This window comes from Thioclava dalianensis (assembly GCF_000715505.1).
GTDB classification, from domain to species: Bacteria; Pseudomonadota; Alphaproteobacteria; order Rhodobacterales; family Rhodobacteraceae; genus Thioclava; species Thioclava dalianensis.
Window position 1 is genome coordinate 280,148 of sequence record NZ_JHEH01000001.1, and the last position, 45,002, is coordinate 325,149.

The 45,002-nt window shown below is 63.0% G+C and carries 45 protein-coding genes and 1 pseudogene; 13 read left to right on the top strand and 33 right to left on the bottom strand.

From position 1 onward, the window contains the following. Positions 1-193 precede the first annotated feature (193 nt). Positions 194-1,096, bottom strand: a complete 903-nt coding sequence (locus DL1_RS01420) for a LysR substrate-binding domain-containing protein (RefSeq protein WP_038061310.1) — start codon at positions 1,094-1,096, stop codon at positions 194-196. A gap of 187 nt (positions 1,097-1,283) precedes the next feature. On the opposite strand from DL1_RS01420, the gene DL1_RS01425 reads away from it, so the two are divergent. After that, entirely contained in the window at positions 1,284-1,841 is a 558-nt protein-coding gene (locus DL1_RS01425) for a DUF4865 family protein (protein WP_038061313.1), read from the top strand. Between the two features lie 322 nt (positions 1,842-2,163). Here the strand turns inward: DL1_RS01425 and DL1_RS01430 are convergent, their stop codons facing one another. The 8 genes from DL1_RS01430 to DL1_RS01465 all read right to left on the bottom strand — a co-directional run bounded on the left by DL1_RS01430 (position 2,164) and on the right by DL1_RS01465 (position 9,859). Beyond that, a complete protein-coding gene (locus DL1_RS01430) occupies positions 2,164-2,640 on the bottom strand; it encodes a hypothetical protein (RefSeq protein ID WP_038061316.1) in 477 nt (158 codons plus the stop codon). A 2-nt stretch (positions 2,641-2,642) separates the two neighbouring features. Next, complete coding sequence (locus DL1_RS01435; protein WP_038061319.1) at positions 2,643-3,464, bottom strand: DUF3100 domain-containing protein; 822 nt, start codon at positions 3,462-3,464, stop codon at positions 2,643-2,645. 101 nt (positions 3,465-3,565) lie between these two features. After that, positions 3,566-5,101, bottom strand: coding sequence for an aldehyde dehydrogenase family protein (locus DL1_RS01440; RefSeq protein WP_038061322.1), 1,536 nt, complete (start codon positions 5,099-5,101; stop codon positions 3,566-3,568). Further along, positions 5,101-6,105 carry an NAD(P)-dependent oxidoreductase gene (locus DL1_RS01445; RefSeq protein WP_345938823.1) on the bottom strand — a complete coding sequence of 335 codons (1,005 nt, stop codon included), beginning with the start codon at positions 6,103-6,105 and terminating at the stop codon, positions 5,101-5,103. The genes DL1_RS01440 and DL1_RS01445 overlap by 1 nt, the downstream gene beginning before the upstream one ends. Before the next feature lie 24 nt (positions 6,106-6,129). Beyond that, complete coding sequence (locus tag DL1_RS01450; RefSeq protein ID WP_038061328.1) at positions 6,130-7,038, bottom strand: LysR family transcriptional regulator; 909 nt, start codon at positions 7,036-7,038, stop codon at positions 6,130-6,132. Further along, a complete protein-coding gene (locus tag DL1_RS01455) occupies positions 7,038-8,177 on the bottom strand; it encodes an amidohydrolase (RefSeq protein ID WP_038061331.1) in 1,140 nt (379 codons plus the stop codon). The genes DL1_RS01450 and DL1_RS01455 overlap by 1 nt, the downstream gene beginning before the upstream one ends. Positions 8,178-8,186: 9 nt before the next feature. Beyond that, positions 8,187-9,080 (bottom strand): VOC family protein, encoded by an 894-nt coding sequence (locus tag DL1_RS01460; RefSeq protein WP_038061334.1) that lies wholly within the window; start codon positions 9,078-9,080, stop codon positions 8,187-8,189. Then, positions 9,077-9,859, bottom strand: coding sequence for a serine acetyltransferase domain-containing protein (locus tag DL1_RS01465; protein WP_038061337.1), 783 nt, complete (start codon positions 9,857-9,859; stop codon positions 9,077-9,079). The genes DL1_RS01460 and DL1_RS01465 overlap by 4 nt, the downstream gene beginning before the upstream one ends. 595 nt (positions 9,860-10,454) lie before the next feature. On the opposite strand from DL1_RS01465, the gene DL1_RS01470 reads away from it, so the two are divergent. The 4 genes from DL1_RS01470 (at position 10,455) to DL1_RS01485 (ending at position 13,294) form a co-directional block, all read left to right on the top strand. Continuing rightward, positions 10,455-11,225, top strand: coding sequence for an amino acid ABC transporter substrate-binding protein (locus DL1_RS01470; RefSeq protein ID WP_038061340.1), 771 nt, complete (start codon positions 10,455-10,457; stop codon positions 11,223-11,225). A 49-nt stretch (positions 11,226-11,274) separates the two neighbouring features. Continuing rightward, entirely contained in the window at positions 11,275-11,955 is a 681-nt protein-coding gene (locus DL1_RS01475; protein WP_143081700.1) for an amino acid ABC transporter permease, read from the top strand. Continuing rightward, positions 11,952-12,719: an amino acid ABC transporter ATP-binding protein gene (locus DL1_RS01480; protein ID WP_038061344.1), complete on the top strand. Its 768-nt coding sequence runs from the start codon at positions 11,952-11,954 to the stop codon at positions 12,717-12,719. Before DL1_RS01475 ends, DL1_RS01480 begins: the two co-directional genes overlap by 4 nt. A 119-nt stretch (positions 12,720-12,838) precedes the next feature. Next, entirely contained in the window at positions 12,839-13,294 is a 456-nt protein-coding gene (locus tag DL1_RS01485) for an Lrp/AsnC family transcriptional regulator (RefSeq protein ID WP_038061549.1), read from the top strand. Between the two features lie 19 nt (positions 13,295-13,313). Here DL1_RS01485 and DL1_RS01490 read toward each other — a convergent pair whose 3' ends face one another. From DL1_RS01490 to DL1_RS01520, 7 genes are read right to left on the bottom strand one after another with little or no spacing between them, the layout of a single operon-like run. Next, positions 13,314-14,075 carry an HpcH/HpaI aldolase family protein gene (locus DL1_RS01490; RefSeq protein WP_342726955.1) on the bottom strand — a complete coding sequence of 254 codons (762 nt, stop codon included), beginning with the start codon at positions 14,073-14,075 and terminating at the stop codon, positions 13,314-13,316. Between the two features lie 6 nt (positions 14,076-14,081). Beyond that, positions 14,082-14,882, bottom strand: coding sequence for a 2-oxo-hept-4-ene-1,7-dioate hydratase (gene hpaH, locus DL1_RS01495; protein WP_038061347.1), 801 nt, complete (start codon positions 14,880-14,882; stop codon positions 14,082-14,084). Further along, entirely contained in the window at positions 14,876-15,754 is an 879-nt protein-coding gene (locus DL1_RS01500) for a fumarylacetoacetate hydrolase family protein (protein ID WP_051693230.1), read from the bottom strand. Before DL1_RS01500 ends, hpaH begins: the two co-directional genes overlap by 7 nt. After that, positions 15,751-17,163: a pyridoxal phosphate-dependent decarboxylase family protein gene (locus tag DL1_RS01505; RefSeq protein WP_038061350.1), complete on the bottom strand. Its 1,413-nt coding sequence runs from the start codon at positions 17,161-17,163 to the stop codon at positions 15,751-15,753. Before DL1_RS01505 ends, DL1_RS01500 begins: the two co-directional genes overlap by 4 nt. 40 nt (positions 17,164-17,203) lie before the next feature. After that, the gene (gene hpaD / locus DL1_RS01510) at positions 17,204-18,184 is read right to left on the bottom strand and encodes a 3,4-dihydroxyphenylacetate 2,3-dioxygenase (protein ID WP_038061353.1); all 981 of its coding nucleotides are present in this window, start codon (positions 18,182-18,184) and stop codon (positions 17,204-17,206) included. A gap of 60 nt (positions 18,185-18,244) precedes the next feature. Then, the gene (gene hpaE / locus DL1_RS01515; RefSeq protein WP_038061356.1) at positions 18,245-19,753 is read right to left on the bottom strand and encodes a 5-carboxymethyl-2-hydroxymuconate semialdehyde dehydrogenase; all 1,509 of its coding nucleotides are present in this window, start codon (positions 19,751-19,753) and stop codon (positions 18,245-18,247) included. Next, entirely contained in the window at positions 19,746-20,153 is a 408-nt protein-coding gene (locus DL1_RS01520; RefSeq protein WP_038061359.1) for a 5-carboxymethyl-2-hydroxymuconate Delta-isomerase, read from the bottom strand. Before DL1_RS01520 ends, hpaE begins: the two co-directional genes overlap by 8 nt. A 109-nt stretch (positions 20,154-20,262) precedes the next feature. Between DL1_RS01520 and hpaR the strand changes: the two genes are divergently transcribed. Next, positions 20,263-20,754, top strand: a complete 492-nt coding sequence (hpaR, locus tag DL1_RS01525; protein WP_038061362.1) for a homoprotocatechuate degradation operon regulator HpaR — start codon at positions 20,263-20,265, stop codon at positions 20,752-20,754. 60 nt (positions 20,755-20,814) lie between these two features. Beyond that, positions 20,815-21,297, top strand: a complete 483-nt coding sequence (locus DL1_RS01530) for a MarR family winged helix-turn-helix transcriptional regulator (RefSeq protein WP_051693231.1) — start codon at positions 20,815-20,817, stop codon at positions 21,295-21,297. 11 nt (positions 21,298-21,308) lie between these two features. Here the strand turns inward: DL1_RS01530 and DL1_RS01535 are convergent, their stop codons facing one another. From DL1_RS01535 to hmgA, 8 genes are all read right to left on the bottom strand, one after another. Then, positions 21,309-22,622, bottom strand: a complete 1,314-nt coding sequence (locus tag DL1_RS01535) for a TRAP transporter large permease (RefSeq protein WP_038061365.1) — start codon at positions 22,620-22,622, stop codon at positions 21,309-21,311. Continuing rightward, positions 22,619-23,065, bottom strand: coding sequence for a TRAP transporter small permease (locus tag DL1_RS01540; protein ID WP_051693232.1), 447 nt, complete (start codon positions 23,063-23,065; stop codon positions 22,619-22,621). The genes DL1_RS01535 and DL1_RS01540 overlap by 4 nt, the downstream gene beginning before the upstream one ends. Continuing rightward, the gene (locus DL1_RS01545) at positions 23,062-24,102 is read right to left on the bottom strand and encodes a TRAP transporter substrate-binding protein (RefSeq protein ID WP_038061368.1); all 1,041 of its coding nucleotides are present in this window, start codon (positions 24,100-24,102) and stop codon (positions 23,062-23,064) included. Before DL1_RS01545 ends, DL1_RS01540 begins: the two co-directional genes overlap by 4 nt. Positions 24,103-24,165: 63 nt before the next feature. Next, positions 24,166-24,402, bottom strand: coding sequence for a DUF2783 domain-containing protein (locus tag DL1_RS01550; RefSeq protein WP_038061372.1), 237 nt, complete (start codon positions 24,400-24,402; stop codon positions 24,166-24,168). Then, a complete protein-coding gene (locus DL1_RS01555; protein WP_038061375.1) occupies positions 24,399-25,955 on the bottom strand; it encodes an FAD-dependent oxidoreductase in 1,557 nt (518 codons plus the stop codon). Before DL1_RS01555 ends, DL1_RS01550 begins: the two co-directional genes overlap by 4 nt. A gap of 32 nt (positions 25,956-25,987) precedes the next feature. Beyond that, positions 25,988-26,938: an MBL fold metallo-hydrolase gene (locus DL1_RS01560; RefSeq protein ID WP_038061377.1), complete on the bottom strand. Its 951-nt coding sequence runs from the start codon at positions 26,936-26,938 to the stop codon at positions 25,988-25,990. A gap of 18 nt (positions 26,939-26,956) precedes the next feature. Beyond that, positions 26,957-28,195 carry a fumarylacetoacetase gene (fahA, locus tag DL1_RS01565; RefSeq protein WP_038061381.1) on the bottom strand — a complete coding sequence of 413 codons (1,239 nt, stop codon included), beginning with the start codon at positions 28,193-28,195 and terminating at the stop codon, positions 26,957-26,959. Continuing rightward, positions 28,192-29,553, bottom strand: coding sequence for a homogentisate 1,2-dioxygenase (gene hmgA / locus DL1_RS01570; RefSeq protein ID WP_038061384.1), 1,362 nt, complete (start codon positions 29,551-29,553; stop codon positions 28,192-28,194). The genes fahA and hmgA overlap by 4 nt, the downstream gene beginning before the upstream one ends. Before the next feature lie 177 nt (positions 29,554-29,730). Here hmgA and DL1_RS01575 point away from each other — a divergent pair, with 177 nt between their 5' ends. From DL1_RS01575 to tig, 3 genes are all read left to right on the top strand, one after another. Next, positions 29,731-30,168, top strand: a complete 438-nt coding sequence (locus DL1_RS01575; RefSeq protein ID WP_245739626.1) for a MarR family winged helix-turn-helix transcriptional regulator — start codon at positions 29,731-29,733, stop codon at positions 30,166-30,168. Beyond that, positions 30,165-30,782: a maleylacetoacetate isomerase gene (gene maiA, locus DL1_RS01580; RefSeq protein WP_038061387.1), complete on the top strand. Its 618-nt coding sequence runs from the start codon at positions 30,165-30,167 to the stop codon at positions 30,780-30,782. The genes DL1_RS01575 and maiA overlap by 4 nt, the downstream gene beginning before the upstream one ends. 127 nt (positions 30,783-30,909) lie before the next feature. Beyond that, positions 30,910-32,244, top strand: coding sequence for a trigger factor (tig, locus tag DL1_RS01585; protein ID WP_038061389.1), 1,335 nt, complete (start codon positions 30,910-30,912; stop codon positions 32,242-32,244). A gap of 88 nt (positions 32,245-32,332) precedes the next feature. On the opposite strand, the gene DL1_RS01590 is transcribed toward tig, so the two are convergent. The 9 genes from DL1_RS01590 to DL1_RS01630 form a co-directional block, all read right to left on the bottom strand. Next, positions 32,333-32,668, bottom strand: a complete 336-nt coding sequence (locus DL1_RS01590) for a hypothetical protein (RefSeq protein WP_038061396.1) — start codon at positions 32,666-32,668, stop codon at positions 32,333-32,335. A 63-nt stretch (positions 32,669-32,731) separates the two neighbouring features. Continuing rightward, on the bottom strand, positions 32,732-33,865 hold the full coding sequence (locus DL1_RS01595; protein ID WP_162178725.1) for a YihY/virulence factor BrkB family protein: 1,134 nt from the start codon (positions 33,863-33,865) through the stop codon (positions 32,732-32,734). Between the two features lie 81 nt (positions 33,866-33,946). Then, positions 33,947-35,698, bottom strand: a complete 1,752-nt coding sequence (locus tag DL1_RS01600; protein ID WP_038061398.1) for a calcium-binding protein — start codon at positions 35,696-35,698, stop codon at positions 33,947-33,949. A 334-nt stretch (positions 35,699-36,032) separates the two neighbouring features. Then, positions 36,033-36,656 (bottom strand): 50S ribosomal protein L9, encoded by a 624-nt coding sequence (gene rplI, locus DL1_RS01605; RefSeq protein WP_038061401.1) that lies wholly within the window; start codon positions 36,654-36,656, stop codon positions 36,033-36,035. Between the two features lie 12 nt (positions 36,657-36,668). Beyond that, positions 36,669-36,893 carry a 30S ribosomal protein S18 gene (gene rpsR / locus DL1_RS01610; RefSeq protein WP_038061405.1) on the bottom strand — a complete coding sequence of 75 codons (225 nt, stop codon included), beginning with the start codon at positions 36,891-36,893 and terminating at the stop codon, positions 36,669-36,671. Positions 36,894-36,914: 21 nt separating this feature from the next. Continuing rightward, the gene (gene rpsF, locus DL1_RS01615) at positions 36,915-37,268 is read right to left on the bottom strand and encodes a 30S ribosomal protein S6 (RefSeq protein WP_038061414.1); all 354 of its coding nucleotides are present in this window, start codon (positions 37,266-37,268) and stop codon (positions 36,915-36,917) included. A gap of 273 nt (positions 37,269-37,541) precedes the next feature. Continuing rightward, positions 37,542-38,537: an LLM class flavin-dependent oxidoreductase gene (locus DL1_RS01620; RefSeq protein ID WP_038061416.1), complete on the bottom strand. Its 996-nt coding sequence runs from the start codon at positions 38,535-38,537 to the stop codon at positions 37,542-37,544. Positions 38,538-38,725: 188 nt separating this feature from the next. Then, positions 38,726-40,327 (bottom strand): APC family permease, encoded by a 1,602-nt coding sequence (locus tag DL1_RS01625; RefSeq protein WP_038061420.1) that lies wholly within the window; start codon positions 40,325-40,327, stop codon positions 38,726-38,728. A gap of 141 nt (positions 40,328-40,468) precedes the next feature. Continuing rightward, positions 40,469-41,902, bottom strand: a complete 1,434-nt coding sequence (locus DL1_RS01630) for an aldehyde dehydrogenase family protein (protein WP_051693234.1) — start codon at positions 41,900-41,902, stop codon at positions 40,469-40,471. Positions 41,903-42,133: 231 nt separating this feature from the next. Here DL1_RS01630 and DL1_RS01635 point away from each other — a divergent pair, with 231 nt between their 5' ends. The 3 genes and pseudogenes from DL1_RS01635 to DL1_RS01645 all read left to right on the top strand — a co-directional run. Further along, positions 42,134-43,282, top strand: a complete 1,149-nt coding sequence (locus DL1_RS01635) for an acyl-CoA dehydrogenase family protein (protein ID WP_038061427.1) — start codon at positions 42,134-42,136, stop codon at positions 43,280-43,282. After that, entirely contained in the window at positions 43,279-44,325 is a 1,047-nt protein-coding gene (locus tag DL1_RS01640) for an enoyl-CoA hydratase/isomerase family protein (protein ID WP_038061429.1), read from the top strand. Before DL1_RS01635 ends, DL1_RS01640 begins: the two co-directional genes overlap by 4 nt. Continuing rightward, positions 44,322-44,996 (top strand): annotated as a pseudogene (locus DL1_RS01645) (NAD(P)-binding domain-containing protein); the annotation flags it as partial. The gene DL1_RS01640 and the pseudogene DL1_RS01645, both read left to right, overlap by 4 nt. Positions 44,997-45,002 lie beyond the last annotated feature (6 nt).

Below are 45,002 nucleotides of genomic sequence, written 5' to 3' on the forward strand. Positions count from 1 at the left end.
GCAGCCAAGCGCACCGTATATTTCAGGCAATACCGAAAGCGAAAGAGCGCCAAGGGCGAGAAACGTCAGCCCGAGAGGCGGACCTCGCGACGCGCGAATGCCCGGATCGGTTGCGCCGCGGCGCGCCATGGCCTTGTAAGAAATTGAACTCTAACGATTCTCTCTTTGATTGACTTGTCCGGGTCCGCTTAGGTTACGACCCCGACACCCATGCCTCAGGCAAACTATTGCGCAATGCCTGCCGAATGATTGTCGCGAGATGTGTGCTGATTTCATTATCGGGCGTGCCGGAGCCTAGAAGGCTGAGACCGAGCGAAGGCAGGCGGGGCAGATTGTGCTGACCAGTCTCCAAGACCTGCACACCAGACGGGCAGCCAAACGGCGTGCGAAGCGCTACGCCCAGGCCCGCCGAGGTTGCCGCCCATAGCCCAGCCAGACTCGGGCTGACGAAGGCAATGCGCCAAGCGATGCCAGCGCGATCGAGATGGGTGCATGCAAGCGTGCGAAGCAGACAGGGCGCTTCCAGGACGGCAAGCGGCAGTGGCTCGCCACCACTCGCGTGCCACAACGGGTCCTCTTCTGCGGGACCAAGCCAACAAAGCGGCAGAGAGGCGATCCTTTCGGCATCCGTTGCTGTGCCATCGTCCCAGGCAAGCGCGAGATCAAGCTGACCCGACGCGATCTTTTCCTTCAGTTCCACATTCCGGCCAATGCGGCCCTCGATCCGCACCTTGGGATGCGCCCGCGCAAAGCGTCCCAGCACATGTGACAAGAGGGTTTCGCCGAAATCCTCCTGAACGCCGAGACGAACCCAACCTTCGAGGTTCGGACATTGAACGGCGCTGACCGCTTCGTCATTGAGGCTCAAAATCCGCCGGGCATAAGAGAGAAGCGCCTCCCCACCATCCGTCAGCGCCAGACCGCGCCCCGATCTGCGCACCAATGCCGTGCCCGTCTGATCTTCCAGTTTTTTCAGCTGCGCGCTGATCGCGGATGTCGAGCGACCCAGCCGGTCTGCCGCCTGCGCAAAGGAGCCGGCCTCGATGCCGATCATGAAGCTGCGCAGGGCATCCATGTCGAGATTGGTCGGGCGCATCGAAACCATCCCAAAAAGCAGGATATTTAATCCCAAATAATCTGATTATCAGCACGATCGTGCCGCGTCATACTGTGCCTGTCAATGAATTTTGAGGGAGCACAAACATGCCTTTCACGCGAATTTCCCTATTGACCGGCAAGGCGGTCGAATGGTTCGGCCCAGACCAACAGGAAAGAGCTCGGCAATGATCGCGATGCAATACAGCTTCACCCTGCCGGCCGACTACGACATGGCGATCATTGATCGGCGCATCCGTGACAAAGGCCCGATGCTCGACGGCTTTCCGCGTCTGCGATTCAAGGCCTATCTTTCGGCGAAAAAGGAGGACGCTGACCTAACAAGCGCCGAAAACCTTTACGCCCCCTTCTATCTCTGGGACGAGCCGGAGGGCATCGACAGTTTTCTCAGCGGCGCTGGCTTTGAAACACTCACGCGGGATTTCGGCTGGCCATCCGTGCAGACATGGCTGATCTGGCAGACGAAACTCGGTCCTGACCTGAGCGCTGCGCGCTATGCCATCCGCACGATCGAGACGATTGCGCCCTACGCCAATCTGGCTGAACTGCGCGAGCGGGCGGACGCAAAGGCGCAGTCCGCCATGCAGGCGGGTGCGCTGGCGGCAATTGTCGGCTTCGATCCAACCGCTTGGCGTCAGTTGCTGTTCAGCCTCTGGCCGAAGGTGCCCGTCGCCGCGGAGGTCGCACAAATCTACACGGTGGGTCACGTCTCTCAACCGAGGTGAGAGCTCTGGCGAACAAAAGCGAGACGTCAGAGGCATCCGCTCTCAACGGAGGTCGATCGCCTGTGCGGAGAGCCTCGAAAAACCGGTGGCGTTCGGTTTCAGAGCGCGCGTCTCTTGCGCTCAAATATTTGCCGTAAGACGAGGTTGCGGCCGGTGTGGTGGGAATGCCCCCAAAATCCGGGCCCGCGTGTTCAAATCCAAGCGTCCCGCAATGCGCTCATCTGCAGATCTGGCGTATCTCGTATTTGTCTCTTGGAGGGGCGGGAACACACATAAGGGCGGCGATTCACATCACCGCCCTCACGAAGAAATTTCGCTCAACTCACAGGAAGAGCTGCGCCACTATGGCCGAGCCGACATAGGTCCCGGTCATCACGAGAACTGCGACGACCGCGATCTTCCAGCCCGAAGTTTTGGCAATTGCGATTTCGCGCTTGGCAATCGCGATCCCGGCATAGGCCAAGCACGGCGTCGCCAAGGTCAGGAAGTTTACATGGCTTACCGTCTCGACGACCCAAGCGCTGCCCGGCGTCCAAGGCAAGGTCGCGACGATTCCAACCAGTGAAATCCAAGCCACAGAGGGCAGTTTGAACGGTACGACCGCAGTCAGCACGAGCCCCACCATGCAGAGCCCCCAAAGAACGATCAGCCCGACAAGGCCCTGCGGCACGCTGTTTTCGGTGGCCACCGTATTTCCCACCAGCGCCACGATGCAAACGACAACCAGCGCCGCGGCATGCGCCCCAAGACCGAACTTGGCTTCTTCGGTCGGATCCTCAAAAGTTTGCGTATCGCTCATGCTCACTCTCCCGCGCTCGGAGCCGGGGTGCTTTTCGGACCCAGCCAGTCATACAGTTTTTCGGTCATCGGCAACGCCACGAAGACACACAGATACATTCCCGTCGCATAGGTCAGCACATTGCTGGCGCCAGCAAGAGCCAGGATCTGTTCCTTCATTTCGGGCACGGCACTGACCAGCGCCCCCGAACAGGCCGCCATCATCGAGCCAGAGCCAATGCCACATGCCATGGCCAGTGCCTCAACCGAGAACAATCCGGTGGTGGCAAAGATCGAGGCAAGGATCGCGAAAACAAAAGTGCCAAACAGCGTGCCAATCACGTAGACGCCCATCACGCCGGCGCCCTCCTGGCTTTTGAGGCCATATTTGTCAGCGATGATCGCGATGTTGGGTTCACGGGCGACCGAGAAACAGGCACCGATCGATTCCCGCCCCATCCCCAGCGCCAACACGGCGACCGGGAACGCAAGGATAACCGTGCCGAGATTGCCCAGCTCCTGTAGGATCAGCGCGGGGCCGGCATCGATGATGGTCCGCATCGAGGGGCCGATGATCGTACCGAATTTCGCGATGAAGGGCATGATTGCGATCACGATCATCGGCGAGGCCGCCTTGACGTCGCTGGGCTTGATCCAGACCTTGGCCGCGCGGATCACGTTGGGGTTGATCAACAATCCCATCACGAACGCATAAAGCAGCGGCAACAGCAAGATCGCCCCGATCCCGATCGGCACCTTGATGACACCGATTGCCTCGGCGATCACTGTGATTGCCAGCGTGCTCAGATGCAGCCGCCAATCCAGCAGAATTTCTTTCACATACATGGTTAAACCTCTCTGTTGGTTTCCTTGCGCCCTTCTTTGTGAGGGCGGTCCTTGTTGCGTAAGGGACATTGCGCGCTCTGCCCCTGACGCAGTCGCAGTCGTCAACCTGGTGCGTAGCCAAAGCCCTGAGCGGGGTTTTCAGCGGTTTCGACCCAGACCGATTTCGTTTGCGTGTAAGCGGCAAGGGCCTCGCGCCCTGACGAGCGGCCATACCCCGAGCGGCCAAAGCCACCGAAGGGCGACATGACATTGATCGTCTTGTAGCTGTTGACCCAGAACGTGCCCGCACGGACCTGCGCGGCCATGCGATGCGCGCGTCCCACATCACGCGTCCAAACCGCGCCGGCCAGCCCGTAGGGCGTGGCGTTTGCCAGCGCAATCGCTTCGTCCTCCTCATCGAAGGCAAGGACCGACACGACCGGGCCGAACACTTCCTCGGTCGCGATAGTCATCGACGGCGCAACCGCGTCGATAACGGTCGGGGCGTAGAAAAAGCCGCCGGTCTCAGCCAGCGCCTCCGGTTTTGCCCCGCCGCTGGCGATCGTTGCGCCTTGAGCCACCGCCTCCTGCACCATCGCGTCGATCTTGGACCATTGGCGCAGGTTGTTGACCGGGCCGACCTGAGTGGCCGGGTCCATCGGCGCCCCCACAGGGATGCGCGCAGCGGCGGTTGCAAGCTTCTCGACGATTTCGGCCTGCACCGAGCGGTGCACCAGCAGACGCGCGCCTGCAACACAGCTTTGCCCGCAAGACGCAAAGATCGCGGCCTGAGCGCCGATCACCGCCCGGTCGATATCGGCATCGTCAAACACGATATTCGCCGATTTTCCGCCCAGTTCGAGTACGGACGGGATCAGGCGTTTTGCCGCCGCCCCCGCGATCACGCTTCCAGCTTGCGCAGAGCCGACAAAGACCACCAAGGCGGTTTCGCTGTTCTCGATCATCGCCTGACCCGAGCTTGGCCCGTCGCCCGCGATCACATTCACCAAGCCTTTCGGCGCGCCCGCCTTTTCGCACAAAATCCCGATCACGACGGAGCTGAGCGGCGTCAGTTCGGACGGCTTGATCATCACCGCGTTGCCCGCACAAATCGCCGGGGCGACTTGCCAGCAACAGGTGAAAAGCGGTGCGTTCCAAGGCGTGATCTGGGCGACAACGCCCAGCGGCTCGTGACGCGTATAGTTGAGATGGGTCGAGGGGACCGGGATGACATCGCCGGAGATCTTGTCACACCAGCCCGCGTAATATTCGAACATCTCCGCCATCCGTGCGGGTTCGCCGCCGGTGTCACGGATCGGACGACCCGACGAAAGCGCCTCCAGTTCCGACAGAGCTGCGGCATGAGCGCGGATTATGCGCCCGATCTCGAACATGACGCGGCCTCTTTCTGAGGCAGTCTTGGCAAACCACTCCTTTTGCGCCGCTTTTGCGGCCTGCGCCGCGCGCTCTACCACCTCGGCCCCCGCGTCGCGGTAGCGTGCAAAGACACGTCCCGTTGCCGGGTCGGTCAGCTCCAGCGCGCGACCGGTGCCGGGCACCAACGCGCCACCGACCCAAGATTGCACATCGGGTGCGCCCGTCAGCTCGGTCAGCAACTCTGCCACCCGGCTTGCGGTATCGATCATATCCTTGGCCATCAGTGGGTCTCCTTACGGCTCAGGCGGTCCAGCTGCGGATCGCCCATCAGAGTGAAATCATCTGTGTCGCTCAGACCCGAATTCGTCTCGGCCCAAAGCGTCGCGGCCAGATTGGCCATCGGCGTCGCAACCCCTGCCTCGAGAGCCAGTTCGCGCGCCAGACGTAAATCCTTGCGCATCAGCCCGGTCGAAAATCCGCTGTCGAAACTGCGCGGCAGCACCCAGTTCGGGAAATGGATCTCGGAAATTGCACTGCGCCCGGTGGCCGAATTGATCACCGTAAGCGCCTCCTCGGCACTCACCCCCGCCGCTTCCGAGAGGCGGAGCGCCTCAAGCGTCGTGATCACATGATTGGCCACCAGCATGTTGTTCACAAGCTTTGCGACATTGCCGGCTCCGCTGGGGCCCACATGCAATATCTTGGCCGCCATCGCCTCAAGCGCCGGACGTGCCAATGCGACCCATTTTTCCTCTCCCCCGAGCATTACGGAGAGCTGCCCCGAAGCGGCCCCGGCGGCGCCGCCACTGACCGGCGCATCGAGAAAGCCATGCCCTTTTGCTTCCAGAATAGCCGCCAGTTTGCGACTGGTGGCGGCCTCGGATGTCGAGGTGTCGATCACCACTTTGGGGGCGGCGTCCGCCAGCAAACCGGCCGCCGCAGCTTGCGTCACCGTGGCGTCTACATGCGATGCGGTGGGGAGCGACAAAACAACAAGATCGGCCGCTGCGAACACGTCTTCAGGGCTGGAAACGAGGGTGACCCCTGCATCAGCGGCGCGTGCGCAGGCCACCTGAGCCGGGTCATAGCCCGTCACCTCGAATCCTGCCCGCACAAGGCTGGAAGCCATTCCAAAGCCCATTGCGCCGAGGCCGATCACCCCCACTGTTTTTCTGTCTGCCGCGACCATTGTCATTGCCTTCCTATCGTATGGCGCCCACCACGAGGCTGTTGCCACAAGATAGCCCCAGTCAGGGCGATCACAGGAAGATACCCATTGGCGCACATCGCGTTGCGTCGAGAGCAACGCCTAGTCGCGAAACGCCACCATGCGTTCCGACAGGAAATTGGCCACGGTTTCGACCGATTTCGGCAACCGACGGCGGGCGCGCACCATCAGATGGGTGTTCACCTGCTGCAGCGAACTTTCCTCGATCTCAAGCACGACCAGATCGCCGCGCTCGGCCTGACTGGCGGCCGAAAAGCGCGGCAGGAAACTGACGCCAACGCCCGCGCAGACATAGCGCAGCAAGAGTGCGATCGACGCGGTTTCGACCTGCACCCGCAGCGCCAGACCGCGATCAGCCGCCGCCTGCCCGACGAGGTTGCGGATCCCGTAGGCCTGACTCAGCATCGCCAAGGGTTGGGCGAGCATTTCAGCCAAGCTCACGCTTTTGCGCCCCGCCAAGGGCGAGTCGCGCGGCACGATCCCGCAAAGCGGCTGGCGCGACTGGGCAAGGGAGCGCGTCGCCTCGGTCATCAGCGTGTTATAGGCGATACCGATATCCGCCTCCCCCTCGATCACACGGCGTTGCAATTCCTCGGTCCCGGCATGTTCAATAATGAAACGCAGGTGCGGGTGCACATGGGTCAACTCCAGAAGGCCGTTTTCCATCAGATCCGAGGTGAACCCCTCGCCTGTCGCAATCCGCACGATCTGGCTGCTGCCATCGCTGTAATGGCCGATCTGATCGAGCAAATAGGTCCGCTCGTCATGCAGGTGCTGGGCGTGTTCGCGCACCAGTTCACCGGCCTCGGTCAGGATCACGCCTTTGGAGCTGCGCTCAAACAAGATCACGCCAAGGCGCGCCTCCGCTTCGGCGATCTTACGCGAGATGGCCGAGGGCACGACATTGAGCCGCTCCGCTGCACGCCGGATCGAGCCCTCATGCGCGACGGCGAGAAAATCCCGCAGGAACCGGGTGTCAAGGGGATCCATCAGGCCCCCAAACAGCGGCGCACCAGCCGCACCCAGAATTCCGCGCCATCCGGCAGAACCTGGTCGTTGAAGTCGAATTTCGCTGAGTGCAGCCCCGGATTTTCGCCCGCGCGCCCCGCCCCGAGCCAGAGATAGGCCCCCGGCACCTCGCCCAGCATAAAGGCAAAATCCTCGGCGGCCATGCTCGGGGGCACAGGCGTGGTATCGAGGCCCATCGCCGCGGCCACCTCGCGTGCAAGCGCGGCTTGCGGCGCGGTGTTGATCGTGGCCGGGTAGCGGCGCTGATAATCGACGCGGGCGCTGCACCCCTGCGCCTCGGCAAATGAACGGGCAATCCGGCTCAGGCGGTCTTCGATGATGTCACCGGCTGCGGCATCGAACCAGCGCGTCGTGCCGCGCAGAAGGGCGCGATCTGGACAGACATTCCAGGCCGAGCCGGAATGGATCTGCGTAACCGAAACCACGCCGGGCTCGAGCGGAGACAGCGCGCGGGCCGGAATTTCCTGCAGCGCCCCGGCCATCGCCGTCACCGCCGCGATCACCCCGTCCGATTGCTCGGGCATCGCGCCATGGCCACCCCGCCCGGTCACCTCGATCTCGAAGACGGCAAAGGCCGCCATCATCTTGTCATCGCGCGCCACGAAACGCCCCGGCGCGAGCCCCGGCCAGTTGTGAATGCCAAAAACCTGATCCATCGGGAATTTGCGAAACAGCCCGTCCTCGATCATCACCCGCGCGCCGCCATCGTTTTCCTCGGCGGGCTGGAAGATCAGTGTCACCGTGCCCGTCCCTACGCCTTCTTGCGCGATCTGGCGCGCGGCCAGAAGCAGCATCGCCGTGTGTCCATCATGGCCGCAAGCATGCATCTTGCCGGGCGTCGTCGAGGCGTAAGCCAGCCCCGTCGCCTCGGCAATCGGCAAAGCGTCGATATCGGCGCGCAACCCGATCACCGGGGCCCCTTGGCCCATCTGCGCGACTACGCCCGTGCCCGCCAAACCGCGATGCACACGCCACCCCCAACCGCTCAGCAGCCCCGAGATGATCTCAGACGTGCGGTGCTCCTCAAAGCCCAACTCGGGGTGGCGATGCAGGTCGTGACGCCAGGCGATCGCTTCGTCGATATGGCTCTTGTCAAACATCGTATCCTCTCAGTCGTCGTTGGTCTCGCGAAAGCGCAGCAAGACGCCTCCAAGCCGCGCAATTTCGGTCAGAACCAGCGTATCGTCGAGCGCGCGGCAGGCAAACGCGCTCTTTTCGATGAAGGGACGCAAGGCAGACAGGTCACGGCACTTGATATCGAGCGAAATCACCGAGGGCGCGCCATCACAGGCCAGATCGCTCGGCAGCGGGCCAAACAACGCGGGCGCGGTGGCACGGCTGACCACCTGCCACACGCCATTTCCGGTTCGAGCGGTGAAACCCCAATCGGTATCACGGAGCGCATCTGCCCCGTGCAGCGTTGCCAGCCAGTCGCGCACGGCGGGCTGATCGGCGGGCTCGGCCAAGATCGTCGCTGAGGCAAAGCCAAAGGCGCTGTTGGGGTGATCCATCCAGGCGGGAAACTCGATCAGGTCGCGGCGATGTTGCTGGCAGGCGAACATGCTCAGGCGCGGCAGCCCGTCACGGGTGAATATCTTGAGCGTGGTGCTGGTGCGATCGGGCGTGCCGTCGTCGCGCACGACGTTTCGGCCAAATTCGATGGTGCCCTCACATCGGCCACCGCGCGCGATCACCGCCGCCTCATCCGCATCGGCATCTGATGAGTTGAGCGCCGAAAGGGGCACGCCTTCGCGCTCGCTCAGCCAGCGCTGTATGTGGCGACCAAACAGAAAGCGGCCCGCCGGATAAGTGTCAAGCAGCGCTTCATCCCCCACGCCTACCAGCTCCAGCAGTTGATCGCGAAAAATCACCAGCGCGGTCGAGGTTCCCCAGGGGTGAAGCCCCGGCGGTTTCATCAGAAAGCCCAGAGACATGTAGGTCTCGCGCGCCCTGTCCAGATCGCGGACGCAAACGAGCGGGTGGTCGATACCAAGTGATTTCATTTTGGGCCCCGTTTCAAAGCCTGCAACGCCACGAAACCACCAAACCGCCCGGCTGCGCGCTCGGTGGCGCGTGGTGCGGTCATGACATGTCCCGGCGGCACATCGCACGTCACGATGGCCCCGGCGGCGATGGTTGCGCCAGCCCCCACCTCGACCGGGCCAAGTATCACAGCGCCCGCACCCACGACCGAGCCCTTGCGCAGCACCGGATGACGCGCCGCGCCCATATCGACGAAATTCGATCCCAGCGTCACGCCATGCCAGAGGCTCACATCGTCCTCGATCACCGCCGTCTGGCCGATAACGATCCCTAATCCGTGATCAAGCCATACCCCATGCCCGATCTGTGCCTGCGGCCAGATCTCAACCGAAAGCGCGCGGGTGAACTGGCTCTTGATTGCAAGGGCCAAGCTATCGCGCCCGGCCAGCCAAAGCGAGCGCGTCAATCGATAGGATAGAAGAGCGTGATATCCATGAGCAAAATGCAAGACCTCTGCCGCGCCCCCCGGAGCCGCGTCACGCGCGGTTGTTGCCAAGAGATCATTAAGCGCAGCCTCCAGAGCCTCTGGGTCACGCTCGAAGACCTCGGACGCAATCGCAAGGACCTGAGAGCGGGCGCGCCCCTCAGGCAGCAGAGATGCCAGCACCGCAGCAAAGAGGTGCGAAAGCTCGCAACTCTGAGCCGGATCATAGCCGAACAGTTCCGACAAGGTGGGCTCGCCCGCAAATAACGCGCGCGTATCTGGCAATAGTGTCGAGGCTAGGGGATGGGGGCTCATTTGATCCTCAAGCGATGCTTGTTCGCCTAGCCTGCACTGACAAAGGTGATCTGCACAAGACAGCATTCGGCACCTCCGTGTTGCCCAGACAAGAACGCCACCAAAGCGCAAACCTCGCATCCGATTTCCGCGGCGCAAGCCGACGCCAGAGTATGCGGACCCAGAGTCCTCAAGACGCCATGTGAGTTGCATTCTGTGTGGCCGCGTGGCCGCTCCGCGCATCTCTCCGCCTGAAAACATCGAATTTATTAGACAATCACCGAATTTAGGGACCGGCATCTTTGGCGTGAGGGACGTATCCGTTCCCCCGTACCCTCTTGATTTCACCACGCCTGTGCGGCGCCGCGATCGCAGGCGCGCCGTCATATTCGCGCGCATCGCGTCAAGATCGGTCAGCTACGTTGGAAAACCTGCCCATGCGGCTTGGCCTGTCGTGATCTTCGTTCCGAAGCTGTGCCTCACGAAAAAATAGGTTCCTGATTTAAACGCAATTTTGACCAGGCAATCGACATTTCGTCGCAAATCGCTAAATACAGGGCCAGTCGCGCCTTATCCCTTTGGATCGGCGCTTTCCCTCATCATAAAGGTCGCTCGGATGAAACCTGTTCGCACGCTCATTGCCATCGCCACTCTCGCCGCATTCGGAGCCGGTGCCGCGCAGGCAGCAACTCTTGCTGAGATCCAGAAAGCTGGCGTGTTCCGCGTTGGCACCGAAGGCACCTACCCGCCCTTCACCTATCACGATGCCTCGGGCAATCTGACCGGCTTTGACGTCGATATCGCCCGCGCGATTGCTGCTAAGCTGGGCGTCAAGGTCGAGTTTCTGGAGGGCCGCTGGGACGGTCTGATCGCGGGCATCGATGCCGACCGCTATGACGCCGTGATCAACGAAGTGGGCATCACCGACGCACGCAAGAAGAAATATGACTTCTCCGAGCCCTATATCGCCTCGAAAGCCGCGCTGATCGTGCGCAGCGATGATGACACGATCAAGAGCTTTGCCGATCTCAAAGGCAAGACCGCCGCGCAATCGCTCTCGAGCAATTTCGGCCAGATCGCCAAGGATAACGGCGCCGATCTGATCGGCACGGACGGGTTTGCCCAGTCGATCGCGCTGGTGATCCAGCACCGCGCGGATGCGACGGTGAATGACAGCCTCTCCTATCTCGATTTCAAGAAGCACAAACCCAACGCCCCGGTGAAACTGGTCGCGACCCTGCCGAACGCGGATTATTCCGGCGTCATCATCGCCAAGAACCAGCCCAAACTGCTCGCCGCGATCAACACCGCGCTGGACGAGATGAAGGCGGATGGCACTTACCTGAAGATCTCGCAGAAATATTTCGGCGAAGACGTCTCCAAATAACACATGCATCGGGGGGGCTTGGCCCCCCGGTTTGCAGAAAGGATCTCGCGTGTCCGACTGGCTGCCCTTGATGTGGAGTTCGCTTGCGCCGCTGTTGCATGCGACGGTGAGCTTCACGATCCCCCTTACCCTTATCACCTTCACGCTGGGGCTCGCGCTCGGGCTGCTTTGCGCCATCATCCGACTGTTCGGGCCGCGCCCGCTGGCGTGGATCGTGCGCTTTTATGTCTGGGTGATCCGGGGCACACCGCTGCTGGTGCAGCTGTTTTTGATCTTCTACGGGCTGCCGAGCCTTGGAATCACCTTGGACGCGTTCGTGGCGGGGTTGATCGGGTTCACGCTCAATGTCGGGGCCTATACTTCCGAGATCCTGCGCGCGGTGATCTCATCGGTGCCCAAGGGGCAATGGGAGGCCTCTTACTCGATCGGGATGAGCTGGCGTCAGGCGATGTGGCGCACCATCGTGCCGCAGGCCGCGCGGGTGGCCGTGCCGCCGCTCTCCAACAGCTTCATCTCGCTTGTCAAAGACACATCGCTGGCCGCCGCGATCACCGTGCCGGAGCTGTTTCAGGCCGCGCAACGGATCGTGGCCACCACCTATGAACCGCTCGTTCTCTATGTCGAGGCGGCGTTGATCTACCTCGCGCTCTGCTCGGTCCTGACCGCGCTGCAGTCGCGTCTGGAAAAACGCCTCGGCCAATATGGCGGCTTTCTGGAGGACCGCTCATGATTGCGCTTTCCAATATCACCAAGCGATTTGGCGACAACACAGTGCTCTCCGATGTGTCGCTGTCGATGCCGGAAGGCTCGGTCACTGCGCTGATCGGTCCGTCGGGCGGCGGCAAGAGCACGCTTTTGCGCTGCATCAACCTGCTTGAGACGCCCTCAGGCGGCACGCTGCGCATTGGCGAGGCGTCCGTGACCTTCTCCGAGCGCGGACGGCTGTCGCGCGCCGAGACGCAGATGATCCGCCAGCAAACCGGCATGGTATTCCAGAATTTCCAGCTTTTCCCGCATCGCACCGCGATCGAGAATGTGATGGAGGGGCTGATCACCGTGCTGCGCTGGCCGCGAGAGAAAGCCCGCGCACGCGCCGTTGCTTTGCTCGAAAAGGTCGGCATGGCGCATAAGGCCGATGCCTGGCCCGCGACGCTGTCGGGCGGGCAGCAGCAGCGCATCGCGATTGCGCGCGCGCTGGCGCCCTCGCCGCGCGTGCTGCTCTGCGACGAGCCGACCTCTGCGCTCGACCCGGAGCTCGCCGCCGAAGTCGTGGACGTGCTGGCCCAGCTGGCTCGCGAAGGCACAACGATGGTGATGGCCACGCATGATCTGCGGCTCGCCTCGCAGATCGCGCAGACGGTGATTGTGCTCGATGGCGGTCAGGTGGTTGAGACCGGCCCCGCGCGGCAGGTGTTCGACGCGCCTGAGCGCGAGCGCACGGCACGCTTCATCGCCACGCTGAAATCCGCAGGCGAGACCGACCAGAGCGCCTGAACGCTCGCGCCACGAGGCCGCGCCGCGCGCGTGGCCTCAAGCTTGCGCGGACGGACGAGATTACGGCTGCGCCATGCGTGGATCTTGCGCATATTGCCAAAACGGCGCAGTCTATGCGCATGATCGATCAAACAGACAAACGCCTCCTTGCGGAGCTTCAAGCCAACGCCCAGCTCACCGCGCAGGAGCTGAGCGAGCGGTTGAACCTGTCGGCCAGTCAGATCGGGCGGCGACGCCAGAGGCTGGAGGCCGAGGGGCTCATTCGCGGCTACGGGGCGAAGCTGGACCCGGCGCGGCTGGATCTCAACGTACAGGCTTTCGTGCAGGTGCAAATGACCACCCATGGTGCGGAGTCCACGCGGCAGTTCTCCCGGCTGGTCTCGATGCAGCCCGAGATCGTCTCGGCATGGACCCTGACCGGCGAGGCCGATTACCTGCTGCGAGTCTATTGCCCGGATCTGGCCGCGCTCAACCGGCTGATCCATCAGATCCTGCTGGCCCATCCGATCGTTGCGCGGGTGCAAAGCCAGATCGTGATGGATCAGTTCAAGCCTGACGCGCCGCTGCCGATCTGAGGCGCGGCGAACACCCCTGTCAGAAGGCCGCCCGCAAGGCGCGCAGCCCCGCCCCCAACACGCCCACATCCGAGCCCACGGCCAGAAACGCAACACCCAGATCGGCATAGCTTTGCGCCAGCGCCCGATCCGAGGTCAGAATACCCGCCGCCGTGCCGCAGGCTTGAATGCGCCGCAACGCATCGCGCACGGTTTCTTGCACAGGCTTAGCCTCTGGCTGGCCCAGATAGCCCAGATCAGCGGCAAGATCGGCAGGCCCGATAAAGACCCCATCCACCCCATCAAGCGCTGCGATTTCGTCAAGCGCCTCAAGCCCCGCCCGGCTTTCGACCTGCAACAAGAGGCAGGTCTGCGCATTCGCCGTTTCCAGATACTCCGGGCAGCTATTATAGGCCGAGGCGCGGGCCAGCGCCGCGCCTACGCCGCGCACGCCTTCGGGCGGATAGCGCATCGAGCGCACCACCGCGCGCGCCTGCGCGGCGCTCTCGATCATCGGCACGAGGATCGTCTGCGCGCCGATATCGAGCATCTGCTTGATCTCGGCACGGTTGTCATCGCGCACCCGCACGACCGGATGGGTCTCGGTGCGCATGGCGCGCAGCTGCGCCAGAATATCGCGCAGACCGTTGGGCCCGTGCTCGCCGTCAATCACCAGCCAGTCAAAGCCGCAATGGCTCGCCAGTTCCGTCACCGACGGGTCGCCAAGGCCCAGCCAAAGGCCGATCTGGGTCTCGCCCCTGCGCAGTCGGGCTTTGAAACGGTTTTCGGGGGCGGGCATCATGTCACCTCATGCAAAATCAATGGAAATCTGGCCGAACGGGCCGTAATCCGCCGCGATGGCCGTGCCCGGCGGGCATTCGATGGGCGCAATGAACGAGCCCGAGAGGATCACCTGCCCCGGCTCGATGCGCTGCGCATATTGACCCATCCGCCGAGCGAGCCAGACAAGGCCCGTCACCGGATCATCGAGCACCGCAGCCCCAAGCCCTGTCGCCTCGACCGCGCCATCCTTGCGGAGGATCGCCCCGGTCCAGCGCAGATCGACCGCATCGGGCGCGTGGCGGGTCTCTCCCAGCACGATCCCCGCATTGGCGGCATTGTCGGCCACGGTGTCAAAGATCTTGCGCGCGGTCCCGGTGGCCGGGTCGTGGCGCAAGATCCGCGTGTCGAGGATCTCAAGCGCGGGCGTGACATAATCGGTCGCCGCCAGCACTGCCTCGCGGGTCACTGAGCCGCTGAGCGGGCCCTTCATCACAAAGGCAATCTCGGCCTCGATGCGCGGCTGGATGAAACGGCCCGCAGGCACGGTCGCGCCACTTTGAAACAGCATATCGTTATAGAGCACGCCGGAATCCGGTGTGTCGATCCCAAGCGCTGCCTGCATCACCTTTGAGGTCAGCCCGATCTTCCAGCCCAGAATGCGCCGCCCCTGCGCAAGCTTGCGCGCCATCTGCGCGCTCTGGATCGCATAGGCATCCTCAAGCGTGATCTGCGGATGGCGCAGGCTCAAAAGGCCGATCTGGTGACGCCCGCGCTCGGCGTCGAGCAGATCATCGGCGGCGGCGGTGATTTCGGCGGCGCTCAGCATGGCTCATCCGCAACGGTGTTGCGCAAACAGCCGATGCCCTCGGCCTCGACCTCGATCACATCGCCCGGGCGCAACCAGATCGGCGGATCGAACCGCGCGCCCGCGCCGGTCGGCGTGCCGCACACGATCACATCGCCCGGCACCAGCGTCGTGAAGGTCGATACGTAATTCACGATATAGCGGAAATCGAAGATCATTCGCCCCGTGCGGTCGTGCTGACGCAGCTCTCCGTTCACCCGCGTGCTCAGCTCGATATCATCGAGCTGCGCGGCCTCGCGAAACGGCACGAGCCACGGCCCCATCGCGCCCGAGCAGTCCCAGTTCTTGCCCTGCGTGACGTTGAACTTGGCGTGGCGCACCCAGTCGCGGATCGTGCCTTCATTGCACAGGCTCAGCGCCGCGATGTGGTCATAGGCATCGGCCTGCGCGATCCGCCGCCCGCCTTTGCCGATCACGATCACCACCTCGCCCTCATAATCAAGCTGCGGGCTTTCGGGCGGACGGATCAGCGGTTGATCATGTCCGGTGAAGCTGCGCGCAAAACGGATGAACATCGACGGATAGGGCGGGGCAGCCTGCCCGTCCTTGTATTCCGCGTTTCGGTCGGGAAAATTCACGCCGATGCAGATCAGCTTTTCCGGCGCGGCGATCGGGATCAGGAAGTCGACCTCATCGCTCCGCCAATCGGGCGCGCGGCCTTCTGCCGCCGCGATCACCTCTTCCAGAGCGCCCGCCTCCACGACCTGCTGAAGCGTCGCAAACCGCGCGCCGAACTCTGCGCTCAGATCGACGATGCCGCCCTCCAGCACGACGCCGTAGCGATCCGTACCACTTTTGCGAAACGCCGCGATGCGCGGCAGTGTCGGGCTCATGATGCCCCCTCCTGTCCAAGACCCAGACCATCGAGAATGGCACTATAGGCGATGTCGATGTCGGACGCGCTCATCGCAAAAGACCCAGCCTGAAAGCGGATCGCAAGCCCGGAGCCCACCCGCGTCTGCGTGAGATAGATCCGCCCATCCTCATTGATGGCGCTCAGATGCGCGATGGTGTCTTCCTCCGAGGCCCCCGCGCGGCGAAACGAGAACAGCGAGAGCACCGGCGCGGTCACGATCTCCACCCCCGGGGTTGCGGCCAGCCGGTCATGCAAAACTCCCGCCCAACGGACGTGATCGCGGATCATCGCGCGCAGCCCTTCAAGCCCGTGAAAGCGCAGCAAGAACCACAGTTTGAGCGCCCGGAAGCGGCGGCCCAGCGGGATCGACCATTCGGAATAATTGACAATCCCGTCCTGCCCATGGGTCTTGAGATATTCGGGCTGGATCGCCAGCGTGCGCACAAGCATCTCGGGGTCGCGAATGAAATGGGCCGAGCAATCAAAAGACGCGCCCAGCCATTTATGCGGATTGAAGACGACGGAATCCGCGCCTTCAACCCCGTCCCAAAGCGCGCGGAACTCAGGACAGATCATCGCCGAACCCGCCCAAGCCGCATCGACATGCACCAGAAGATCATGGGCATGTGCGACCGCAACCAGCGATCCGATATCGTCGCAGGCCCCGGTGCTGGTCGCGCCGACGCAGCCGATCACCCCGGCGGGCTGATATCCGGCTGCCAGATCGGCGCGGATCGCGGCCTCCAGCGCCTCGGGCGGCAGCGCGCCGCTCTTCGGGTCAGCGGCCAGTTTCACTAGGTTCTCCTGCCCGATCCCCGCAATCCAGATCGCGCGGTCAATCGAGGAATGCACCTGATCGGAGCAATAGATCCGCAGGCGCGGCGCATGGCTGAGCCCTGCGCGATTGCCCTGCCAATTGAGCGCGCGCTCACGCATCATCAAGACTGCCGCCAGCGTCGCCGAGGAGGCGCTGTCCTGAATGACCCCCGAGAATGTCTCGGGCAGCCCCAGCGCATCGCGCAGCCATTCCATCATCCGGGTTTCCAGCTCGGTTGCTGCCGGAGAGGTCTGCCAGAGCATGCATTGCGCGGCCATTGCGGTGACCAGATATTCCGCCACCACAGAGACCGGGGCTGCATTGCTCGGAAAATACGCAAAGAAGCGCGGGTGCTGCCAATGCGTCATGCCCGGCTCGATCAGAGCCTCGAACTCGTCGAAGATCTGCGCCATCTCGCAGCCGGTCTCGGGCGGATTGGGCGGGATCGCGCGGTAGATCTCACCCGGTTTGGTGCGCGCACGCACCGGGCGAGCCTCAAGCGTTTCGCGATATGTCACGCCCCATGACGCGGCGCGCTGCGACCATGTTTCAAAATCCTGAGCGTCCATCCTGTCTCTCCTGCAAGGGTCTTGCGTGCCGGGGCCGCGCTCAGGGCGCGATGATCGGCGTGGCCTTCATGTCGCTTTGCACCGGGGTTACGCCCGCAAAGCACGCGCCGTTCTCGAACCAGCTGCGCGGCGCAGGCGCCCCCCACAGCGTCTGGCGCTGCGGATCCTTGAGATCCCATTTGATCGGCTCCAGATCGGGATCGACCGTCTGGTAATCCGAGCAGTAAATCTCGATACGGTGGCCGTCCGGGTCGAGAATATAGAGGAAGAATGCATTCGAGATCCCGTGCCGGCCCGGCCCGCGCTCGATATTGGCGACATAGCCGGTCGTGGCCATCAAATCGCACAGATCGATGATGTTGAGCGGCGTGGGCACCCAAAAGGCCGTGTGATGCAGCCGTGGCCCGGTCCCGGAGGTGAAAGCAATGTCATGCACGCCGCCCTTGCGATGGGTCCATGCCGCCCAAAGACGCCCGGTGTCCTCATCTTCGGTATATTCGGTGACGCGAAAGCCGATCTGGTTGTAGAAGTCCACCGCGCGGTCCACGTCGCTCGCAAAACAGTTGAAATGGTCGATCCGCAGCGGCTTGACGCCCTTGTAGAGCGCATATTTCTGGTGGATCGGGGGCAGACGGTCCATCTGGAAATAGAACTCGATGGGCATGCCGAAACAGTCCTGCGTGCGCAGCGTCCGGCCCTGATAGGCGCGCTCGACCCATGCGACGGGCAGACCTTGGGCTGCGAACCAGTCATGCGCCTTGTCGAGCTCGGCCTCGTCAAAAACCTTGAAGGCCAGCGCGCGCACATCCGGGTCTTCGGATTTCACCAACACCATGCAGTGATGGCCACGCTCCTCCATCGCGCGCAGAAAGATATGCCCGGCATCCTCATCCGTGACCTGAAGCCCCAGCGTATCGACATAAAACGCACGGCTCGCGGCCAGATCCCGCACACCAAGGATGACATGGCTCAGGCGCAGGATGTTGAAGGGCGGGTACAGGTTCGGGGCCGGAATGGGCATGTCTCTCTCCCAGAGATTGGATCGGACCGGGCGCCCCTCCTCGGCCGCCCGGAAAATGTCTCAGCCGAGCTTCGGCACGGCGTGGATCTTGCGCGGAAAGGAGACGTTCACCGTCTCCATGTAGAAATCGAACGACCAATCGCCGCCATCGCGCCCGATCCCGCTGGCCTTCACCCCACCAAAAGGCGCGGGCAGATGGCGCACATTCTCGGAATTCACCCAAATCATCCCAGCCTCAAGCGCGTCTGTCATCTGCATCGCGCGGTCGAGATCGCGGGTCCAGAGATAGGCGGCGAGCCCATAGGGCACGTCATTGGCCAGCGCCAGTGCCTCGGCGTCGTCGTGAAACGGGATCGCACTGAGCACCGGACCAAAGATCTCCTCCTGCGCAATCGCCATGTCGTTGCGCACATCGGTGAACAGCGTCGGCGCGATATAGCAGCCGGTCTCGCCCAGCTTCTGGCCGCCTGCGGCGATGGTGGCCCCTTCAATGCGCGCCCGGTCGAAATAGGCCAGCACCTTGGCCTCGTGCTCGGGATGGATGAGCGGGCCCACCACGGTTTGCGGATCGAGCGGATGGCCGACCTTGAGCCCCTGCGCCACTTTGGCCACGCGGGCGGTGAAGGCCTCATAGATGTTGTGATGCACCAAAAGCCGCGAGGATGAGGTGCAGCGCTCGCCATTGAGCGAATAGATCATGAAGCTCGCAGCGTCGGCGGCGCGATCCAGATCGGCATCCTCGAAGACAATCACCGGGTTCTTGCCGCCCAGCTCGAAATGGACCCGTTTGAGCGTGTCGGCACCTTGGCGCATGATCATCGAGCCGGTGCGGCTTTCGCCCACAAAAGCAATCGCCTTGATGTCGGGATGCTCGGTCAGGCGCTTGCCCGCATCCTCGCCAAAGCCGTTCACAAGGTTCAAGACGCCCTTGGGCAGCCCCGCCTCTTCCGCGATCTCGACCAACAGCTTGGCGGTCATCGGCGAGAACTCGGCGGGTTTATGCACCACCGTGCAGCCCGCCGCGAGCGCCGGGGCGATCTTCCATGTGGACAGCATGAAGGGCGTGTTCCACGGCGTGATCACGCCTACCGGACCGATGGGACGGCGCGAGGTGACATTCATCTGATTGGCGTTGCGCAGGCTTAAACCATCCTCCGCCGAAGGCGCCTTATCGGCGAAGAAACGGAAATTGGCCGCTCCGCGAAGCGCCGCCTTGGACATGAATCGCAGCGCCTGCCCGGTGTCGAGACACTCGGTAAAGGCGATCCGCTCGGCATTGGCCTCGATCGCCTCGGCCACCTGAATGAGGATCCGGCGGCGCTCGGAACCCGGCGTCTTCGACCAGCTCGGGAAGGCCGCTTTCGCCGCCGCAACGGCCGCGTCGATGTCCGCAGCCCCGCCCTTGGCCACTTGCGCCAGCGGCGCCAGATCGACCGGCGAGAGCGTCTCGAAGGTCTCGCCCGATTGCGCCGCCACGCTTTGTCCGGCGATGTGATTGCACACGCCCGTCTTGGCGAAATGCGCGATATAGCCCTGCGCGCGGGCCAGATTGTCGCTCAGATCACCCATGGGCCGCCCCCTTGGTTTGGCCCGCCAGACGGGCATGGATCGAGTTCTGTTTCCAACTGAGATCTGGGTTGATCTCGCGGATCTCGAAGGAAAGCGTGAAATGGGGCGTGGCCAGAGGTTCGGCTAATGCTTGCCTCGCTGCGGCAAAGATAAGATCGCCCGCCGCGCGCAATGCCTCGGGGCTGCGCCCGGAGGCCACCGCGAAACCGAGCGCGGCAAAGTCGTTCTCGGGCAGACCGTCACCGACAATCGCGTGATCGGCGCAATAGGCGCGCACCCGGATGCCGCCCAGCGGAAAGATCCCGGCCTCGCAGATCGCGCTATGCAGCGCCCGGCAGAGCGCGGGAATATCGGCCCGAGCTGCCAGACCCGGGGAATATTCGAGTGTCAGATGGGGCATGGCGGTCCTCCTCACGACGCATTTTAATTAACATGTTAATTTTAGTCCGACTTGTCAACTCGGGAAAATCTCGTGATGTTGCGGGCATCCGAAACAGGAGCCAAGCCGCATGGCCGAGACATCCCCCCCGCCCCCGCTTCGTGACGGGCTTGAGTTGCATGCGCCGCACCGCTCGCTGCCGATTGCGCTGTTGCGCGCGCGCGAGCGGGTGATGGAGCGGTTTCGTCCCCTGCTGAACGCCCATGATGTGACCGAGCAGCAATGGCGGGTCATGCGGGTGCTGCGCGAAAGCGGGCCGCTCGATGCCAAGACGCTGGCCGAGCGGGCCTGCGTTCTGGCCCCCTCGCTCACGCGGATGCTGCGCAGCCTTGAGACGCGCGGGCTGATCTCGACCCAGCGCGATGCCGAGGACCGACGACGCACGCGCGTCGTGCTCAACCCGAGGGGCGAGGCGATCTTGCACGCCGCCGCCCCGCAAAGCGCCAAGATCTACGCACAGCTTGAGGCCGAACTTGGCGCGGAGCGGATCGAGCGGCTTCTCGACGAACTCGATGCGTTCATGCAGGTGCTTGAGCCGCGCGACCCGCCGTCCGGGGCTTGACGGAGATCGTTTCATTGCGAATGAAACTCTTTTAGACTGTCGCTGCAGATCGGAGCCCGCATGAAGCTCGAAGAGTTCTTTCCCTATCGCCTCGCGATTGCCGCGGATGCGTTTTCGCGCAATCTGCAGGATGTCTATGCCCGCGAATACGGGCTCACGCGGGAGGAATGGCGGCTCATGTCGATCCTCGACGGGGTCGGTCGGATCAGCTCGCTCGACATTGCGCGGCGCACGACGCTCGACAAGGTGCAGGTCAGCCGCGCCGCTGCCCGCCTTGAAGCCAAGGGGTTGATCATACGCCATATTCCCGACAGCGACCGGCGGTTGCGCGAATATGAATGCACGCCGCAGGGGCGCGAGATGTATCAAGAGGCGCGCGGCAAGGTGAATGCGCGCGCCCAGTCGATGCTGGAGGCGCTGCCGCCCGGCGGGCGCGCAGCCCTTGAGACAGGTGTGAACGCGCTGATCGAGACGATGCGCCTCGATATCGAGACCCGCGCCCAGAGCGCGCCCCCCTCCGAGGCGCGCCCGCCCCGGAGTTGAGGGCACGCCGCCTAGCCGCCCACCAGCCACAAGGAGATCGCCGGGAAGGCCACGATCAGGCTGATCCGCACGATATCGGCCACCCAGAACCACAGGATCCCGCGAAACATCGTCGCGAGCGGCACATCGGGCAGCACAGAGCGCAGCACAAAGACATTCATGCCCACAGGCGGGGTTATCAGCGAGATCTCGGTCGCGACCACGACAATCACCGCGAACCAGATCAGCGCATTATCGGGGTTCGACAGCACGCCCGAGCCGAAATCGAGCTGATAGATCAGCGGGTAGAAGATCGGCACCGTCAGCAAGATCATCGACAGGCTTTCAAGCACCATGCCCAGCACCATGTAGATCAGCACGATGGCGATGATCACCTCATAGCCGCCAAGGCCCAGCGTATTGACCAGATCGGCCAGCGCATCAGGCAGGCCTGCAAAGGTGACGAAATTGCCAAAGATCTCGGCGCCGATCACGATGGCAAAGATCATGGCCGAGGCAATCGCGGCATCGATCAGCGCAACCCAAAGCACCTTTGCCCGCAAGCCGCCCACCGCCAGGGCGATCACGACGGCGGCCGCAGCCCCCATGCCCGCCGCCTCAATCGGCGTGAAGAACCCGCCGTAAATCCCCACCATGATGAAGATAAACAGCGCCAGCGTCGCCAGCACGCCGATCATATCGCTGCGCGACATCGACTGGGGCCTGCGCACCTTGGGCGCCAATTCGGGCTTGAGGCGCACCGCCACCATCACCGCGACCAGATAAAGGCAGATGCCAAGGACGCCCGGCAGGATACCCGCGATGAACAGCTTGCCGATATCGCTTTCGGTGAGCAGGCCGAAGATGATCATGATGACCGAAGGCGGGATCAGGATGCCCAGCGTGCCGCCCGCCGCAATCGAGCCTGTGGCAATCGAGTCGTCATAGCCAAAGCGCCGCATCGAGGGCATCGCGACCTTGGACATCGTGGCCGCCGTGGCAAGCGATGAGCCACAGACCGCGGAGAAACCACCACAGCTCAGAATCGTGGCCATGGCGAGCCCCCCGCGCATCCGGCCAAAGACCCGATCCGCGCCGTTGAACAAGCCGCTCGCAATGCCCGATCCGGCCAGCACATTGCCCATGAAGATGAACAGCGGCACGACTGAGAGCGAATAGTTCATGCCGGTCTCGAAGACGGCATTGCCGACCATCGCGCCCGCAGCCTCGGTCCCGCGCATCGCGGCAAAGCCCGCCCCGCCCACGAGCGCCATCGCAAAGGCAATCGGCACGCGCACGAAGACCAGCACCAGCAGGATGGCAAAGGCTATCAGGGAAATCGTCATTCGGGTCTCCGAAGCAGGGCCACCACCGCCGAGACGGCAAAGCTGAGCACACCAATCGCGCCGAGATACCAAAGCCTGATCCCGAGCCCCGATGTGGCGATCTGTGTGTGAAACTGGTCTTGCGTGAGGCTGATCAGCCGCCATGCGAAATAGGCCATGACAAGGGCCGCAATCGCGCCCCCGATCCGGGCCAGTGCGCGCTGCATCACCTTTGGCAGAAGCGGCACCAGCAGATCGACCTCGACATGGCCGCCCCTGGCCGTGGTCAGCGGCATCGCCACGAAAACCAGCGCGCCCAGCAGGACTTGGGTGATCTCATAGGCACCGGTGAGCGGGTTGTTGAGGAGGTAGCGACCGATCACATCGGTGCAGGTGACGAGGATCAACCCCGTCACCAACCCAGCCGCGATCGCCTCCAGAACGAAGCGCGCGCGTGCAATCATACTTTGACGCCCGTCATTTTGCGGAACTCGGCCAGAGCGGCGCGCCCGTCATAGCCCGAGGCGAGACTGTCAGACCATTGGCCCTCGAAGACACCCGCCTGCGTCTTGATCGCATCAAGCACTTCGGTCGGTGCGACCTCGGCCACCATGCCGCCCTCTTTGGCCGCTTTCTTGCCCCGGTCATCCGCGCCGTTCCATGCCTTGCCCACGCGGGTGGCAAAGGACAGGCCCGACAGATCGCTGATCGCCTTTTGATCGGCGGGCGAGATCGCGTCCCATTTGCCCGGGTTCATCACCAAGAACCATGTCGTGTTATAGATGCCACCGGGGATCGTGCTGGTGTATTTGAGGTATTTCGCAAGGTTGAACGAGGCAATCGCGTCATAGGGGAAGGTCACCCCGTCAACGACCCCGCGCGAGAGCTTCTCATAGACCTCGCCCGAGGGGGTAAAGATCGTCTCGACGCCGAAATGGCTCATCAGATCGGCGATATAACCGCCCGGCACGCGCATCTTGAGGCCTTGCAGATCCTCGATCTTGTTGATCGGGCGCTTGTTGTTATGGATCATCCCGGGGCCGTGGTTGAACAGGCCCAGAAGATGGGTGCCCGCATGTTCCTTCGCCGCGCCGAGCTTCTCGGTATAGACGGTCCAGAACGCCTCGGACATCGACACGGCGTCATTGCCCAGAAAGCTGAACTGACCGACGCGGGAATTCTTGAAACGGTCGTCCTGCGTGAAGCTGTGCAGCCCGTAGGTGATATCGGCAATCCCGTCGCGCGCCATGTCGAAATGCGCAGGCGGTGAGCCCAGAGGCTTGGCCAGCACCCGGATGCGCACGCGGCCCTCGGTGGCTTTCTCGATATCCTTGGCCCAAGGCTTGATCGCATCGACCACGATCGGGTGGCGCGGCGGCAGCCAGCTGGACAGGACAAGATCGACGCCGGCGGCGCGCGCGGGAATGGCGGGCAGCGCAAGGGCGGCACCTGCCGCAGCGGCCGTGCCAAGGAATGCGCGCTTGGTATAGGTTGTCTTCATGAGATCCTCCGTTGAGTGAGATGGCCGCGGGTCTCTCCTCCCCCCAAGCCACAGCTTAACACGTTAATGAGTGTTCGAGATCGGACGCGCCTGCGCAAGCCCTTCCTTCGATCCGGCCCGGGTTGCGAGATCAAAGGCCGCCTCCAGCACGTCGCGCTCGCCGATATGGTTCATCAAGATCAGAACCAGCCGGGCATTGAGCGCGGCGCTCTCGGCCTCTGACAGCCCCTCATGGGCGGCGATCAGCCGTTCATAAAGCGCGTCGTGGTCCTTGAGATTGAGGTGCGTGATCAAACTCATGCCCGGCCCTCCCGGATCGCGGCGTAATGGGTGGCGATGCTTTGTGCATTCGCCTGTTCCCAGCGCGCGGCCACGACCTGATCGGGGCGGATCAGATAGAGCCCCTGCCCGGCCTGACCCAGATAGCGCGTGCGCAGCTCGGGCGTGATGTCCAGCTCGACCGCTTGCAGCCCCGCGATGTCCGGAGCCTGCGTGCCGATGGCCAGCAGGCAAAACCTGCCCGCAAGCCGCGACATCAGCCAGTCATTGCCCAAAGGCGCGTCCTGCGCCACCGATCCGGGCCGGGTTGCGCGCGGCATGGCCTCGCAATCGGGGGCGTCGGTGAGCGGATAGGTGCAGGGCACGCTCAGGCGGCCCGAATTCACCATCGGTCGCGCGAAACCGGCATGTTCCGAGAGCGCAAGAACCGCGTCGCGGAAGACCCGCTCAGCGCCCGCGCGCGGCGACATGAAGCGCGTCGTACGGCTGGAATTAGCGATATTTTCATCCGAGCCATAGGTGCGCTCGAGATCATAGCGCTCAAGCAGCGCAGGCCCGCCCTCGCCCTTGACGATAGCGGCCAGACGCCAGCCAAGCGCGTCGACATCTTGCAAGCCACCATTGCCGCCCCGCGCCCCGAAGGGCGAGACGACATGAGCGCTGTCGCCCACGAAAATCACCCGGTCATGCACGAATTTCTCAAGCCGCCGACATTGGAACGTGTAGATCGAGGTCCAGTCGAGCGTGAAATCGGACCGCCCCAGCGCCTTCTCGATGCGCGGAATGATCCGCTCGGGCTTGCGCTCCTGCTCGGGATCGGCCTCCCAGCCAAGCTGCAGATCGATGCGGTAGATATTGTCGGGCTGCTTGTGCAGCAGCGCCGATTGGCCCGCGTGAAATTCCGGCTCAAACCAGAACCAGCGCTCCGAGGGGAAATCCGATTGCATCACGATATCGGCGATCAAGAAGCGCTCTTCAAAGAGCACGCCTTCGAAGTCCAGCCCCATCATCGTGCGGATCGCAGAACGCGCCCCGTCACAGGCCAGCAGATACTCGGCCTCAAGGCTGTAGGCGCCATCGGGCGTCTCGATCTCGATCTGCGTGCAATCGGGCTTTTGTTGCAGCCCCGTGACCTTGTTCTTGAAGCGCAGATCAATCAGCGGATTGGCCTGCGCCTGAGCGGCCAGATATTCCTCGACGTAATATTGCTGCAGGTTCACGAAGGCGGGCATCTTGTGACCGCCTTCGGGCAGCAGATCGAAGTTGAAGACCTCGCGCGCGCCGTGATGGGTGCGCCCGACCTTCCATGTCACGCCCTTCTGGACGCAGCTCTCGCCAACGCCCAGACGGTCGAGGATCTCAAGCGAGCGTTTCGACCAGCAGATCGCCCGGCTGCCCACCGAGACGACATTGTTATCATCGAGCACAACCGAACCCACGCCGTGATTGGACAGCTCGATCGCGGCGGCAAGCCCGATCGGGCCCGCCCCCACGATGATCACTTTGTGGCGGGCCTCCGGCGCGCTCAGCCCCGGAGGTGCGACATAGTCGAATGGCTTGTAATCATAGGGCATCGGTTCCTCCTCCCTTGCCGTTGGCTGCGCGATCAGCCCTGAAGCGCGTCCCACATTTCGCGGTCGCGCTCTGCGGTCCAGATCCGCGGCGTGTCGATCCCGCGGGCCTCGTCATAGGCACGCGCCACGTTGAACGGCAGGCAATGCTCGTAGATTGCGTAATCGGCGAATTTCGGGTCGCAGGCTTCGCGCACCGCATCCCATGCCTCTTTCAGGCTGCCGCCACGCGCCACGACGCGTTCGACCGGCTTATAGGTCGAGCGGACGAAATCGGCGGTGTTCTCGAGCGCCTGCGCCACCATCTCTTCGCCCACCAGCGCATCGCCCCGGCCCGGCGCAATCGCGCGCGGCTCGAAGGCTGCGATATTGGAGAGCGTGTCGGCCCAGTCGCTGAAATGCCCGTCGCCGCAATAGCAAGCGGAGTGATATTCGACGATATCGCCCGTGAACATCACCTCTTGATCGGGCACCCAGATCACCGCATCACCTGCGGTATGGGCGCGGCCCAGATGCATGATGTCGACCCGGCGCTTGCCCAGATAGACGGTCATCGAGTCCGAGAACGTCGTGGTGGGCCAGGTCAGACCCGGGATCTCGTCATGCCCTTGGAAGAGGCGCGGGAAACGGCCAAATTCGCTGTCCCAATCCTCTTGGCCGCGCTCTGCGACCTGCGCACGAGACACGTCGGACATGATGATCTCGCGCGCGCCATAGGCGGAGGCGCCGAGCACGCGGACGGCGTGGTAATGGGTGAGAACCACATGCGAGATCGGCTTGTCGGTGACCGAGCGCACGCATTCGATGACCTTGCGCGCCAGACGCGGGGTCGCCTGCGCCTCGACGATCATCACGCTCTCATCGCCGATGATGACACCGGTATTGGGATCGCCCTCGGCGGTGAAGGCGTAAAGCCCCTCGCCGACTTGGGTGAAGCTGATTTTCTTGTCCGCCATGTCGCCTTGCGATGCGAATGCTTTAGCCATGAGACTTACGTCCTTTCGTTACTCTTGCGCCCAGTCGGGCAGTTCGACGGCGGGCAGGACTTGCCCGGCACAGTCGCCAAATCCAATGCGGTAGCCATCGCCCTTGGCGGCCCCGCGCAATGTCAGCGTATCGCCATCCTCGACGAAGCTGCGGGTCTGACCATCGGGCAACTCCAGCGGCTCCTTGCCGCCCCAAGACAGCTCCAGCAGCGAGCCACGGCTGTCCTTGTCAGCCCCCGAGATCGTGCCCGACCCCAGCAGATCGCCCACCCGCATCGCACAGCCCGATGTCGTGTGATGGGCCAGTTGCTGGGCTGCAGAATAGTAGAGATAGGCGGTATCGGAGCGCGAAATCACGTATTCCGCGCCGCTTTTGGGGCGCAGCGCGACCTCCAGATCGATCTGGTAGTTCATCGGGCGGGGCTCGCGCAGATAAGGCAGCAGCGGGCGCTCACGCTCGGGCGTGCCCACGCGGAACGGCTCGAGCGCCGCGCGGGTCACGATCCAAGGGCTGATCGTGGTCGCGGTGGCTTTCGCCTGAAACGGCCCGAGCGGCACATATTCCCACGCCTGAATATCGCGCGCCGACCAATCGTTGAGCAGCACATAGCCAAAGATCATCTCATCAGCCTGAGCCACCGAGACCATCCCCTGTGAGGGCTGGCCGACGATTGCGCCAAATTCCAGCTCGATATCGAAGCGCTGGGAGGGAGAAAAGCGCGGCAGATCCTCGTCCGGGCCTTTCACCTGACCCCAAGGCCGGGTCACGGGCGTGCCCGAGACCACCACCGACGAGGCACGGCCATTATAGCCGATCGGGACCGACAACCAGTTCGCAGGCAGCGCGTTCTCCGCCCCGCGAAACATCGTGCCGACATTCGTTGCGTGGTGCTTTCCGGCATAGAAATCCGTGTATTCGGCCACGCGAAACGGCATCAGCATGCGCGATTTGGACTGCGCGACCAGATGCGGCTCGACCGCTGCGCGATGGCCCTCGTCCGAGAGCAGCTCGGTCAGACGCGCACGCAGCTGCGCCCAGACCTGCGGCCCGGCCTCCATCACGCGGTTCCACGCAGGCTCGGCCAGAAGCGCCGGGTCGAGCCCGTGATCGACCGCGCCAAGATCGAGGATCATCGCGCCAATCGCCACCCCCATCCGGGCGCCGCGCCCGTCGTCGAAGACGCCGTAAGGCAGGTTCTGGATTGGGAAATCGGTGTCGCCATTGGCAGAAGACACCCAGCTTTTCATCTCGGTCATTTGACCCCCGGTTTTCCGTCGAATTTCTTTTCGATGCTGTCCCAGCAATCGATGTAATCGTCTTGCAGCGGCGCCTCATTGGCCGCGAAGGCGGTCAGATGCTGCGGGAAGCGCGTCTCGAACATGAACTGCATCGTGTTGTCTTGCAGCACCGGCACCATCGGCTCGTTGCTCGCTTTCTCGAACGCCGCGCGGTCCGGCCCGTGGGGCAGCATCATGTTGTGAAGGCTCATGCCACCCGGCACGAAGCCCTTGGGCTTGGCGTCATAGATGCCGTAGATATTGCCCATCATCTCGGACATGATGTTCTTGTGATACCATGGCGGGCGGAAGGTGTGCTCGGCCACCATCCAACGCTCGCGGAACAGCACGAAATCGATATTGGCCGTCCCCTCCTGCCCAGAGGGTGCCGTGAGCACGGTGAAGATCGAGGGGTCGGGATGGTCAAACAGGATCGCGCCGACCGGGCTATAGGTGCGCAGATCGTATTTATAGGCGCAGTAATTGCCGTGCCATGCGACCACATCGAGCGGGGAATGATCGATGAAGGTCTCGTGGAACTGACCGCACCATTTGATCACGACCCGGCTTTTCGCGTCGCGATCCTCAAAAGCCGCCACCGGGCATTTGAAATCGCGTGGATTGGCCAGACAGTTCGCGCCAATCGGGCCGCGGCCCGGAAGGTCGAACTTCTGCCCGTAATTCTCGCAGACGAAACCGCGTGCGGGGCCCTCGAGCACTTCAACCCGGTAGACGAGCCCCCGCGGGAGGATCGCGATCTCTTTGGGCTCCAGATCAATCACGCCCAGTTCGGTGCAAAACCGCAACCGGCCCTCTTGCGGCACCACGAGCAATTCGCTGTCGGCGGAGTAGAAATACTCGTCCTGCATCGACTGCGTGACCAGATAGATGTGGCTCGCCATACCGATTTGCGTGTTCACATCGCCCGCCGTGGTGATCGTGCGCATCCCCGTGATCCAGGTCTGGGCGGCTTCTGTGTGGGGCACGGGATCCCAGCGATACTGCCCAAGGCTGATCACGTCCGGGTCAATATTGGGCGCGGATTTCCAATAGGGCACATCGATCTTGGTAAAGCGCCCGGTATGTTTCACCGACGGACGGATGCGGTAGCACCAAGTCCGCTCGTTCTGGCCGCGCGGCGCGGTAAAGGCGGTGCCCGAAAGCTGCTCGGCATAAAGCCCATATTCGCATTTTTGCGGGCTGTTCTGGCCCTGCGGCAAGGCGCCGGGCAGCGCTTCGGTCTCAAAATCATTGCCGAAACCGGGCATGTAGCCTTCATGGGTACCGGTTGTATGACCGGCGCGGATCATCCCCTGCGGCAAGCTATGGTCCGTCATCTGAAATCCTCCGTCTCTGCGCCCGACTCCCCCGAGCACGCTTGGGAGTATATTTTGTTGCATTCGCAACGATGTCAAGATTTTTCGTTGCAAATGCAACGTGTTTCCTGTTCACATAGGAAAGGCCGCAGCGGATACCGATACATAAAAAACATGACACAAAACATTGAAATAGAAGTGAAACTTCCAGATTTTGAGCTGGATCTCTTTTTGCCCTACCTGCTGACAGAGGCGGCGGAGAAACTCAGTCACGATCTGGCAGCGATCTATCGGGACGCAGGCCTGAGCACGCCGCAATGGCGCGTGATGGTGCATCTGTCCTATTCGGGACAGGTCTCGGTGCGCGATATCGAACGGCGTGTCTCGATGGAAAAGTCCAAGGTCAGCCGGGCGGCGGCGCGCCTCGAGCTGGCGGGGCTTGTGGCCAAGCGCGGCGATCCCGACGATGGCCGCCTTGTGGCGCTGGGTCTGACCGAAGCGGGCCGCGCGCTGATGGCACAGCTGCTGCCGCGCGCCATCGATTACCAGCGCCAGCTTGAAGCCACGCTTGGCGCCGATCTGCCGCTCTTTCACAAAGCGCTGTCGCGATTGCTCAACAAAGAGGCCCCCGAATGATACGGCTTTATGATTACTGGCGCTCCTCGGCGAGCTACCGGGTGCGCATCGCGCTGGGGCTGGCGGGGCTCACATGGGAAAGCGTGCCGATTGATCTGGTCGCAGGCGCGCAAAGCAGCCCCGAGCATCTCGCACGCAACCCGCAGGGTCTTGTGCCCGCGCTTGAGATCGACGGCCATCTGCTGACCCAATCGCTGGCAATCCTCGAATATCTCGACACGACGCGCGGGCTGGGCCTGCAACCGCTCGATCCGCTCGCCCGCGCCCGTGCCCGCGCGATGGCAGACGCGATTGCGATGGATATTCACCCGGTCTGCAACCTGCGCGTGGCGACATTCGCAACCGCCCAATCACAGGGCACGCTCACGATGAAGGACTGGATGCAGCATTTCATTGCGCCGGGCCTCGCAGCCCTTGAGACGATGGTCGAGAGCGAGGCCTATTGCTTTGGCACACGGCTGTCGCTGGCCGATCTGTGCCTTGTTCCGCAGATCTATAACGCGCGGCGCTGGGAGATCGATCTGGGCGCGATGCCGAAACTGACCCGGATCGCGGCGCATCTGGAAACCCTGCCCGCCTTTGCCGCCGCCCATCCCGAGCTTGCGCCGCATTAGATCGCGCGCGCCCACAGCGCGGCACACCTGTTTTCGCCTTGCGCGCAAGGCCCGTCCTCACTAGAAGGACGGCTGAAATTTCGAGAACTGGCCGCGATCCGGGCGGCGCCAAGAAAAAGGATATCCTATGCAGGTCACCGAGACCCTCAATGACGGACTCAAGCGCGGTTACGAGATCACCATCACCGCCAGCGAGCTCGACGATAAGGTCACTGCCAAGCTCACCGAAGCGCAGCCCGAAATCGAGATGAAGGGCTTCCGCAAGGGCAAGGTTCCGATGGCGATGCTGCGCAAGCAATTCGGCCCGCGTATCTTGGGCGAAGCGATGCAGGAATCGGTCGATGGCGCGATGAGCGAGCATTTCGAGTCGACCGGCGACCGTCCCGCGATGCAGCCCAAGATCGAGATGAAGGGCGGCGAAGAGTGGAAAGAGGGTGACGACGTGGTCGTGACCGTCGAGTACGAAGCCCTGCCCGAGATCCCCGATGCCGATCTGTCGGATGTCACGCTGGAGCGTCTGGTTGTGAAAGCCGAGGACGCCGCGATCACCGAAGCGCTGGAAAGCCTTGCGGCCACCGCGAAAAACTTCGAGGCACGCGCCGAGGGTGCGAAATCCGAAAGCGGCGATCAGGTCGTGATCGATTTCGAAGGCTTCGTCGATGGCGAAGCGTTCGAAGGCGGCAAAGGCGAGGGCTACCCGCTCGAGCTGGGTTCGAACTCGTTCATCCCGGGCTTTGAAGAGCAGCTGATCGGCACCAAAGTGGGTGACGATGTCGAGGTCAAGGTGACCTTCCCCGCTGAGTACGGCGCGGAGCATCTTGCGGGCAAAGAGGCGCTGTTCAAGTGCCATGTCCACGAAGTCAAAGAGCCCAAAGCCGCAGAGATCAGCGACGAGATGGCCAAGCAATTCGGCGCCGAGGACCTGTCGGGTCTGAAGGGTCAGATCGCAGAGCGTCTTGAAGCCGAGTACCAGGGTGCAGCGCGTCAGGTGATGAAGCGCGGCCTGCTCGACCAGCTCGACACCAAGGTGAAGTTCGACCTGCCGCCCTCGCTCGTCGAGGCCGAGGCCAAGCAGATCGCCCACCAGCTCTACCACGAAGAGAACCCCGACGATCACGGCCATGACCATGGCGAGATCGAGACCACGGATGAGCACAACAAGCTGGCCGAGCGCCGCGTGCGTCTGGGTCTCCTGCTGGCTGAAATCGGCCGCAAGCAGGAAATCGAGGTTACCGATGCCGAGATGACCCAAGCGATCATGAACCAAGCCCGCCAGTATCCGGGTCAGGAACGTGCCTTCTTCGAATTCGTGCAGCAAAACCAGCAGATGCAGCAGCAGATGCGCGCGCCGATCTTCGAAGACAAAGTCATCGACTACATCGCGGGCGAAGCCAAAGTGACCGACAAAGAGGTTTCCAAGGAAGAGCTGCAGGAAGCCATCGAGAAGCTCGACGAGATCTGAGCCGCTCTTTGATTTGGATTGGGGGCCGTCCTTTGGGGCGGCCCTTTTTCATGGCGGGTCGTGATGGTGTACCTGCGCCGCGCGGCGCTCAATCGGTGGGCGGGCTCAGTGACGGGCGCGCCTCCACGAACCGCGCCTCGGCCACGGGTTTGCCGTTGAAGTGCCGGGGCGGAGCTATGCCCTGCGGGACCTGCGCGCGGGGCTGAGCGCTGCGTGCGGTCCTCGTGTCAGCGGCGGGTGCCACAGCCTCACCGCGATCCGCGCGGATGCGGTTTTCCGCCTCTGCGATCAGCGCCGCCTCCAAAACGCCGCGCACGCGATCAACCCGCGCCCACCACGCTTGCGGGTCGTGCAGATAAAGCAGCCCCGAGGTGACCAGCACGGTCATGTTCAGCGAAGAATACAGGATCGAGAGAAGACGCATGAGGCCCCTGTCTGACGTGAGTGTCAGAGCAGTCTCGCAAGGAAAAGGGGCGAAAAGAGGGCGTCAGGCCACACTATCGGCCACCCTCGCATTGCGCTTGCCCAGATTCTTCGGAGGCCCTTTCGTGCTGTCGAGCGCGGTCTGGCGCTCGGCCTCAGCGTTCAGCTCGGCCCCCATCAGCACCGAGATCGTCGAAAGCCAGATCCACATCATCAGCACCACCACGGCGCCAACCGAGCCATAGGTCGCCGAATAGCTCGCGAAATGCGTGGTATAGAAAGAGAACGCCGCCGACACGCCCAGCAGCAGCACCGCGCCCAAAATCGCGCCCGGCATCACCCAGACCATCCGGGGCGCGCGGCGCGAAGGCCCGAAGCGGTAGAGCAACATCAGCACAGTGAACATCACAAGACACATCAGCGGCCAACGCGCGAACAGCACGAGCGTATCGACCCCGGGGGCGGATGGCAGCAAATGCACCACGGCGGGCAACACGGCTGCGGCAAGGATCAGCGTGCAGGCGATAGCGATGCCCGACACCGTCATGCCCAGCCCGAAGACGTTGAGCCAGATGAAGGAGCGGCCCTCGCGCTCGCCATAGGCCACGTTGAGCGCTTGGATCATCGCTTTCATCCCGCCATTGGCCGACCAGATCGCCAGCACGATGCCAAAGAGCGAGGCCAGTCCAAGCGCCCCGGAATCCGATCCCACCAGCTTTTCCAACTGGCTGCGGATCAGGCTGAGCGCTTCGGGGGGGACGACATTGCTCAGGGCGTCGATATCGGCCAGCATCGTGGCGCGATCCGCAAAGAGCCCGTAGATCGCGACCGTCGCGGTCAGCGCCGGAAAGAGCGCAAGGATCGCATAGAAGGTCACGCCGGCTGCCACAGCCATCACGCGGTCCTCGCCGATCTGGTCATAAACACGGCGGGCAACGGCCCACCAGCCCTTGCGCGGGATCGCAAACGGACTGCCCGCGCGCCGCCCGAGTGCCCGGTCGGGCTCGCGGTCATAGACGCTCGGATCGGCGGGCATGGCGTCCTCCGCTGCGCGCGGCGGATGGGGCGCGTCGAGATCGCCAGAGCGGCCCTCCCTGCCCGTCTCGCGCCAAGTCGTGACCGCAGCCATGGCCGCCATCGTGGCGCGGGCCAAAACGGAGTTACGGGCCTCGTCATGTCTGTTGCCTTGCGACCCCATGCCTCTCCTTCCGGTACACTGCACACGCATAGTCTCTATGCGCAACGTCGCCTCATGCAACGGGTTCCGTAAGACCTACGATCAGCTAAAGCTTTGAGTCACAACGTCCCAGCTCAGCGGCGCGCTCACACCTTGCAGCACGACCCACGGCGCATCGGGATCTCCAAAGCTCAATGAAGTCCCATCCTCCGAGACTGTCTGGGTGACATTTGCGGGATCAAACTGATCGTCCCGCACACTCTCTCCGAAAAGTTGCAGCATATCTTGACCCGGGGTGAAATCGGTCACGACGACCGCCGCATCGCCGGGGGCAAATTCAAACAGGTCATGCACGCGCAGCGTATCTGTCCCAGTTCCGGTCGTGACCTGCGCCGCATGGGCCAGATCAATCAAATCGGCGTCCGCACCGGCGTCGATCTGCTGGAGCCCCGGATCGCTCCAATGCGACCCGCTCATGATATGGTCCGCGCCATCCCCACCTTCTATCGTGGCGGCACCGTTCACCTTGATCAGATCGTCACCCGCGCCACCGTCGATAAAGTCTCCCTCAGATCCGTTGAAAGATTCGATGTAATCGTCCCCGACACCGCCCAGAAGCGTATCGGCGGCGTCTTCTCCACTGGCGAGGATATAATCGCTGTCCGCGCCGCCGTCGGCCAGATCGCCAACACTGTCAGCGCCAGTGTACAGACTGTCGCTATCTGCGCCACCAAGCAGCGTGTCGGCGCTGTCCGTCTCATCGAGGGTCGGGACAAATCGCCCGGCATGTATCCAGTCATTGCCCGAGCCGCCGTCAAGACTGTCGCTCCCATCGCCACCAAATAGCGTGTCATATCCGTCTCCGGCCAAAAGCGTGTCATCCCCACCATTGCCCTGAACAAAGTCCCTGTACCGCGTCCCATTCCACAGATCATTGCCCGGCCCCAGGTCGTCGGCCCCCGGCTGCCCCATCGGGAATTCCTCCGCGCTCAGCTCCCGGCCAGGCCCTCGAATGATGGCATAGGGGGAATCCGTATCGCCGAGGATCAGATCGCCGTTTTCGGTCACGGTCTGCTGAATATCAAAAACCGGTGGATGATCGTCGGTTTCATCTCCGATATTGCGGAAGATGATTTGATCCTCATCGGGATTGAAATCTGTGATAATCGCGGGGCCACCGCCGCCCCCGTATATATTCACATCGAAGGAATCCGCGCCCGTTCCACCGGTCATCGTATCGCCCAGTGAGCCCATCAGCAGATCGTCCCCGTCTCCGCCATCCATAAAGGCCGGGTCGTCATCGAGCAATGTAAGATCCTGAAAGTTCTCGGGTTCGATCAACCCATCGCTGAGCGTATCATTGCCCTCGCCGCCCAAAAGCGTATCGGTCCCTGATGTGGCATGGAGGTAATCATCCCCCGCCCCACCGACCAGCAGGTCGTCCCCGGTCGGGCGTCCCCCTATCGGCGCACCACTCGCGTCGACCGCCTGAATGTTGAAGTCATAAAGCCGATCATCGCCCGCGCCGCCCAGCAACACATCGCTCTCATCCGAGCCAGAAAGCCGATCATTGCCGCCCTTACCATCCAACAGCGCCGCGCGATGGCGATCCGTCGTCAGATAGTCATCGCCCTCGGTGCCCTCATTGAGGCTCAGATCCGCGGGATCGATCGCCAGCAGGTCCTCCCAAGGTGCGAGCAGTTCGGCAACCTTATCCGGGCTTTGCGGGTCGGTGTCGCCGCCTGTGTCGCCGCTGGAATCCCCCCCCCCAGAGGTATCGCCTGTGTCGCCGCCGGAGCTATCGCCCCCGTGATCCGGGCTGTGCTGATCGGGGTCTTCATGATCGCCGGGCATGTCCTCCATATCATCGGAGCTGTTAGGCATTAACATCGACCCAAATATCGACAGGCTCAAAAGCATCAATATCGACGGAAACATGGCGCACCCCGCTAAAATTTATCGCTTGGAATGCGCAAACCGTTGCAGAGCATTAACGTATGGTAAAGAAAATTCACACCCGCGCGAGATTTTGTGAAGACACAGCCAAAGCGCTGTTTCCCTTTTGCGGTCAATCGCAGATCCGGGCCCGAAACGCACCGCATTTCGAAACGACCGCGCCTCTCCCCCGCGCATGAAAAACGGCGCGGAGGGATGCTCCGCGCCGTTGCAATGTCCAAAGGACAAAGCCTTACTTGTCGTCGTCTTCGGCCTCAGCGGCCTCCGGGGTCGCGACATAGCCGTTGTCGTCGTCATCAGCGGCACCGCCGATATCGTCGAACAGCTCGGAGATCTCGAACTCGGCCGCCGCTTCTTCCTCGGCTGCCAGATCCTGGATCGACTTGCCGGTTGCCTGCAGCTCGGCCTCTTCGGGCGAGCGCGCAACGTTGAGCGTGAGAACCGACACGACCTCGGGATGCAGGTGCACCTCGACCTCGTGCAGACCCAGAACTTTGATCGGCTGACGGATGATGACCTGCTTGCGGTCCACCGTGAAGCCCTGCTCGGAGGCGATGTTCGCCGCGTCGCGGGTGGTCACGGACCCGTAGAGGTTGCCACCATCGGATGCCGAACGGATCACGACGAATTGCTGACCGTCGAGACGCGCGGACAGAGCCTCGGCCTCTTTCTTGGTCTCGAGGTTGCGGGCCTCAAGCTGAGCCTTGCGCTCCTCGAAGGAGGCAATGTTGCCCGCATTGGCGCGCAGCGCTTTGCCCTGCGGCAGCAGGTAGTTGCGACCGTAACCGTCCTTGACGGTGACGACATCGCCCATCTGGCCCAGTTTGGCCACACGTTCCAGAAGGATCACTTCCATGGGTCGGTCTCCTTATTTCACGGCATAGGGCAGAAGCGCGAGGAAGCGCGCGCGCTTGATCGCACGGGCCAGTTCACGTTGCTTCTTGGCCGAGACGGCGGTGATACGGGCGGGCACGATCTTGCCCCGCTCCGAGATGTAGCGCTGCAAAAGACGCGTGTCTTTGTAGTCGATCTTGGGCGCGTTATCGCCCGAGAACGGGCAGACCTTGCGGCGGCGGAAAAACGGTTTTGCCATGGTTTTGCTCCTATCTGACGATCAACGGCGCTCGCGACGGGTGTCGCGTTCGTCGCGTTTCTGCATCTGGGCCGAGGGGCCCTCGTCATGGGCGTCGACCTTGATGGTCAACACGCGCATCACGTCATCATGCAGACGGCACAGACGCTCCATTTCCTGCACGGCAGCCGACGGTGCGTCGGTGCGCAGGAAGGCGTAATGGCCCTTGCGGTTCTTGTTGATCTTGTAGGCCATGGTCTTCACGCCCCAGTACTCGTGCTCGACGACTTTGCCGCCGTTATCCGAGAGGACCGTGGAGAAATGTTCGATAAGGCCTTCAGCTTGCGTGTTGGACAAGTCCTGACGCGCAATGAGAACATGCTCGTATAGCGGCATGCGAACTCCTGTTTCAAGGCGGCTTCATAGCTGGGCAAATAACTTCCGCACCCAACACGAGAGGCTCCGCCGGTTCAATACAAACGCGGAAGATGGGGCCTTATAGTCAAACCAGCCCATGATGCAAGGGCAAACCACCCCCGCGGGGCCTGCAGTGAATTGCCCCCCTTCATCTTGGCCACAATACCTCGGGGGTGAATTCGGCGCAGCCGAAGAGGGGGCAGCGCCCCCGCCCCCGCGCCCGCGCGTCAACGCGCCTGACGCTTAGAGCCGTTACCCTTCGGCGTTGATCCGCGCCATCACCTGCGCGCCGATGCGGAAGCTCTCGCGCCGGGCTGTCTGATCGAAGATATGGCCGGTCAGCAGCACCTCATCGGGGCGGTAACGGGCGATCAGCGCGCGCAGCTGCGCCTCGATTTGCGCCTCATCGCCCACAGCTGCGATGCGCAGTGCGCGGTCCGCCATCGCGATCTCTTGCGGTGCGAAATGCGCCTCAAGATTGCCCTCGGGCGGCGGCAACGGCCCGCTCATCCCGCGGCGCAGATTGATGAAGCTTTGCAGCATCGAAGATCGCAGCAGATGGCCCTCGGCCTCGGTCGCGGCGGCAAAGAGGTTCACCGCAAGCATGAAGCGCGGCGCCTGCGTCACGGCGGGCTGGAAGCGCTGGCGATAGACCTCGACTGCCTCATCGAGCATTTCGGGGGCGAAATGCGACGCAAACGCGTAGGGAAGGCCCAGATGGGCCGCCAGCTGCGCGCCAAAGAGCGACGATCCCAGCATCCAGAGCGGCACCTGCGTGCCCATCCCCGGCACCGCGCGCACCCGCGCGCCCTCCTGCTCGGGACCGAGATAGCCCAAAAGCTCGACCACGTCTTCGGGGAAGCGGTCACCACCGCCCATCCCGCGCCGCAGCGCCTGCATGGTCTGCGGATCGGTGCCCGGCGCGCGCCCCAGCCCCAGATCAATCCGTCCAGGGTAGAGCGTCTCAAGGGTGCCGAAGGCCTCGGCCACCTGCAAAGGCGCGTGGTTGGGCAGCATGATGCCGCCTGCCCCGACGCGGATCTTCTGGGTCTTGCCCGCGACATGGCCGATGACGACGGCGGTCGCCGCACTCGCGATCCCGGTCGAATTGTGATGCTCGGCCAGCCAGAACCGATTATAGCCCAACGCCTCGACATGCTGGGCAAGGCCCACCGAATTGGCCAGCGCATCCGCAGGCGTGGCCCCTTGCGGGATCGGTGAAAGATCAAGAACGGAATAGGGGATCATGGAAAGCTCCTGTGGTTGCCCCTGATCTAGGCGGCTTGCGCGCAAGGAAAAGCCCCCGCTCCCGCAAGGGAAAGCGCAAAGCGCGACCCCCGTTTACCGGAGGCCGCGCTCAGAGGGGGGCGCGGGAGATGGTGGAAGGTTTCCCACCGCCCCCCCCCGCGCATCAGAGGTTTATGCAGGCAGAGGGCTTAGTTGCCCGCCTGAATGCGCTCCATCAACGCGCCGGTTTCCTCGGCGGGCAATGCGGCCCGCAGGGCAAGCCAGATCACCACGAGCGACCAGATTGCCACCAGAAGCATCCCATCCCAGAAGCCCACAATGCCAAAGCCGTTGCCCGTCGATCCCAAGGCTGAAAGCACCCAGATCCCGCCGAACCACGCAGCCAGCCAACCGATATTGCCCCAGCCGAAATCGCTCGCGCTGTGTTTTTGCACGACATGGAAGATGAAGGCATAGATCGCAAAGCCCACCAGCAGCATCGCAAACAGGATCGAGTCGGTGTAAAATCCGGTCCAGTAGATCACGAGGTTCGAGCAGACAAAGGCCAGCGGCGCGAGGATCTCGGCTCCGCGCAGGCGGAAGGCGCGCGGCGCATCGGGCTGCGAGCGGCGCAGCACCATCAGCACGATCGGACCCAAGCCGTAGGTCAGCACGGTGATGGAGCTGATATAGCCCACCAGCAATTGCCATGCCGGGAACGGCAGCAGGAAGAACACGCCCACAGCCCACATCACGATGACTGCAAGCCACGGAACGCCCGTCCCGGTCGTTTTGGTCAAAGCATTGGGGCCACTATCGGTATCGCCCACCGCATAGAGGATCCGCGAGCCGCCGGTGATGTAGATCAGGCCGGTGCCGCCGGGCGAGATATAGGCGTCGACGTAAAGCAGCATGGCCAACCAGCCCATACCCAGCGTCGCGGCCAATCCGGCAAACGGACCTGCGGAGCCCACGAAGTTCAGATGCGACCAGCCGCCTTTGAGGTCATCAGGCGACAGCGCCATGATGAAGGCCACCTGCAACAGCACATAGACGACCGCTGCGAGCAGCACAGACCCGATCACCGCCATCGGAATGTTGCGGCCCGGATTTGCGCTCTCCCCGCCAAGGTCGATCGCCGTGCGAAAGCCCAGGAAGGAGAACACGATGCCCGCCGCCGGAATGGCTGTGAACACGCCCTGACTGGAATAGGTGCCCGGTGCTGCATGCCACACACCCCAATGGGTCGAGGCCACGACCAGCCCCACCACGGTCACGAGCGGCACTGCGATCTTCCACCATGTGACGGTGTTGTTGACCCGCAATAGCGCCTTGATCGCAAGCAGGTTGAGCAAGGCCAGCACGCTCAGCAGAACCGCTGAGGCGAGAAAGCCCATCGCCGTCAGCGTGCCGGACCCATCCGCCTTGATGAAATATGGCAGGTAGTTATTGGCATATGTGACGATCCCTTCGGCCTCGACCGCAGGCACCGGCGCATAGCTGAGAAACAGCATCCAGCCCCAAAGGCGGCCCAACGTCGCGCCGTGGCTCGCATGGCTCATATGCACAAGCGCGCCCGATTTGGAAAACATCGTCGAGAGCTCGGCAAAGCACAAAGCGATCAACATGATGATCGCAGCCCCGATCAGCCACGACCACACGCTCAACGGTCCCGCGATCTTTGAGGCATGATAGGCCCCGAACAGCCATCCCGAACCGATCATCGAAGTGGTCGAGGCGAAGAGCAGGCCGATGACCCCCGCATCTCGTCTTAGCTTGCCTGTTGAGGCACTGGTATCTGTTGCAGCCATTGTACAAATCCCCTGCTGGCATTGTTATTGATACAATTATCCTAGCGCGGGGATGAGCCTTGGTGGAGGCGCCACACGCGCTTGTGCGCGGATGCGACGGGATGTGAGCGCGCGGATCTTGAAATGACAATGCCAGTGGCGTCAGCGGCCAAGGATCCGCGTCATGATCTTGGTCAATCGCTTGCGAGACCCTCTATAGGGCGGCATTAACAGGCGCAAAGGCGCAAAGCGGGTCTCAAGGATCGCCTTTTCGTGACTGAAGGCGCGAAAGCCCCATTCGCCATGCGCCGCCCCTTGCCCCGAGCGGCCAATCCCGCCAAATGGCAGGTTGAGATGCAGAAAATGCGCCAGCACCACATTGATCCCCAGCGCCCCCGAGATCGCGCGGCTAGCGACATGATCGATCACCGCGCGGTCCCGCTCGAAGATATAAAGCGCAAGCGGGCGCGGCCCTGCCTCGATCCGGTCGAGCACCGTGTCGAGACGTACAAACGGGATCACCGGCAGCACCGGCCCGAAGATCTCCTCGCGCTCGACCGCCATATCGGGATCGGTGCCCATCAGGATGGTGGGCGGAATATAGCGGGTCTCGGCGTCACTTGGCCCGCCGGTGAGCGCACGCGCGCCCGAGCCCTGCGCCTGCGCGATCATCTCGGTGAGCCGCGCGAAATGCTTGAAGTCGATAATCCGGGCGAAATCGCGCGAAGCCGCCTGAGCCGCCTCGTCACGCCCATACATCTTGGCCACCGCCGCCTTCAGTTCCGCCAGAAACGGCGCCTCGATGGATTTGGCCACAAACACATGATCGGGTGCGATACAGGTCTGTCCCGCATTGGCGAATTTGCCCCAGACGATCATGCGCGCCGCCTGTTTGAGATCGGCATTTGGCCCCACGATGACGGGCGATTTGCCGCCCAGCTCCAGCGTGACCGAGCCAAGCCTGCGCCCGACCCGCTCTGCCACCAGCGCCCCCACGCGCGGCGAGCCGGTGAAAAAGACGTGATCGAAAGGCAGATCAAGCAAACTCTGCGCAATCTCCGGCCCGCCCTCAAGGCAGACCGTGAGATCCTCAGGCAGCGCATCGGTCAGAATTTCCGAAAGGATCGCCGCGCTTGCGGGTGCCAGCTCCGAGGGCTTAACAACCGCCGCACAGCCTGCCGCGAGCGCCGAGACCAACGGCCCCAGCGACAGCGCGAGGGGATAATTCCACGGCGCGATGATCAGCGCCGTGCCTTTGGGCTGGGGCAGGATGCGCCCCCGCGTGCCCAGCATAGCCCGCGTCGTACGGACCCGGCGCGGACGCATCCAGCGGCGCAGATTGCGCAATGCATGCGAGATCTCGGTCTGGACCGGCAATATCTCGGTCAGCCGGGTCTCGCTCGGGGGTTTGCCAAAATCGCTGGCGAGGGCGTCGATGATCTCGCGCTCATGCGCGCGGATTGTGCGCCGCAGCGCAAGCAGTGCCGTGCGCCGCTCGGCCAGACCGAATTGCACGCGGCGCGTGGCATTGCCATTGGCCAACCGGGCGAATACCCGGCGCATCCCGATCATCTGCGCGCTGCTTTCGCCGTCCATTGCGGTCCTCCTCAGGCGCCCATTTTTCGCGCCCCCGCCCAAATGACAAGCCCGAAACGCGCAAGCGGCATTTCCATTCCTGCACAAAGGATCACCCTAAACCACATTCTCGGTGCAAGAATGCCCAGACCGTTGCGCGCGATTGTCGGCTTGTTCCAAGCCCGAAACTCTTGCAAGACTTCAGGTCCAAATGACACGGCGTTCAATTAATCGGATCGGGGGGAGACGACGATGGACTTCATGCTCAGCGAGGAACAAAGCGCCATATTCGACATGGCCTATGGCTTTGGGCAGGACGAGATCGCCCCGCATGCCCGCGACTGGGAGGCGCAGGGCACGATCCCGAAGGCGCTTTGGCCGAAGGTCGCAGCACTCGGGCTTGGCGGGCTTTATGTGCGCGAGGAACATGGCGGCTCCGCGCTCTCGCGGCTGGATGCGACGCTCGTATTCGAGGCGCTCGCCATGGCCTGCCCCTCCGTTGCGGCGTTCCTGTCGATCCACAACATGTGCGGCGGGATGATCGACAAGTTCGGATCAGACGCGGCCCGCGCGCGCTGGCTGCCGGGGCTGGTCTCGATGGAGACCGTGTTTTCCTACTGCCTGACAGAGCCCGGATCGGGCTCGGATGCCGCAGCCCTGCGTGCCAGCGCCCGGCGCACAGAGGCGGGCTATACGCTCAACGGGACGAAGGCTTTCATCTCGGGCGGCGGCTATTCGGATGCCTATCTGACGATGGTGCGCACCGGTGCGGCGGGCCCCAAGGGGATCTCAGCCGTGATCGTCGAGGCCGGGACCGAGGGGCTGAGCTTTGGGGCGCCCGAGGACAAGATGGGCTGGCGCGCCCAGCCGACCGCGCAGGTGCAGTTCGACGATTGCGCCATCCCAGGCGACAACCTGCTGGGCGACGAGGGGCGCGGCTTTGCCTATGCGATGGCCGGGCTCGATGGCGGGCGACTCAATATCGCGGCCTCCGCACTTGGCGGCGCGCAATCGGCACTGAACCGCACGCTAAGCTATATGGGAGAGCGCCGCGCCTTCGGGACATCGCTCGATCAGTTTCAGGCGCTGCAGTTCCGCCTCGCCGATCTGGAGGTCAAACTGCAATCGGCGCGCATCTTCCTGCGCCAAGCGGCTTGGAAGCTCGACACCGGCGCGCCCGATGCCACCAAGTTCTGCGCGATGGCGAAACTCTATGTGACGGATGCGGCCTTTGATGTGGCCAACCAATGCCTGCAACTGCATGGTGGCTACGGCTATCTTGCCGATTACGGGGTGGAAAAGATCGTGCGCGATCTGCGGGTCCACCAGATTCTGGAAGGAACCAACGAAATCATGCGCCTGATCATCTCCCGCAGCCTTTTGACCGAGCGCGACCAATGAGCGACGCGACAATGCAGGCCCGCATTGAGGGGCGCGCCGGTCGGCTGACCTTTAACCGCGAATCCGCGCTCAACGCGCTCTCGCATGAGATGGCTATGGTCATCGAAGAGGCGCTCGACACATGGCGCGACGATCCGGCGGTCGATCTGGTGATCATCGATGCGAAAGGCACGCGGGCCTTTTGCTCGGGTGGCGATATCGCGGCGGTCTACCGCGCGGGCATTGCCGGCGAATTCGCGCCAGGGCGCGATTTCTGGCGCGACGAATATCGGATGAACGCCAAGATCGCGGAATATCCCAAGCCAATCGTGGCCTTCATGCAGGGCTTCGTGATGGGCGGCGGCGTGGGGGTCGGCGGCCATGCCAGCCACCGCATCGTAGGTGAGAGCACGCAGATCGCCATGCCCGAAAGCGGCATCGGGCTGATCCCCGATGTTGGCGGCACCCTGCTTTTGGCCCGCGCGCCGGGACATATCGGCGAATATCTGGGGCTTACAGGCACGCGGATGAACGCAGCCGATGCGATCTATACCGGATTTGCCGACAGCTTCCTGCCCGAAGCCGAGTGGGACGAGGCCAAGGCGCGGCTGATCGAGACCGGCAATATCGAGACCCTGCCCTTTGCGCGCACGCCCCCCGAGCCCGGCCAGCTTGAGCGCCAGCGCCCGGAGATCGACCGGATCTTCTGGGCTGATGATCTCGATTCAATCGTGGCCAAGCTCGAGACCGCAGGCTCCGATCTGGCCGCACGCACGCTCAAGACGCTCTATCGCAACTCGCCGCTTTCCATGGCTGCGACGCTGAAACTGGTGCGCATGACACGGGCGGAAAACACGATCCGCGCGGCGCTCACCCATGAGTTCCGCTTTACTTGGCGGGCGGCGGAATGGGGCGATTTTCTGGAGGGCGTGCGCGCGCAGATCATCGACAAGGATCGCAATCCGCAATGGAAACATGATCTGGCAAGCCTGCCCGCAAGTGATGTGGACCGGATGCTGGATCCATTGGGCCCCGAGGCGGCCATTTGGGAGGAGACGACATGAAAATCGCATTTGTAGGACTTGGAAATATGGGCGGGCCGATGGCCAGCAACCTTGTCGCGGCAGGCCATCAGGTGGTGGGATTTGACCCGGCCACGGCCCTGCCCGAGGGGGTCGACAGCGCGCCGGATGCGGCGGCCGCTGCGCGCGACGCGGAGGTCGTGATCTCCATGTTGCCCAATGGCCAGATCCTGCGCTCGGTCGCGGCAGAGGTGATCCCCGCGATGCAGGCGGGCGCTGTGTTTTGCGACTGCTCGACCGTGGATGTCGACAGCGCCAAGGCGGTTGCCCAACAGGCGGGCGACGCGGGTCTGGGCTTTCTCGACGCGCCGGTCTCGGGCGGCACTGGGGGGGCTACCAACGGCACGCTGACCTTCATGGTCGGCGGCGATGACGCGGCCTTTGAGACGGTCACGCCCTTGTTCGACATCATGGGCCAGAAGGCGGTGCATTGCGGTGCGGCGGGCGCGGGTCAGTCGGCCAAGATCTGCAACAACATGATCCTCGGCGTGACGATGATTGCCACCTGCGAGGCTTTCGCGCTGGCCGATAAGCTGGGTCTTGATCGCGCCAAGATGTTTGACGTGGTCTCAACCTCGTCGGGGCAGAGCTGGTCGATGAACACCTATTGCCCCGCCCCCGGTGTCGGCCCGCAAAGCCCCGCCGATAACGGCTAAAAA

Excerpts from the sequence above, each read along its gene's own strand:
- DL1_RS01595 (WP_162178725.1), bottom strand. The coding sequence starts at position 33,865 with ATGGGGTCGCAAGGCAACAGACATGACGAGGCCCGTAACTCCGTTTTG.
- hmgA (WP_038061384.1), bottom strand. The coding sequence starts at position 29,553 with ATGACGGACCATAGCTTGCCGCAGGGGATGATCCGCGCCGGTCATACA.
- tig (WP_038061389.1), top strand. The coding sequence starts at position 30,910 with ATGCAGGTCACCGAGACCCTCAATGACGGACTCAAGCGCGGTTACGAG.
- DL1_RS01425 (WP_038061313.1), top strand. The coding sequence starts at position 1,284 with ATGATCGCGATGCAATACAGCTTCACCCTGCCGGCCGACTACGACATG.
- DL1_RS01485 (WP_038061549.1), top strand. The coding sequence starts at position 12,839 with ATGATCGATCAAACAGACAAACGCCTCCTTGCGGAGCTTCAAGCCAAC.
- DL1_RS01440 (WP_038061322.1), bottom strand. The coding sequence starts at position 5,101 with ATGGCCAAGGATATGATCGATACCGCAAGCCGGGTGGCAGAGTTGCTG.
- DL1_RS01535 (WP_038061365.1), bottom strand. The coding sequence starts at position 22,622 with ATGACGATTTCCCTGATAGCCTTTGCCATCCTGCTGGTGCTGGTCTTC.
- hpaR (WP_038061362.1), top strand. The coding sequence starts at position 20,263 with ATGGCCGAGACATCCCCCCCGCCCCCGCTTCGTGACGGGCTTGAGTTG.
- DL1_RS01590 (WP_038061396.1), bottom strand. The coding sequence starts at position 32,668 with ATGCGTCTTCTCTCGATCCTGTATTCTTCGCTGAACATGACCGTGCTG.
- maiA (WP_038061387.1), top strand. The coding sequence starts at position 30,165 with ATGATACGGCTTTATGATTACTGGCGCTCCTCGGCGAGCTACCGGGTG.
- DL1_RS01550 (WP_038061372.1), bottom strand. The coding sequence starts at position 24,402 with ATGAGTTTGATCACGCACCTCAATCTCAAGGACCACGACGCGCTTTAT.
- DL1_RS01530 (WP_051693231.1), top strand. The coding sequence starts at position 20,815 with ATGAAGCTCGAAGAGTTCTTTCCCTATCGCCTCGCGATTGCCGCGGAT.
- DL1_RS01600 (WP_038061398.1), bottom strand. The coding sequence starts at position 35,698 with ATGCCCGGCGATCATGAAGACCCCGATCAGCACAGCCCGGATCACGGG.
- DL1_RS01450 (WP_038061328.1), bottom strand. The coding sequence starts at position 7,038 with ATGGATCCCCTTGACACCCGGTTCCTGCGGGATTTTCTCGCCGTCGCG.
- DL1_RS01420 (WP_038061310.1), bottom strand. The coding sequence starts at position 1,096 with ATGCGCCCGACCAATCTCGACATGGATGCCCTGCGCAGCTTCATGATC.
- DL1_RS01560 (WP_038061377.1), bottom strand. The coding sequence starts at position 26,938 with ATGGCTAAAGCATTCGCATCGCAAGGCGACATGGCGGACAAGAAAATC.
- DL1_RS01455 (WP_038061331.1), bottom strand. The coding sequence starts at position 8,177 with ATGTTTGACAAGAGCCATATCGACGAAGCGATCGCCTGGCGTCACGAC.
- DL1_RS01430 (WP_038061316.1), bottom strand. The coding sequence starts at position 2,640 with ATGAGCGATACGCAAACTTTTGAGGATCCGACCGAAGAAGCCAAGTTC.
- DL1_RS01465 (WP_038061337.1), bottom strand. The coding sequence starts at position 9,859 with ATGAGCCCCCATCCCCTAGCCTCGACACTATTGCCAGATACGCGCGCG.
- DL1_RS01505 (WP_038061350.1), bottom strand. The coding sequence starts at position 17,163 with ATGGACGCTCAGGATTTTGAAACATGGTCGCAGCGCGCCGCGTCATGG.
- rplI (WP_038061401.1), bottom strand. The coding sequence starts at position 36,656 with ATGGAAGTGATCCTTCTGGAACGTGTGGCCAAACTGGGCCAGATGGGC.
- DL1_RS01520 (WP_038061359.1), bottom strand. The coding sequence starts at position 20,153 with ATGCCCCATCTGACACTCGAATATTCCCCGGGTCTGGCAGCTCGGGCC.
- DL1_RS01480 (WP_038061344.1), top strand. The coding sequence starts at position 11,952 with ATGATTGCGCTTTCCAATATCACCAAGCGATTTGGCGACAACACAGTG.
- DL1_RS01640 (WP_038061429.1), top strand. The coding sequence starts at position 43,279 with ATGAGCGACGCGACAATGCAGGCCCGCATTGAGGGGCGCGCCGGTCGG.
- DL1_RS01635 (WP_038061427.1), top strand. The coding sequence starts at position 42,134 with ATGGACTTCATGCTCAGCGAGGAACAAAGCGCCATATTCGACATGGCC.
- hpaE (WP_038061356.1), bottom strand. The coding sequence starts at position 19,753 with ATGGGTGATCTGAGCGACAATCTGGCCCGCGCGCAGGGCTATATCGCG.
- DL1_RS01460 (WP_038061334.1), bottom strand. The coding sequence starts at position 9,080 with ATGAAATCACTTGGTATCGACCACCCGCTCGTTTGCGTCCGCGATCTG.
- DL1_RS01470 (WP_038061340.1), top strand. The coding sequence starts at position 10,455 with ATGAAACCTGTTCGCACGCTCATTGCCATCGCCACTCTCGCCGCATTC.
- DL1_RS01555 (WP_038061375.1), bottom strand. The coding sequence starts at position 25,955 with ATGCCCTATGATTACAAGCCATTCGACTATGTCGCACCTCCGGGGCTG.
- fahA (WP_038061381.1), bottom strand. The coding sequence starts at position 28,195 with ATGACCGAGATGAAAAGCTGGGTGTCTTCTGCCAATGGCGACACCGAT.
- DL1_RS01435 (WP_038061319.1), bottom strand. The coding sequence starts at position 3,464 with ATGTATGTGAAAGAAATTCTGCTGGATTGGCGGCTGCATCTGAGCACG.
- DL1_RS01500 (WP_051693230.1), bottom strand. The coding sequence starts at position 15,754 with ATGAGCCCGACACTGCCGCGCATCGCGGCGTTTCGCAAAAGTGGTACG.
- hpaD (WP_038061353.1), bottom strand. The coding sequence starts at position 18,184 with ATGCCCATTCCGGCCCCGAACCTGTACCCGCCCTTCAACATCCTGCGC.
- DL1_RS01630 (WP_051693234.1), bottom strand. The coding sequence starts at position 41,902 with ATGGACGGCGAAAGCAGCGCGCAGATGATCGGGATGCGCCGGGTATTC.
- rpsR (WP_038061405.1), bottom strand. The coding sequence starts at position 36,893 with ATGGCAAAACCGTTTTTCCGCCGCCGCAAGGTCTGCCCGTTCTCGGGC.
- DL1_RS01625 (WP_038061420.1), bottom strand. The coding sequence starts at position 40,327 with ATGGCTGCAACAGATACCAGTGCCTCAACAGGCAAGCTAAGACGAGAT.
- DL1_RS01490 (WP_342726955.1), bottom strand. The coding sequence starts at position 14,075 with ATGATGCCCGCCCCCGAAAACCGTTTCAAAGCCCGACTGCGCAGGGGC.
- DL1_RS01540 (WP_051693232.1), bottom strand. The coding sequence starts at position 23,065 with ATGATTGCACGCGCGCGCTTCGTTCTGGAGGCGATCGCGGCTGGGTTG.
- DL1_RS01620 (WP_038061416.1), bottom strand. The coding sequence starts at position 38,537 with ATGATCCCCTATTCCGTTCTTGATCTTTCACCGATCCCGCAAGGGGCC.
- rpsF (WP_038061414.1), bottom strand. The coding sequence starts at position 37,268 with ATGCCGCTATACGAGCATGTTCTCATTGCGCGTCAGGACTTGTCCAAC.
- DL1_RS01545 (WP_038061368.1), bottom strand. The coding sequence starts at position 24,102 with ATGAAGACAACCTATACCAAGCGCGCATTCCTTGGCACGGCCGCTGCG.
- hpaH (WP_038061347.1), bottom strand. The coding sequence starts at position 14,882 with ATGCTGAGCGCCGCCGAAATCACCGCCGCCGCCGATGATCTGCTCGAC.